Source organism: Roseomonas gilardii subsp. gilardii, from assembly GCF_023078375.1.
Lineage (GTDB): Bacteria > Pseudomonadota > Alphaproteobacteria > Acetobacterales > Acetobacteraceae > Roseomonas > Roseomonas gilardii.
Genome location: NZ_CP095554.1, coordinates 542,715 through 598,325 on the forward strand (window position 1 = coordinate 542,715; position 55,611 = coordinate 598,325).

Below are 55,611 nucleotides of genomic sequence, written 5' to 3' on the forward strand. Positions count from 1 at the left end.
CCGGTCCTGGAGGACGGGGTCGCGGACCCCGCCTCCGGGGCCGCGGACCCGCATGACCCGCCCGTCGAGGGTGTTCCCAACCGGCTCTATGGCCGGCGCCGGGGGCATCCGCTGCGGGCGAGGCAGGAGCGGCTGCTGCAGCTCGCGGCGCCGCGCCTTTCCGCCGATCCCGGCCGCCTTGCCGATCCGGGCGCGCTTTTCGCGGCCCGGCCGGAGGAGATCTGGGCCGAGGTCGGCTTCGGTGGCGGCGAGCATGCAGAGGCTCTGGCCCGTGCCAATCCGCGAACCGGGCTGATCGCTTCCGAGGTTTTCGAGAACGGCATCTGCGCCCTCCTGTCCCGGCTGGTGCCGGAGGGAGAGGAAGCGGCGGCCCCTGGCCTGCCCAATCTCCGCCTCTGGACGCGCGATGCGCGCCACCTCCTGGCCAACCTGCCGGAAGGGGCGCTCTCCCGCCTCTACCTGATGTTCCCCGATCCCTGGCCGAAGTCCCGCCACGCCAAGCGGCGCTTCGTCCATCCCGCCATGCTGCCCCTCGTGGCCCGCGTGCTGCGCCCCGGTGGCGAATGGCGCATGGCCAGCGACCACCCGGTCTATCAGGCCTGGGTCGAGGAGGTCTTCGCGCCGCAGGATCTGTTCGAGCCCGTGCTCGATGTCTGGGAACGCCCCGCCGACTGGCCCGGCACCCGCTACGAGGCCAAGGCCCATCGCGAAGGCCGCCACCCGCGCTACTGGATCTGGCGCCGGCGCTGAGCGTCGTTCCGGCGTTGTTCTGTCCCTCCGGGGGACAAGGCTCCGCCGTCGACGCAGTGCGTCGACCCCCCGGACCCCCTTATCAGCCAGGAAACTGGTCAAACGTATACGTTTGACCCTGGACCTTCCGTTCGTTGGCGCCTGCTGACACCGGATCGCGCCGGAGAGCATCGCTCTCCGGCGACCACGGGTGCCGCCAGCGCGGAGAAGGTGTTTTTCTTCTTTACGGGAGCCCTGCTGATCCGCCTGCTCTCAGGGATGGGGCGCCAGGCTGACGGCCACCACCAGCGCCAACGAAAGCCCGGGGTCCGGCGGGAGAGGCAGGGCCTCTCCCCCGGCGGGTCGCCACGAAGCGCGACGGCGAGCGAGACTGCCGCCCGGATCAGGTCGCCGCGTGTGCCGCGGAGAGGACGCCGCGGCGGAGCTGGTCTTCCTCGATGCTCTCGAACAGGGCGCGGAAATTGCCTTCGCCGAAGCCGTCATCGCCCTTGCGCTCGATGAACTCGAAGAAGACCGGGCCGATGACGTTGCCGGAGAAGATCTGCAGCAGCAGCCGCGCCTTCTTGTGCTCCACCACGCCTTCGCCATCCACCAGGATGCCGTTCCTCTTCAGCCGGGCGAGGTCCTCGCCATGGCCTGGCAGGCGCGCGTCCACCTTCTCGTAATAGGTGTCGGGCGGCGCGGGCATGAAGCTCAGCCCGGCCTCCCGCAGCCCCTCGATCGTGCCGTAGATGTCGTTGCAGCCACAGGCGATGTGCTGGATGCCCTCGCCCTTGTAGGCGCGCAGGTATTCTTCGATCTGGCTCTCGTCGTCGGCGCTCTCGTTCAGCGGGATGCGGATGCGCCCGTCGGGGCTGGTCAGCGCGCGGGAGAAGAGGCCCGTGTACTCGCCCTTGATGTCGAAGTAGCGGATCTGCCGGAAGTTGAAGAGCTTGCTGTAGAACGCGTACCAGTGGTCCATCCGGCCGCGATAGACATTGTGCGTCAGGTGGTCGATGTAGAAGAGCCCGGCCCCCTTCGGGAAGGGCTCGCGCTCGCCCAGCCAGTCGAACTCGGCGTCATAGACCGAGCCGTTCTCGCCATACCGGTCGATGAAGTAGAGCAAGGACCCGCCGATGCCCTTGATCGCCGGGATGCCGATGGTCTTCGCGCCATCGGCGGGGTCGGCCGGCTCCGCACCCAGTTCCAGCGCGCGGCGATAGGCGTGCTGTGCGTCCACCACGCGGAAGGCCATGGACGGCACGCTCGGCCCATGGCTGGCCGCGAAACGCGTGGCGTGGCTGCCGGGCTCCTCGGTCAGCAGGTAGTTGATGTCGCCCTGGCGGTAGAGGGTGCTGCGCTTCGTCCTGTGCTTCGCGACGGCGCTGAAGCCCATCTGGCGGAACAGGGCGTGCAGCTTCTCCGGCTCCGGATGCGCGTATTCGACGAAGCCGAAGCCGTCCGTGCCCATCGGGTTCTGCGCGCTGATCTCGGCACGCGGCGCGTCATGCGGGAAAGGTCCCATTCCTGGATATCCTCCGTTCTGACACGGAGTGTGCCGCCGGGAAGGCGCAAGCTGCTTGCGAAGCCGCGCCGACAGCCCTTTACCGATGCACGATTCATGCGCGAAGATCCGCATTCATGCACGAATCTCCCTCCATGGATGCGCTCGACCTCCGCCTGCTGCGGGCTTTGCAGGAGGATGCGCGGCTGACCAACCAGCAGGTCGGGGAGCGGATCGGCCTGTCCGCCTCGCAATGCTCGCGCCGACGGGCGGCGCTGGAGGCGGCCGGACTGATCCGCGGCTACCATGCCGAGCTGGATGCGGAGCGGCTGGGGCTGCACCTGCTGGTCTTCATCCAGGTCACGCTGGCCAGCCACAGCGGCGACAATGCGCGCCGCTTCCGCGACCTCGTCTCGCGGCTGGAGGAGGTGCAGGAAGCCTATGCCATGACCGGCGATGCCGACTACCTGATCAAGGCGGTGGTGCCGGACCTCAAGGGCCTCTCGGTGCTGGTGAATGACGTGCTGCTGCCGCATGAGAGTGTGGCGCGGGTCCGCTCCTCCATCGTGCTCGACCGGCTCAAGGCTTCCGGCAGCCTGCCCCTCGGCCGGCGCGGCTGAGGGGCGGCCGCTCGCGGGGCTCAGGGCTGCTGCCCGCCGCCGCCAGATCGTCCCAGGGCCAGCCGGTGCGAAGCTTCCCGCGCAGGAAATCCAGGAAGAGGCTGAGCCGGGGTGTGGCGAGGCGCCCATGCGCGTGCACCGCCTGCAAGGGCGGCCCGGGGACGTGCCAGCCGGGCAGGACGATCTGCAACCTCCCCTGCTTCACCTCCGGCCCGACCTCCCAGATGGATTTCACCAGCAGCCCGGCCCCGGCCAGGGCAAGGGCCTGGGCGACCTCGCCATGGTCGGCGCTGGCCACGCCCGTGACCTGCACCGGTACCTCCTCGCCCTCCCGCGACCGGAAGCGCCAGTGGTCCTGGGGCGCGTCGCCGGACAGGATGCAGTCATGCTGCTCCAGATCCCGCGGATGCGCCGGCTGGCCCCGCCGCGCCAGATAGGCGGGGGCGCCGCAGACGACGCGGTGGTTCGGGGCGAGCGGATGCGCCAGGATCTGGGAATCGGGCATGGCACCGAAGCGGATGGCCAGGTCGAAGCCACCGGTCATCAGGTCCACCATCGTATCCGTGGCGGCGAGGTGGATGCGCATTGCCGGGTGCAGGCACAGGAACTCCGCGATCAGGGGAGCCAGGATGCGCGTCCCGAAGGCGACGGTGGAGGTGATGCGCAACTGCCCGATCACCTCGCCCCGGCGCAGGGCCAGGGCAGCCTCCATCTCGTCGATCTGGGCCAGGATCCGCCGGCAATGGGCCTGGAAGTCGCGCCCATCCTCGGTGAGGGCGAGATGCCGTGTGGTGCGGCTCACCAGCCGCATGCCGAGGCGCTGCTCCAGCCGCGCCAGGCGCTTGCTGACGACCGGCAGCGACATGCCGAGCTCACGGGCCGCCGCGGTCAGGCTGCCCATCTCGGCGACCCGGGCGAAGACCGTGATATCGACGAGATTCTCGACGATGCGCATGCCGGTCGTTCCTCCCCTTGCGGCGGCCCCGCAAGAGGCGGGCCTGCGTTTTTACCCCGTAACGACGCGAGGGCCGTATTGTCACCCTGTCACCCGCGATCTGTCCCTGCCTGTGTCAGGCAGCCTCCCGCGGCATGGGCCGGGAGGAGGCCGGCGGGCCGGAAATGCTCTAGCTTCCCCTTTCCAGGTCCTCGCCACTCCAGGGCGGGGGCGCAGGGCCGGGGCCCGGGCGGTGTTCCAGGGGGAAAGGACAGGATGCGATGACCGAAGGGCGCCGTTTCGATCGCGTGTGGCTGGGGGGCAGGCTGCTGACCATGGCGCCGGACAGCCGTGGCGCGGCTGCGGGAGAGGCCGCCACCCTGGCGGGCTGCGGCGTGGTGGAGCGGGGCGCCATCGCCAGCCGGGACGGGCGGATCGCCTTCGCGGGGCCGGAGGACGGGCTTCCCTCCGGCTGGGAGGCCGGGGAGGTCCTGCGCCTGGAAGGCCGCTGGGTCACGCCAGGGCTGGTGGATTGCCACACCCATCTCGTCCATGGCGGCGACCGCGCGGCGGAGTTCGAGGCACGGCTCGCCGGCGCCACCTATGCCGAGATCGCCCGCGCCGGGGGCGGCATCCTGTCCACCGTGCGCGCCACGCGGGCGGCGGATGAGGACGCGCTGGTGGCAGGCGCCCTGCCCCGGCTCGACCGCCTGCTCGCCGAGGGCGTGACCACGGTGGAGGTGAAGTCCGGCTATGGGCTGGAGACGGAGACCGAGCTGCGGATGCTGCGCGCCGCGCGGCGGCTGGGCGCGGCGCGCGATGTCGGCGTGGCCACCAGCTTCCTCGGCGCCCATGCGGTGCCGCCGGGGATGGAGGCGGAGGACTACACCACCCTGGTCTGCGGCACGATGCTACCCGCCGTGGCGGCGTCCGGGCTGGCCGATGCGGTGGATGTGTTCCACGAGAGCATTGCCTTCTCCGCCGCGCAGACTGAACGGGTCTTCGCCGCCGCGCGGGCCCATGGCCTGCCGGTGAAGCTGCATGCCGACCAGTTGGAGAATGGTGGCGGGGCGGCGCTGGCGGCACGCTGGGGGGCGCTCTCGGCGGATCACCTGGAATGCGCGGACGAGGCGGGGGCCGACGCCCTGGCACGCGCGGGCACCGTGGCGGTGCTGCTGCCCGGCGCCGCCTATACGCTGCGCGAGACCAGCCGCCCGCCGGTCAAGGCGCTGCGGCGGCATGGCGCCCACATCGCCGTGGCAACGGACTGCAATCCGGGAAGTTCGCCGCTCACCTCGATCCTGCTGGCGATGAACATGGCGGCGGTGCTGTTCCGCCTGACCGTGCCGGAATGCCTGGCCGGGGTGACGCGCGAGGCGGCGCGGGCGCTGGGCCTGCTGGACCGGATCGGCACGCTGGAGGCGGGCAAGCGCTGCGACCTCGCCATCTGGGACATCGAGCGGCCGGCGGAGCTGGTCTACCGCCTGGGCTTCAACCCGCTCCACAGCCGCGTCCGGGGAGGAAAGTGATGCGCCTTCTGGCCGAAGCCGCCTTGCTGGACGGCGAGATCCGTCGCGACGTCGCCATCACGCTCGATACGGAGGGGTGCATCGCGGGCGTGGCCGCGGAGAGCGAGGCGGCGGAAGGCGACGAGCGCCTGTCCGGCCTCGTCGTGCCGGGGATGCCCAACCTGCACTCCCATGCCTTCCAGCGCGCCATGGCGGGGCTGGCCGAGCGCGCCGGGCCGGAGGGCGACAATTTCTGGCGCTGGCGCGAGGTGATGTACCGCTTCCTCGCCGTGCTGACGCCGGAGGATGTCGAGGCCATCGCGGCGCAGCTCTACGCGGAATGCCTGCGCCAGGGCTACACCGCCGTGGCGGAGTTCCACTACCTGCACAATGCGCCGGACGGCACGCCCTATGCCGATCCGGCGGAGATGGCGCGGCGCATCGCTGCGGCGGCCGGGGTGGCGGGGATCGGGCTGACCCTGCTGCCGGTGCTCTACCGCCACAGCCAGTTCGGCGGGGCGGAGCCGGCGCCGGGGCAGCGGCGCTTCGTCCTGCCGGTCGAGACCTGGGCGGCGATCTGCCGGGAGGCCGCCTCCTGGCCCGGTGTGACGGCCGGCGTGGCGCCGCATTCGCTGCGCGCCGTGACGCCGGAGGAACTCTCCGCCAGCCTGGCGCTCGCGGCGGAGCTGGGCCCCGGCACGCCCATCCATATCCATGTCGCGGAACAGGTGAAGGAGGTCGAGGACTGCCTCGCCTGGAGCGGCCAGCGCCCGGTGCAATGGCTGCTCGGCCATGCGCCGGTGGATGCGCGCTGGTGCCTGATCCATGCCACGCATGCCGATCCGGCGGAAACCCTGGCCCTGGCACGGAGCGGCGCCGTGGCCGGTCTCTGCCCCACCACCGAGGCCAATCTCGGCGACGGCTTCTTTCCCCTGCCGGATTTCGCCGCCGCCGGCGGGCGCTTCGGCATCGGCACGGACAGCAACGTCTCCACCAGCCCCATCGAGGAGTTGCGCTGGATGGAATACGTCCAGCGCCTGCGCCATCGCGCCCGCAACGTCACCGAGACGCGGGCCGGCGCCTCGGTGGGCCTCGCCCTGCTGGAACGCGCGGCGCGGGGCGGCGCCCAGGCGCTGGGCCAGCCCATGGGGCGCCTCGCGCCGGGCTGCCGCGCCGATCTCCTGGTGCTGGACACGGAGCACCCGGCCCTGGTCGGACGGGAGGGCGACGCGCTGCTGGATGCCTGGGTTTTTTCCGGCAACACCACGCCGGTCCGCGACGTGATGGCTGGCGGGTGCTGGGTGGTGCGCGACGGGGTGCACCACCGTCAGGCCGAGATCGCCACCCGCTTCGCCCGGGTGATGCGGCGGATTCGGGATCTGGCCTGAGACGGTGCGCCTGTGGCTGGCCCCGGGGGCAAGCCTCCGCCCGGGGCCGGATACCGGCGACGGCGTCATGGCACCAGGGCTTGCGGACCCGGCAGCGGAAGCTCCGTCGTCGTCTTGATCTCCGACATCACGATGCTGGAGATGATCTCGCGCACGCCGGGAAGCTGCGACAGGTGGTGGCGGTAGAGACGCTCATAGGCATCGACATCCGGCACCACGATCCGCAGCAGGTAGTCCGTCCCGCCCAGCAGCGAGAAACAGTCCAGCACCTCTGGCCGGCGCCGCACCGCCTCCTCGAATCCCGGCAGCGTGTCGCGGCCATGGGTGGCGAGCTTCACCTGGGCGAAGATCATCAGCTCCAGACCAAGCAGCTTCCGGTCCAGTAGTGCCACGCGGCGCCGCACCAGCCCCGCTTCCTCCAGCCGCCGCACGCGGCGCCAGCAGGGCGCCTGGGAAAGCCCGACCTGCTCGGCCAGTTCGGTGCTGGAGAGCGAGGCGTCGCGCTGCAATGCGGCAAGAAGCCGCAGGTCGATGGCATCCAGGGCTATGCGCATATTCCAATCGCCGAATTGGCTCCGGAGGGAAGAACCATGCCCGATCTTCCCGCCAGAGGCGGGTCGACGCAACGAAAGATGAGAAATACCGCTGTAAGATAAAAGTCAAAAGAAGCAGGAGAGGCGTCCATGCAGCGATCTGTCGCCCGCGTTTCACCTCTTGCCGCCAGGGGAGGATTCCTGGCCGGTGGAGACCGGCGCCATGCTTGACGCGCCGCTTCCCGCAGCCGCCCCGGCCCAGGGAAAGCCCACGGGGCTCCGCTACCTTTCCGGCATCCAGGCGCTGGTGCAGCTTCCGATGCTGCAGCGCGAGCGCGATGCCGCGGCCGGGCTCGACACGGCGGGCTTCATCTCGGGCTATCGTGGCTCGCCCCTGGGCGGGCTGGATCAGGCCCTGTGGAAAACCCGCAAGGCGCTGGAGGAGCACCGCATCCACTTCCAGCCCGGGCTCAACGAGGATCTCGCCGCCACCGCCGTCTGGGGCACGCAGCAGGTCAACCTCTTTCCCGGCGCGAAGCATGCCGGTGTCTTCGGCATGTGGTACGGCAAGGGCCCCGGCGCCGACCGCACCATGGACGTGTTCAAGCATGCCAATGCCGCCGGCACCTCGCCCTTTGGCGGCGTCATCGCCGTGGTGGGCGACGACCACGGCGCCAAATCCTCCTCCCTGCCGCATCAGAGCGACCATATCTTCGCCGCCGCCATGATGCCGGTGCTGAATCCGGCCGGGGTGCAGGAGATCCTGGATTTCGGCCTGCATGGCTGGGCCATGTCGCGCTTCTCCGGCTGCTGGGTGGCGCTGAAGGTCGTGGCGGATACGGTGGAAACCTCCTCCGGCATCTCGCTCGATCCCTTCCGCGTCGCCACGCGGATCCCGGAGGACTTCCCGTTGCCGCCCGACGGGCTCGGCATCCGCTGGCCGGATTCGCCGCTGGCACAGGAGATGCGGCTGCAGCGCCACAAGGCCTATGCCGCCATGGCCTATGCGCGGCTGAACGGGCTGAACCATGTGGCGATCGACAGCCCCCGCGCGCGGCTGGGCATCGTCACCACGGGCAAGTCCTATCTCGACGTGCGGCAGGCGCTGGACCAGCTCGGCATCGATGATGCCCAGGCCGCCGCGATCGGGCTGCGCGTCTTCAAGGTCGGCATGCCCTGGCCGCTGGATGCCGAGGGCGTGCGGCACTTCGCCGAGGGGCTGGAGGAGATCCTCGTCGTCGAGGAGAAGCGGCAGGTCATCGAGTACCAGCTCAAGGAACAGCTCTACAACTGGCGCGAGGATGTGCGCCCGCGCGTCATCGGCAAGTATGACGAGAAGGGCGAGTGGGAGCTGCCTGTGCATGACTGGCAGCTTCCCGCCGCGGGCGAGCTGACGCCGGCGCTGATCGCCCGCGTCATCGCCCGCCGCATCGGCCGCTTCCACGATCTGCCCTTCTCCCTCGGCGAACGCATCCGGGAGCGCCTGGCCTTCCTGGCGGCGAAGGAGGAATCCCTCGCCCGCCCGCGCACCACGGCGCAGCGCGTGCCGCATTACTGCTCCGGCTGCCCGCACAACACCTCCACCGTGGTGCCGGAGGGCAGCCGGGCGCTGGCGGGGATCGGCTGCCACTACATGGCCACCTGGCTGCGCGCCGAAAGCACGCAGACCTTCTCCCATATGGGAGGCGAGGGCGTGGCCTGGATCGGGCAGGCGCCCTTCACCGAGACAAAGCACGTCTTCGCCAATCTCGGCGACGGCACGTATTCGCATTCCGGCCTGCTCGCGATCCGGCAGGCGGTCACGGCGGGCGTGCCGATCACCTACAAGATCCTTTTCAACGACGCGGTGGCGATGACCGGCGGCCAGCCGGTGGAAGGCACGCTCACCGTGCCGCAGATCGTGGCGCAGGTGCGGGCCGAGGGCGTGGAGCGTGTGGTCGTCGTGGTGGACGACCTCGCCCGCTATGACGGCGTGACGCTGCCGAAGGACGTGCCGCTGTTCGAGCGCCATGCGCTGGACCGGGTGCAGCGCGACCTGCGTGAATATCCCGGCGTCTCCGTGCTGGTCTATGACCAGACCTGCGCCGCCGAGAAGCGCCGCCGCCGCAAGCGCAAGCTGATGGCCGACCCGGCGCGCCGCGTGGTGATCAACGAGCGCGTCTGCGAGGGCTGTGGCGACTGCTCGGCCAAGTCCAACTGCATGTCCGTGGTGCCGGTGGAAACGGAGTTCGGCCGCAAGCGGCAGATCGACCAGTCCTCCTGCAACAAGGATTTCTCCTGCCTCGACGGCTTCTGCCCCTCCTTCGTCACGGTGGAGGGCGGGCGGTTGCGCAAGGGCAAGGCGCTGGCCCCGATCGGCGGGCTGGGTGCCTCGGGCGGCCAGACCTCGGTGGAGGGCAAGGGGGATGCGCCCGCCGCCCCGGCGGAAGCCGCCGCCAGCAGCCGCTCCTGGGCGGACCTGCCCGAGCCGCCGAAGCCGGCGCTGCGCGAACCTTATGGCATCCTCGTGACCGGCGTGGGCGGCACCGGCGTCGTCACCATCGGCGCCCTGCTCGGCACGGCGGCGACGCTGGAGGGCAAGGGCATCTCCGCCCTCGACATGGCCGGGCTGGCGCAGAAGGGCGGGCCGGTCTGGTCGCATCTGCGCATCGCCGCGCGGCAGGAGGAGATCCACGCCGCCCGCCTCGCCGCCGGGGAGGCGCATCTCGTGCTGGGCTGCGACATCGTCGTGGCCGCGGCGGAGGAAAGCCTGACGCGGATGCGCGCCGGCCTCACCCGCGCCGTGGTGAACAGCGACTTCTCCGTCACCAGCGACTTCGTGCGTGGCTTCGCGGCGCAGGCGCGCAGCGGCGACGTGGCGCGGCACCGCGACCCGCAATTCCCGCTCGCGGAGATGGAGCGGCAGATCGCCGAAGCCTGCGGCGGCGAGGGCGCGGCGGGCTTCGTCGGTGCCACGCGGCTCGCCACCGCGTTGCTGGGCGATTCCATCGCCACCAATCTCTTCATGGTGGGCTATGCCTACCAGAAGGGGCTGATCCCGCTGGAGGCCGGCTCGATCCTCAAAGCGATCGAGATGAACGGCGCCGCGGTGGCGATGAACCAGAACGCCTTCCAGTGGGGCCGGCAGGCGGTGCTGGACCTGGAGGCGGTGGAGCGCGCCGCCGATCCGCCGGAGCGCCACGTGCCCTCGCTGCACCTCTCCGCCACGCTGGAGGAGCGGGTGGAGCGCCGGGTGAAGGAGCTCACCTCCTACCAGGATGCCGCCTATGCCCGCCGCTACAGGGAGCTCGTGGCGCGGATCAGGGCGGCGGAGGCGGAACGCGTGCCGGGCCATGGCGAGCTGGCCGAGGCGGTGGCGCGCTATCATCACAAGCTCCTCGCCTTCAAGGACGAGTTCGAGGTGGCGCGGCTCTTCACCGAGACCAGCTTCCTCCGCCGTATCGAGGAGCAGTTCGAGGGCGGCTGGCGCCTGAACTTCCACCTGGCGCCGCCGCTCTGGGCGCGGAAGGACCCGGAGACCGGCGAGCCGCGCAAGCGGAGCTACGGTCCCTGGATGTTGCGTGCGCTGCGCGTCCTGGCGCGGATGCGCCGCTTGCGCGGCACGGTGCTCGATCCCTTCCGTCACAGCGCCGACGGGCGCCTGCACCGGGAGATCCTGGCCGGGTACGAGCAGGACATGGAGGAGGTGCTGCGCCGCCTCAACCCGCATAACCACGCCGTGGCGGTGGAACTTGCCGCCCTGCCGGAGCAGATCCGCGGCTATGGCCCGGTGCGGGAACGGCATCTCGCCCATGCCCGCAAGCGCCGGGTGGAACTCCTGTCGCGCCTGCGTGGCGAGGAGACTGCCCGGACCCGCCTCGGCGATCCGGTCAGGGGGCCACAGGTGGTCATGGCAGGCTGAGCCTCCCCTAAACGGGTCCGGCGCCCGGAGGATACCCCCGGGCGCCGGATCGTACTGTCATGGGGGAAGGATCAGAGCCGGTCGGAGGTCAGCCGGCCGATGACGAAGCCCAGCACCCCGACGATGGCCAGGGAGAGCAGCGGGCGTTCCTTGATCGTCTCGCCGGCCTGGCCCGCCTTCTCGCCGATCGTGTCCCGCGCCTGGTGGGCATAGTCGCTGGCCTTGTGGGCGGCGTCGCTCAGCGCGGGCTTCACGCGTTCGCGCATCAGTTCCTCGACCTGGGCGCGGAGGCGGGCGATCTCGCCACTCGCCCCTTCCGCCGCGTCGCTCACCGCGGCCTTGGCCTGCTCATAGCCCTCGCCCGCCTTCTCGGAGAGCCTGGCGGCCCCCTCCTTCGCGCTGTCCGCGGCATCGGAGACGGCGTCCTTGGCGTCGCCATAGGCCTTCTGGGCCTTGCCGGAGAGCTGGTCGGCCTTGCCCTCGGCCTGGGTCTTGGCATCGCCGGTCACCTTGCCGACGGCTTCCTCGGCCTTGCCGCCGAGGTTCCGGGCCGTGCCTTCGATCTTGTTCTCGTCCATGTCCGTGTCTTCTCCGGAGATCTGCTGGGAAACTTGCCTGCAGGGTTCTGGTTGCGGCCCGCCGGGGGCGCGCGGCCCCCGGCCGCCCTCAGACGGCCCGCCGCCCGGCTACTGCGTGGTAGATCAGCAACACGATGATCGCGCCGATCACGGCCACGATCATGCTGTAGATGTTGAAGCCGGTCACACCGGCCCCGCCGAAGGCGCTGAACAGCCAGCCACCGACCACGGCGCCGACGATGCCGAGCACGATGTCCAGCACCACACCCGAGCCGGTCTTGTTGACGATCTTGCTGGCGATGAAGCCGGCGATCAGTCCGAGGATGAGCCAGCCAATAATCGACATGTTCCGCTCCAGATGACTGCGCGGCGGGCCTCTCCCTGGAGGCTGCCATACCGGCAACAAGCGCGCAGGCCGCCCCGGGTTGCCATGCGGGCCATACAAAGCATGCGGGCGATCCGAGGCCGGTCCGGCTGCCGAAGGCTCACCGCCCCGGGAAGCCTCCCCTCGCGGCCGGTCCCGGAATCAGGTTGTGGAAATCCACGCTCCTCTCGCGCGATGCGCGAGGTTGCCTCTTGCGCGGCAGGGCCGGGCCATGCGACCCCCCATGCCATGCGCACCGCCTTCATCGGCGCCTATGGCTACGGCAACCTGGGCGACGAACTCTGCCTCATCGAGGCGATGCAGGAATTCCCGCCGGAGGAGGCCTTCGCCTTCACCCAGAATCCGGCCTGGACGCATCGCTGCGTGCCGGGCCTCGCGGGCACCTTCGCCACGCTGGAGGAGATGCTGGCGCTGGCCCCGCAGCGCGTCGTCTATGGCGGCGGCGGTATCGGCGGACGTGCGGATTTCGAGGAGTACCTGCCCTGGATGGCGGCCGCGATGGACCGCGGCATCCCCGTCCACATCCACAATATCGGCATCGCCCGCATCGCCGGGGCGGGCATGGAATACGGGCCGGGCGAAGGCTGGCCGCATCCGCTGCTGGGCCGGGTGCTGGAGAACCTCGCCTCCTTCACCGTGCGCGACCACCGTTCGGTGGACATGGTGGCGGAATGGGGCGTGCCGGTGGTGCCGGGCGTCACCTGCTATCCGGAGCGTGCCATCGCGGCGGAGGGCGATCTGGCGGAGGCGATCCTGCCGCGCGGGCGGAAGCTGCTCGGCATCTCCATCATCAACACGAACCAGATGGCGCGCTGCCTGGAGGCGGATGGCGGCACGGTGCGCGCCCTGCTCGCCCGCTTCCCGGAGCATGCGGTGGTGCCGATCTGCTCCACCCTGCATGTGGATTCGGACGAGGAGGATGACGGCAGCGGCTTCCACCGCTTCGCCCGGATGTTCCTCCAGGACCGCGAGATCGTGGCGCCACAGCTCACCGAGCGCGGCTTCTGGGGCAGCGAGGTCACGCCACGCCGGCTGAAGGGCATCGTCGCCCGGCTGGACAGGCTGATCTCCCAGCGCAAGCACAACTGCATCCACGGGCTGGGCGCCGGGGTGCCGACCATCGGCCTCTCGCCGATGGAGGATGACAGCGTGCGCCGCGTCTTCGTGACGCTGGCCAACCAGCTTCCCCCCGGCTCGGCCTGCATCGGGCTGGAGGAGCGGCCCTCATGACCCAGGGCGTGATGCAGGAACCCACTCTCTTCCTCGGCGAGTTCGGGCGCGGCGACCTCGCGGGCGAGGCGCTGCAGCAGGCCGCGGCACCCCTGGGCCGGGCCGCCATCGTCGCCACCGACGATCCGGAGGCGACGGCGCGCATCCTGCCGCACGCCACCCTGCTGCCGCCCAATACCCCGACCCCGCCCGAGGCGCGCCGTGCCCTGCTGACCGGGCCGATGTCGGACCACAACCGGGCGGTGGACCTGATCCTGCGCCTCGGCCTGCTGCGCCAGCGGGGGCTGCGGATCGGGTTGCGCAGCCTGTCCCTCTTCCCATGGGGCCCGCTCTACCGCCCTGCCCCGGAGGTGCGCGCCGTGCTGGAGGTGCTGGACGAGGCCAGTGCCCGTGACCACCGCACGCTGGGCTCGATGGTGGAGTGGCGCTGCCCCTGGTGGGCGGGGCTGGAGGCTTTCCCCGAGGGCGACCTGTTGCCGGAGCTGCCGCCTCCCCTCCCCGCGGACCTGCCCGCCGGCCCGAGGCTGGGCCTCTCGGTCAGCGACAGCCAGAAGACGCGCGAGGTCTTCGCGAAGCACGAGGCGCTGGTCGCGGAATACCTCGCCCCCTATGACGGCTGGACCGTGATTCCCCTGCCGGTGGTGCGGCAGGGGGAGGGCGGCAGCGACGATCTGCGCGCCATCCGCGACTGCGCCGCCCGCTTCCTGCCCCGTTCCCCGGTCTTGGAGACCGGGCCGGAGGATGTGGCGTCCTGGCGGCGGGAGATGACGCCCGCCCGCCTCAAGGGCTGGATCGCCAGTTGCGGCCAGGTGATCGGTGGCCGCGACCTGCCCGTCGCCTTCGCCGCCAGCGCCGGCATCCCCTGCCTCGCTTTGGCGCCGCATGCCGACCACGAGGCCGGCCGCGCCGCGGGAAGCCTCGCCAACCGCCTCGCGCCCGGCAGCCGCTACCGCGTGCTGCCGAGTTGAAGGGCGCGGCTGTAGACCTGCCGCCTCGGCAGGCCGGTGGCCGTCGCCACGATCGCCGCCGCGTCGCGCAGGGAGGCCCCGGTGGCCAGGGCGCGGCGGATCTGCGCATCCAGGTCGGCTTCGCCGGGGACGGCCTCCTCCGGCGCCGGCCCGACCACCAGCACGATCTCCCCCCGCGGCGCATGCACGGCGTAATGCGCGGCGAGCTCGCCGAGGCTGGCGTGGCGTACCTCCTCGAAGCGCTTGGTCAGCTCCCGCGCCACCGCCGCCGGGCGCTCCGACCCCAGCCCCTCGGCCAGGGCGGCCAGCGATTCGGCGAGGCGGTGTGGCGATTCGTAAAGGATCAGCGTTGCCCGCAGCCCGGACCGCTCCAGCCCCGCGATGCGGCCGATCTCGACGCCGCGCGCCGCCGCCTTCGCCGGCAGGAAGCCCTGGAAGAGGAAGGGATGCGGCGGCAGGCCCGACAGCGTCAGCGCCACCAGCGCCGCGTTCGGCCCCGGGACGGCGGTGACCGGCAGGCCCGAATCGATGGCGGCGCGGGTCAGGCGGAAGCCGGGATCGCTCACCAGCGGCGTGCCGGCGTCCGAAACCAGGGCCAGCCGGGCACCGGAACGCAGCCTTTCCAGAAGCCGGGGCACCATGCTCGCCTCGTTGTGGTCGTGCAGGGGGATCAGACTGGTCCCCACCCCCTGGCGCGCGAGCATGGGTCCGGTCACCCTGGTGTCCTCGCAAAGGATGGCGTCCGCCCCCTTCAGGGTGGCGATGGCCCGTGGCGAGAGGTCCCCCAGATTGCCGATCGGGGTGGCCACCAGAACAAGGCCCGGAGGGGTGGCGCCGGAGCCACCGCCCGGCGAGAACCCGGGGGAAGCGTCATGTGTCTCTTCAGGAGGAAGCTCAGCCGGTGAAGCCGCAACCCCCTCATCCCCGTCGCCGGCCATTTGGGAATTCCCCATCCCGGTCCCCGTCCTGGTCCCCATTCCGGCATCTCCCGCTGCTGGCCGCGCTCCTCGCACTCGGCGCCTGTGCCGCGCAACCCCGCAGTCCCGCCGTCGGCCCCTATGCGCCCGGCGCCACCGCCCCCGGCGCGCCCGAACCGCCGCGCGCCAGGGTCGCGCTGCTCCTGCCCCTGTCCGGCAGCCAGGCGCCGCTGGGCCAGGCCATGCTGAACGCCGCCACCCTGGCCCTGTTCGAACAGGCCAGCCCGGGCGTGGACTTCGTGCCGCACGACACGCGCGGCAGCGCGGCCGGGGCGGCCGAGGCGGCGCGGGCGGCGGTGGGCGAGGGCGCGCGGGTGATGGTCGGGCCGCTGACCTCGGGCGAGACCAACGGTGCCGCCGCCGTGTCGCGCGCCGCCAGCATCCCGATGCTGGCTTTCACCAACGATGCGAATGTCGCGGGCAACGGCGTCTGGACCCTGGGCGTGACCCCGGCGCAGCAGGTTCGCCGGCTGGTCAGCGCCGCCACCACGGCCGGGGTGCGGCGCATCGGCCTCGCCGCGCCCGGCGGGGCCTATGCGCAGCAGCTTTCCGCCGCCCTGCGCACCGCCAGCCAGGAGGCGGGGCTGCTGCCTCCGCTGATCTCCACCTATCCCGCCGGCGCCCTGCCGGCCATGGCGGCCAAGGACCTCGCCGCCCGGCTGAAGCCCGCCGCGCCGGCCGTCGCCACCGACCCCACCGCGCCGCCCCCGCCCGTGGCCGTGCCGGAGGCCGATGCGATCGGCATGCTGATCCTGGCCGAGGGCGGCAGCCGGGCGCGGCAGTTCGCCGCCGCCCTGGCCGAGGCCGGGGTGGTGGTGCCGCCGCTGCGCCTCGCCGGCACGGCGCTCTGGGCCCAGGACGCGGCCACGCTGGGGCAGGAGACCGCCCTGGCCGGCGCCGTCTTCCCCGGGCCGGACAACACGGCGCATGAGCAGTTCAACAACCGCTACCGGCAGGCTTTCGGCGACACGCCGCCGCGCCTGGCCGCCGTGGCCTATGACGCCGCGACCGTGGCGGCCCGGGCCACCCAGGCTGGGCCGAACGCCCCCGCCACCCTGCCGATCGGGGAGATCGTGCTCGGCGCCGATGGCGGCCTGCGCCTGAGCCCGGATGGCCAGACGCAGCGCGCCCTGGCCCTCTACGCGCTGCAGCCGGGTGGCGAGCCGCGCGTGGTGGAGCCGGCCACCCTGCCCGAGGCCGGGTTCTGACCGGAGGCCGGACCGGGGGAAGACCTCCCTGGTCCGGCTCCCGCACGGCACGGCCGGCGCACCGCGCGGCCCTTTCCTCCAGATGACCCCAGCCTGACAGATCCGTCACATCTCCTCTGCTGCCAGCGCATTCTGCTATCTGATATAGTAGTTGCGGCCATCATGGGGCGTGACCCTGCGCCCGGCGCATGAATGGACCAAGCGGGATGGCCCGGCCGAGGCGCCGGGATGTCTGGAAAGCCGGAGGAAATGGATGTCGTCTGCTCTCGCAGCCGGGGCGACGCGCGTCGGCAGAGTGCGCTTCAGCATCGTGGCCATGCTGTTCGCGGTCACCATCGTGAACTATGCCGACCGCGCCACCCTGGCCATTGCCGGCCCCGTGCTATCCAAGGACCTGGGCCTCAGCGCGGTGGAAATGGGCTTCGTCTTCTCCGCCTTCGGCTGGTCCTATGTGATCGGGCAGATCCCGGGCGGCTGGCTGCTCGACCGCTTCGGCTCGAAGAAGGTCTATTTCTTCAGCATCTTCACCTGGTCGCTCTTCACCCTGCTGCAGGGCGAGGTGGCCGTGGTCGGCCTCGCCGCCGCGGCCTATGCGCTGTTCGTGCTGCGCCTGCTGGTCGGCTTCGCGGAGGCGCCGTCCTTTCCGGCCAACGGGCGCATCGTGGCCGCCTGGTTCCCGGCCAAGGAGCGCGGCACCGCCTCGGCCATCTTCAACTCGGCGCAGTACTTCGCCACGGTGCTCTTCGCCCCGGTCATGGGCTGGCTGACCTTCACCCATGGCTGGCCCTCCGTCTTCTACTTCATGGGCTTCCTCGGCATCCTGGTCAGCTTCGTCTGGCTGAAGGTGATCCACGACCCCAAGGACCACCCCCGCATCCGGCAGGGCGAGCTGGACTACCTGGAGGAAGGCGGCGCGCTGGTGAACATGGACCAGCCGGGCCGGAAGGACGCGGGCTTCCGCTGGTCCTACCTCGTCGATCTCGTCAGCAACCGGATGATGCTCGGCATCTATCTGGGCCAGTTCTGCATCAACGCGCTGACCTACTTCTTCATCACCTGGTTCCCCGTCTATCTCGTGCAGCAGCGCGGCATGTCGATCATGAATGCCGGCTTCGTCGCCTCCATCCCGGCGATCTGCGGCTTCCTCGGCGGCGTGCTGGGCGGCGTCTGGTCGGATGCCCTGCTGCGCCGCGGCCATTCGCTGACCGTGGCGCGCAAGGTGCCGATCGTCTGCGGCATGCTGCTGTCGATGAGCATGGTGATCTGCAACTACACCGACGAGCAGTGGCTGGTGGTGCTGATCATGGCGCTCGCCTTCTTCGGCAAGGGCATCGGCGCGCTGGGCTGGGCGGTGATCTCCGACACCGCGCCGCGCCAGATCGCCGGCGTCAGCGGCGGGCTGTTCAACATGTTCGGCAACATCTCCTCGATCACCACGCCGATCGTGATCGGCTACATCATCCAGACCACTGGCTCCTTCAACGGCGCCCTGGTCTTCGTCGGCGCCAATGCGCTGGTGGCGATGCTCAGCTATCTCGTCATCGTCGGCCCGATCCGGCGCATGGAGCTGCGCTGAGCCACCGCTCCCGGCCCCGCCGGATTGCCCGGCGCCGGCCCGCGTGATGGGATGCCCGTCATGGCAAGGCGCAGGACAGCGGCGACATCCGGGGAACCGCCCAGGGAGCAGGCCGGGGAGCAGGCCGGGGAGCAGGCAGGGCCGGGGCTGAGCATCCGCCTCGACCCCGCCCCCGGCCTGCGCATCGGGCCGGGGAAGGTGCGGCTGCTGGAGGAGATCGGCCGCAACGGCTCGATCTCGGCTGCCGGGCGGGCGCTGGGCATGTCCTACCGCCGCGCCTGGGAACTGGTGGAGGACCTGAAGCGCGGCCTGGGCCGACCCGTGGTGGAAACCTCGGCCGGCGGGGCCGGCGGCGGCGGCGCGCGGCTGACCCGGCTCGGCGAAAGGGTGATCCGGGAATACCGCGCCATCGAGGCGGAAGCCCAGGCGGCGGCCCTGCCGCGCCTCCTGGCCCTGCTCCGGGAGGATGGGGAGACCGGCGGGGCCTGATGGGCTGTCCGGCGGCAACCGGGGCCCCGGCGCGGGCGTTTTCCTTCCACCACGGTGCTCCGCGGGCATCGTGACCCGTCATCGGCGAACGACCAAGCGGAAGGAAACAGGATGAGCACCACGATCGGCGATCCCGGCCTCACCGGCATCCCTGCCGTCAGCACCCCGGCCACTCCGGACGACAGCAACGTGCCGAACCGGCTGATCTCGGCCAGCAAGGTCGAGGGCACGGCGGTCTATAACCGTGCGGGCGAGCGCCTCGGCACGGTCGAGGACATCATGCTCGACAAGGTCAGCGGCAAGGTGGCCTTCGCGGTGATGAGCTTCGGCGGCTTCCTCGGCATCGGGGAGAAGTACCATCCGCTGCCCTGGTCCACCCTGACCTACGATATCGCCCAGGGCGGCTATGTCGTGGACATGACGCGGGAGCAGTTGCAGGACGCGCCATCCTACGGGGCGGAGGACGGCATCGACTTCAACGACGACGCCTATGGGCGCCGGGTCTACGACTACTACAAGGCGCCCTACTGGAACGTCGGCTTCTGAACGGCGGCCCGGGCCGATGAGCCAGGGAAGGGGCGGAGGCGACTCCGCCCCTTTTCCATGCCGGCCCTCCGGCCGGGGCGGTGATGGACGCTGCCGGGGATCTGTTGCATGAGCCGGAATCCGACGGACCATCCTCCGGATGGGCAAGGGCGGGCGGGCAATGGCGGCAGCGGGGATGGACCGGATGGCGGCACGGATTGGAATCCTGGGGATCACGGGCCGCATGGGCGCCCTGCTGGCCGAGGAAAGCGCAAGGGCCGGCGCCACCATCTCCGGCGGCACGCGGCGTTCCGGCACGGCCGGCGCATACCGCATCTTTCCCGATGCCGCCGCCCTCTGCGCGGAGAGCGACGTGGTGATCGACTTCACCCGCGCGGAAGCCGTGGAGGCGCATCTCGCCGCGGCGGTGGCGGCGGGGCGGCCGCTGGTGCTGGGCACCTCCGGCCTGTCCGTGGCGCAGGAAGCTGCCGTGGCCGAGGCGGCGAGGCGAATCCCCATCGTCTATGCCGCCAATTTCGCGCCGGGCGTGAACCTGCTCTTCGCCCTGGCCGAGCGCATGGCGGCGGCCCTGCCGGCGGAGCAGTACGACGCCGAGATCGTCGAGATGCACCATCGCCAGAAGGTGGATGCCCCGTCCGGCACGGCGGTGGCACTCGGCCGCGCCGTGGCGCGCGGACGCGGCACCACGCTGGAGGAAGCGGGCATCGAGAGCGGCCGCGACGGCCATACCGGCCCGCGCCGCACCGGCGCCATCGGCTTCGCCGCCCTGCGCGGCGGGCAGGTGGTGGGGGAGCACACGCTGCTCTTCGCCGCCGGTACCGAGCAGATCGCCCTGACCCACCGCTCCTTCGACCGCCGGGTCTATGCCACCGGCGCGGTGCGGGCGGCGCTCTGGCTGCTGGGCCAGCCCTCCGGCCTCTATGACATGAAGCACGTGCTGGGGATGGCGTGAGATGGCCTTCGCCGAACGGGATTTGACCGGGCGCCGGCGGGGCGGCATGAGCCTTCCCCATGTCCCTCGACCCTGATGCCCTGATCGACCGGCGCCGCCTGAAGCGGAGCCGGGCGCTGTGGCGCGGCGGCGCCGTGCTGGCGGCCCTGGCGCTTCTGGCCGTGCTCTTCGCACCCCGGGACATGGCCCCGGACATGGCGGGTTTCGGCACCGGCTCGCCCGTGGCGCGGCTGGTGGTCAGCGGCACGATCACCGACGACCGCGACGTCATCCGGGCGGTGGACCGCGCGGCGGAGCGCGCCTCGACGCGTGCCCTGCTGCTGTCCATCGACAGCCCCGGCGGTACGGTGGCGGGGGGCGAGGCGCTGTATTCGGCCCTCATGCGCTTCCGCGAATCCGGCAAGCCGGTGGTGGCGGTGATGGGCGGCACGGCGGCCTCGGCGGCTTATATGGTTGCCATGCCGTCCGAGCGCATCTTCGCCCGCGATGCCACGCTCACCGGCTCGATCGGCGTGCTGCTGCAGAGCTTCAACGTGAACCAGCTGATGGACACGCTGGGGGTAAAGGCGGAGACGCTGACCTCAGGCCCGCTGAAGGCGCAGCCCAGCCCCTTCTCCCCGCTGACCGAACAGGGGCGGGAGGTGCTCCTGGGCGTGGTGGCGGATATCCAGTCGCGCTTCGTGGAGATGGTGGCCAAGGGCCGCAACCTGCCGGAGGCGCGGGTGCGGGAACTGGCGGACGGGCGATCTACACCGGGCGGCAGGCGCTGGGCCTCGGCCTGGTGGACGCCATCGGCGGTGAACGGGAGGCCCGGGCCTGGTTGAAGGAGAAGCACGGCATCCCGGAAACGCCCGAAGCGCGTGACCTGGATACCACGGGACGACGCGGACTGTCGCGATACGTCACCTCCTTCGCGAAAAGCCTTGTTTCCGAAGGGCTTGCATCGATGGGGATCGTTGACGGCGCCCTGGCGCTTTGGCAGCCTGCCGCACGCTGACCGGCTGCGGGGGTTTGGACGGGATGACCAGATCGGAGTTGATCGCCGCGCTTGCCGCGGCGAACCCTCATCTGCGCCAGCCCGATGTGGAACTGATCGTGGCCACCATCCTGGAGGAGATCTCCGCCGCCCTGGCGCGGGGCGACCGGGTGGAGCTGCGCGGCTTCGGCGCCTTCACCGCCAAGCGCCGCGACCCCCGGACCGGCCGCAATCCCCGCACCGGGGAAGCGGTGGAGGTCACCGGCAAGGCGGTCCCCTATTTCAAGCCGGGCAAGGAATTGCGGGAACGGGTCAATGGCGGCCCCTTGCAGACCCGGGGCAGCAAGTAGAGAAGACCGCCACGAGGCGTAGCGCCCAGGCGGACCGGCTCCCAGTGGTCTGGCGGCCCTGGCCTCCAGACGCTTTCCCGGGCGCGAGACCGGGCTCTTCCGTTTTGCCGCGCCGGGGGCCTTGCCCCCGCGGCCCAGGGGGGCACTTCTGCGGACGCCTGGGGGACCGGACGGGGCTGAAACAGGAAGCGGAGTGACGAAGACGATGTGGCGCTGGCTGTTGATCGGTCCCCTTTTGCTTGTCCTGGTGCTGTTCGCCCTGTCGAACACCGCCCCTGTCCCTGTCCGTTTCTGGCCCTTCGATCTCGCCTGGGAAACGCCGCTCGCCGTCGCGGTGCTGTCCGTCTCCGCCTTCGCCTTCCTGCTGGGCGCACTGGTGACCTGGATGGCCTCCATGGGTGCCCGCCGGCGGTCGCGCCGCCTGGCCCAGACGGTGCGCCAGCTCGAAGCGGAACTGGCGCAACTGCGCGCCCAGGTCGCGCGGCAGGTGCCGGAAGGTGGCACGGTGGCGGGACACCGCCCCACCAAGGTTGCGCTACCGGCCCCCTGAACGAATCTCTATAACCCCCGCCGGACGCCCGGCCGGGCCTTGAACGAGGGGCGGCCCCCTTGTCCGTGCCCGGCTGCTCCGGCCGGTTCCTGTCCGCCGCCCGCCCCTCGCCCCGGCCTTCCGGGGAGGTAGAGGCGGCCCCCCCCGCCCGACCCGCTGTCCCCGAGGTGCCCATGCCCCTGATCGCCCGTCCCCGCCCCGGCCGGAAGCAACTGATCGTGGCCATCGACACGCCGGACCCGGCGAAGGCCGCCGGCATGGCGCGCCGCCTGGCGCCCGAGGTCGGGCTGCTGAAGCTCGGGCTGGAATTCTTCGTGGCCGCCGGGCCCGGCGCGGTGCGCGACGTGGCCGGGGAGATGCCGGTCTTCCTCGATCTCAAGCTGCACGACATTCCCAACACCGTGGCCGGCGCGGTCCGCTCGGCCTGCGCGGTGCGGCCGGCCATGCTGACCGTCCATGGGGCAGGCGGGGCGGCCATGGTGGCGGCGGCACGGCGGGCGGCCGAGGAGGCCGCCGGCGCTGCGCGCCCGGCCATCCTGGCGGTGACGGTGCTGACCAGCCTGAGCGCCGCCATGCTGGCCGAGACCGGCGTCTCCGGCGGTACGGCGCAGCAGGTGCTCCGCCTGGCGCGGCTGTCGCTGGAGGCCGGGGCGGACGGGCTGGTCTGCTCGCCGCACGAGGCCACGCTGATCCGCAATGCCTTCGGTGACGCGCCGATGCTGGTGGTGCCGGGGGTGCGGCCCGCCGGCGCGGAGCTGGGCGACCAGTCGCGCGTGGCCACGCCCGCCGACACGATCCGGGCCGGGGCGGACTGGATCGTGATGGGCCGCCCGATCACCCATGCCGCGGACCCCGTGGCGGCGGCGCGGTCGGTGGTGGCGGAGATCGCCCCGCTGGGCGACGCGCCCTGAGGCCCCCGGCGATGGCATCGGTCAAGGTCTGCGGCATCAACGCCCCGGACGCCATGGAGGCGGTGCGCGAGGCACGGGCCGAAATGCTGGGCTTCGTCTTCTTCCCTCCTTCCCCGCGCGCGATCTCGCCGGAGCGGGCCGCCGGGCTTTCCGCTCTGGCGCCGCCGGCCGCGGAGGGCGGGCCGCGACGCGTGGGGCTCTTCGTCGATCCCTCCGAGGAGGAGGTGGCGGCGGTGCTCGCCGCCCTGCCGCTGGACATGCTGCAACTGCATGGGGCGGAGACGCCGGAACGCTGCGCCGCGCTGCGCGCCCGCTTCGGCCTGCCGGTGATGAAGGCGCTGGGAATCGCCTCGGCGGAGGATTTCGCCGCCCTGGCCGATTATGCCCCGGTGGTGGACCGCTTCCTGCTCGACGCCAAGCCACCCACCGGCGGTGACGCCCTGCCCGGCGGCAATGCCGTCTCCTTCGACTGGCGCCTCCTGGCGGGGCGGAACATCCCGCGCCCCTGGCTTCTGGCCGGAGGCCTCACCCCGGCCAATGTCGCGGCGGCAGTGCGGCAGGCGGGCGCCCCGGGGGTGGACGCGTCCTCGGGCCTGGAGCATGCGCGCGGGGTCAAGGACCCGGCGCTGATCGCCGCCTTCGTGCGGGCGGCGCATGAGGCCGATACGGCCGGCGGACCGGTCTGACCGGTCGCTGGATGGCTGGCCGCCGGGGGAAAGGCGGGGCTTTTCCTCCGAGGCCACCAGAGCCGGAGTTCACCCCGCCGGAAAGCGATGCTCTGCCGCCGGATGCGGCATGGCGAGGCGCGGTCCGGTGCCGAACAGCTTCTCGCGGAAAGTGCCCGGTGCGTATTCGCGCTTGAAGGCGCCGCGCTCCTGCAGGATGGGCACGACGCGTTCCACCACCGCTTCCAGGAATTCCGGCACCACGGTGCGGGAGAGGTTGAAACCGTCCACGTCAGCCTCCTCGACCCAGCGGATCAACGCCTCGGCCACCTGCTCCGCCGAACCCACGATGGGCGGCTGGCGGCTGCCCAGCACGAACTGGTCGATCAGCTTGCGCTTGGTCCAGACCGGGCCGGCGGCGCGTTTCGCGGCCTCGACATTGGACTGGATCGCCTGGGTCGGTCCGGCCTCGATCGGCTCGTCCATGCCATAGCGGGCGAAGTCGATGCCCAGCGAGGCTGAGGCATGGGCCAGGGCACCCTCGACACTGGCATGGCGGCGATAGTCCTCCAGCAGGTCCCTCGCCTCGGCCTCGGTGCGGCCGACCACCAGCGTGGCGCCGACCAGCACCTTCAGCGGCCTTCCGGCGGCGCGGGCGCGCAGGTCGGCGACGAGCTGCGCCACCGCCGGCTTGGCGCCGCCATTGACGAAGACGCATTCCGCATGGCGCGCGGCGAAACGGCGGCCACGCTCGGACGCGCCGGCCTGGAACAGCACGGGCGTCCGCTGCGGCGAGGGTTCCACCAGATGCGGCGCGTCGAGCCGGTACTGCGCGCCCTCGTGCCGCACCCGCCGCACGCGGGCGGGATCGGCATAGAGGCCCGCCGCCCGGTCCGCCCGCACAGCGTCGTCGGCCCAGCTCTCTTCCCACAGCTTGTAGACGAGTTCCATATACTCGTCGGCGAGGTCGTAGCGGTCGTCATGCGCCATCTGCGAGGCCATCCCCATCGCGCGCGCGGCGCTGTCGAGATAGCCGGTGACGATGTTCCAGCCTGCGCGGCCCTGTGTCAGGTGGTCCAGCGTGGAGAAGCGGCGCGCGAAGAGATAGGGCGTCTCATAGGCGAGGTTGCAGGTGATGCCGAAGCCCAGATGCCGCGTGACGCTGGCCATGGCCGGCACCAGCAGCATCGGGTCCAGCAGCGGCACCTGCACCGCGCCGCGCAGCGACGCATCGGGGCCGTTGCCATAGACATCGTAGATGCCCAGCACATCGGCGAGGAACAGCCCGTCGAACAGCCCGCGTTCCAGCGTCTGCGCGAGGCGCATCCAGTGATCGAGGCGGAGATAGCCCGTGGAGCGGTCGCGCGGATGCGTCCACATCCCCTGCTGGATATGCCCGACACAGGCCATGTCGAAGGCGTTCAGGACGATCTGGCGTCCCGCTTTGGCGTGGTTCACAGGTAGCGGCCCCGTTCCAGGATTTCGAGCGTGTATTCGCGATAGGTCATGCCCAGTTCCTCCGCCCGGGCCAGGCGGCGCAGCGCGATCTCGCGCGGTGGCGTCTTCCAGGCCCTCTTGTGCGCCTTGCGCCAGGGATGCAGCCGGCCCGAGGCGCCGGGATCGGGCTCCTCCAGCGGCGGGCCTCCATTGTGGCCGATCCGCGCGGGCGGGATCATGCGATGCCGTTCATCGGGCGATGGGCCATGGAGCGGGGCGTCATCCGGCTGGATAAGGGCGGTGGGTCACCGTTGATGTGTCATCCATCATGATGGACAAATGAGCAAGATACAAGACGATTCCGGGCCGTCCGACCTGACCGCCCTGCTGGCGGCCCGGCTCAGGGCGGAACGCGAGGAACGCGGCTGGTCCATCGCCGAGATGGCGGAACGCTCCGCCGTCTCGCGCGCCATGATCAGCAAGGTGGAACGCGCCGAGGCCAGCCCGACCGCCGCGCTGCTCGGCCGGCTGGCCTCGGCGCTGGGCCTGACGCTCTCCACGCTCCTGGCACGGGCCGAGGGCGATGCCGGAGGCGGGCGGGTGTCGCGCGCGGCCACGCAGCCACTCTGGCGCGATCCGGAAACGGGATACCTGCGCCGCGCCGTCACGCCCTCGGGCAGCGATCCGGAGCTGGTGCGGGTGGAACTGCCCGCAGGCGCGCGGGTGGACTACCCGGCCTCCACCTACCTGTCCTGGAAACACGCGATCTGGGTTCTGGAAGGGGAGCTGCTGTTCCATGAAGGCGCGGCGCGGCATCGCCTCGCCGCCGGCGACTGCCTGGTGCTGGGCGCAGCGGCGGATTGCGCCTTCGAGAATGCCTCGGAACGGCCTTGCAGCTATCTGGTCGTGCTGGCGCGCCGCTGATACCGGGTTTGGGGGTGGCCGCGCGTCAGGAAGGCCCGCACCGCCCGGCTCAGGGATGTTCCTCCAGCGCGGCGATCAGATGCCGCGCCACCAGCGCCGAGGATTGCGGGTTCTGCCCGGTGATCAGGTTGCCATCGCGGAGCGCGAAGCCGGTGAATTCCGGGCCGCTCTCGTAATGCGCGCCCAGGGAGCGCAGCCGGTCCTCCAGCAGGAAGGGCAGCACCTCCGACAGGCCCGTGGCGGCTTCCTCGCGGTTGCTGAAGCCGGTGACACGCCGCCCTTCCACCACCGGGGCGCTGGTGCCCTTGCGATGCGCTGCCACCAGCCCGGCCGGCCCGTGGCAGAGGGCGGCCACCGGCTTGCCGGCCTCCATGGCCTGGCCGATCAGCGTGGCGAGCGGCCGGCTGGCCGGCAGGTCCCACATCGTGCCATGGCCGCCCGGCAGGAAGATCGCGTCATGGGGCTGCTCCGCCACATCCTCCAGCCGCGACGAGGCATGGGCCAGGGCCATGGCACCCTCATCGGCCAGGAAGCGGCCCACGGCGCCGTGGATGCCGTTGGGCTCGGGCGAGGCGCCTGGCAGGCTGCGCGGATCGATGGGAATCTCGCCCCCGGCGGTGGAGGCCAGGAGCACCTCGAAACCGGCATCCAGCAGGGCGTAATAGGGCACGGCCAGTTCCTCCAGCCACAGCCCGGTGCGATCCGGCCCATCGCCCAGCAGGCCATGCGATGTCGCGACCACCAGCACCTGTCCCTTTGCCATCGTCCGGATCTCCTTCTGCGGCCGGAAGGGTGGGCCCGGCCGGAATCCAACGGGAACGCCGCTGTCCGGACGGGGTTCCTCCGGGCGGCCCTGCGCCATCGTCGGGAGTGGGGACCGGAATGCCGGGCGGGGAAAGATTGTCGAATCTTTAGCGCCCAGGGGTCCCGTTAACTCTTTCTCAACCAGACGCCGGCACATTGCCGGACAGGCTTTCGAGGCCAGCACCGGGCGCAGGGGAAAAATTCCATGCCGACATCCCATTTCACCTGGCAGCCCCTGTTCCTGACCGAGCCCGAGGGCTTTGCCCGGCTTCTGGAGGAACCCTCGCTGGACCGCCGCCTGCGTTCCTGGCGGGGCTACGAGGACATGCTGCTGGGGGAGGCCCTGCGGGCCGCGCTGCATGACGACCCGGCCGCGCGTGCCTCCCTGGAGGAGCTCTACGCCTTCGGCCTCGCCAACGGGTTGCCGCTGCTCAGCCGGCGGGAGGCGGTGCGGGCCCTGCGCGCCTATGCCGGGCGGCATTCCCTGCCGGGCAGCACCTGGGGGCCCTTCCTGCGACTGGACCCGGACTGGCAGGTCGCCCTGACGGTCGCGAGCGGCTGGCTCGAATCGGAAGACGCCGAGGCCGCGCCGGAACTGCTCAAGGCACTGGAGGAGGAGCGGCTGGCGAACCGGGGCGGCGTCTTCGGCGCGCTGCTCCGCCATGGCGTCATCGCGCCGCTGCGGCGGCTGCGGGACAGCCTGGAAGCACGCGAGCTGGAGGATGTGGCCGCCTGTTGCAGCCGCGGCATGCCCTCCGAGGTGAACGGCTTCCTGGCCGACTGGCTGGAAGCGCTGGCGGCGGCGGAGAACGGCGCCCTGCGCGACATCCTGGGCCGCTGCCTGGAATTGCGGGCCGGGGAGGCCGATCCCCGGCGCGTCGCCGAGCATTTCCTGCCACGCTCGGCCGAGGTGATCCCGATCCATCGCCGGCGCGGCCGGCCCGCCGGCAACCGCCAGCCCCAGGCCACACCGCCCATGCCCGGGAAAGGCCCGCCCTGACCTCCCGGGCGCCTGCCTCAGCCCTGACGGGGTGACTTCTCTTCCAACCGTCGCTGCGCACGGCGCAGGAGCCAGCCGGACAGGCCCGGCGCATGGCTGATGGCGTTGCGCAGGGCCTGGAGGTCGGCTTCGGCGCGGGAGCGCGCCAGGGCGGCCTCCACGGCATGGCCGCGCGCGACCTGACGCGCCTCCTCCAGCTCCGCGAGGCGCCGGGACAGGGCGGTCCGGGCGGCCTCGGGTTCACGTTCCAGCGCCAGCCGCTCCAGGGTGGCGCGGGCCTCTCGCAATTCCTGCCGCAGCCGGGCGATCTCGGCTTCGGCCGGGCCGCCACGCCGCTCCTGCTCCAGGACCGGATTCTCCGGGGTTTTCGCCCGGGGCTTCGTGGTCCGGCGGTTGGCGCCCTTCATCTGACGACGACCCATGGTCACCCCCTTCCTGCTGACCCTCTCCGGCTAGCATTCCCGGGAGGAGGCGGGTAGCGCCGGCAGGTGGTCAGCGAGGTGGTCCTGGGCAGGCCACGAGTCGCCTGGGCCGGAAGGGGCCCCGCGCTCAGTCCTCGGGCACGTCCTTGAGTTCGAAGGCCACGGCCACCTGCGCCAGCGCCACCGTCGCGCGGCCGCGTTCCGTCGGAGAGGTGAGGACCGGCCCGGAAAGCCTCGGGGCATCCGCCGCCGTGGCCATGTTCACGTCGAGCAGCACATGCCCCGTCCGCGACACATGGATGGCGTCGATGTTGCGGATGATCATGGTGTGGCCCGTGGTCAGCAGCAGGCCGAAAAGCCAGTCATCCGCCATCATCCGCCCGGCGAACCAGGCGGGCATGACCTCACCGAGACGCAGGTCATCGGCGCTGTCGATGGTTGTCCAAAAATCGTCCATGAACAACCCTAACGTGAAATCCTTATCGGACAATTCACAATATACTTCTTACTGTCAAACGATACGGCCGCTAATAAATGAGACGGAACATGGCGTTGCCATCCGGCCCATCACCGCTGCCGGATGGGAAATGCTGCCGTCAGGGCGTTTCTACGACAGTGGGCGCGGCTGGCAATCCCAAACCGATCGGCGGAGTTCAGCGGAAGAATGCCCCATCCCGGATCCAGGCGCTTGCAAGCTCGGGCACACGCGGCAATCCCCGGCGGGGCCCATACCTATGCCAAGGGCGACGACCAGTTCCCCGAGTTGGCCCCCGGCTTCATCGAGCGTGGTGAGGGTTGCCGCGTCTGGGACGCGGATGGCAACGAGTATATCGAATACAGCCCGGGCCTGCGCGCCGTCGGGCTGGGGCATGGACACCCCGCCGTGCTGGCCGCGGTGCGGGAGGCCCTGACCCTCGGCACCAATTTCTGCCGCCCGCACCGGCTGGAAGTGGAATGCGCCGAGGCTTTCCTGTCCATGGTGCCGGCCGCGGAGATGGTGAAGTTCACCAAGGATGGCAGCACCGCCGTTACCGCCGCGGTGAAGATCGCGCGGGCCGCCACGAAGCGCGACCTGATCGCCTTCTGCGCCGACCATCCCTTCTTTTCCTATGACGACTGGTTCATCGGCACCACGGCGATGGATGCGGGCATTCCGCCGGAGAATGTCAGCCTGAGCCTGCGCTTTCCCTATGGCGATATCGAGGCCCTGCGCGCGCTCTTCGCGGCCCATCCCGGGCGGATCGCGGGCGTGCTGATGGAAAGCTGCAAATACGCCGATGCGCCGCCAGGCTATCTGCAGGCCGTCCAGGCGGTGTGCCAGGAGAACGGCACGCTTTTCATCCTGGATGAGATGATCAACGGCTTCCGCCTCGCGAACGGGGGCGGCCAGGAATATTACGGGCTGGACCCGGATCTCAGCACTTTCGGCAAGGCACTGGCCAATGGCTTCGCCATTTCCGCCCTGGCCGGAAAGCGCCGCTACATGGAGCTGGGCGGGCTGAAGCACCAGGGAGAGCGGGTCTTCCTGCTCTCCACCACCCATGGCGGGGAGACCCATTCCCTGGCCGCCGCCATCGCCACGATGCGCGTGTATCGCGAGGAGCCGGTGGTGGAGACCATGCAGCGCCAGGGTGACCGCCTGGCGGCCGCGCTGCGCGAGCGGACGGCGGCGCTGGGCCTGGCGGAGCATGTGCCGATCGAGGGGCGGGGCAGCAACCTCGTCTTCGGCACGCGGGACGCGGAGGGCAAGCCCTCCCAGCATTTCCGGGCCCTGCTGATGCAGGAGATGATCCGGCGCGGCGTCATCGGCCCGTCGCTGGTGATCAGCTACGCCCATGATGACGCGGCCATCGACCGCACGATCGAGGCTTTCGAGGGGGCCTTGCCCGTCTATGCGCGGGCCCTGCGGGAGGGCGTCGGGAAGTATCTGGTCGGCCCGCCGACGCAGATCGTCTATCGCCGCTACAACAGCCACGGCTGAAGCCGCACCATGCGGGACCGGGTCTGCGCCCGGTCCCGTGATGGGTTCAGATCCGGAAGCTTTCCCGGTTCTTGCCCTCGGATTCCGCCATCACGATCCAGGCGGGCGGACGGCCCCGGCCGGACCATTCCTCCCCATTGGGGCCGCGATACTTGGCGGCCGCCGCACCGGCGGTGGCGCGGCGGGCCTTGCGCCCGCCCCGGGCCGGTGCCTCGGCCTGGACGAGGCCTTCGAGCGACAGGCCCAGGGCCGCCGCCTTTTCCTCCATTTCCGCCAGGAGGTCGCGCTTCGCCTCCGCCAGTTTCTCGCGCCGCTTTTCCTCGGCGCTGCTGATCAGGGAGGTCAGTTCCTGGACCGAAAGATGGTCGAGATTGATCGGGGATTTGTTGGCCATTTGTCTTCTGATCAAAACGAATGAGGGGGATAAGTCGCCCCCATAGATGTGGAATTCGGCACCGGGTGCAATATCCCTTTCCGGAAAGCCGGTTCCGGGATGGTTTTCCGCTTTCGCGGAGGCTTTTGACCGGCCTGGAAAGGCGGAATGGCTGCCTTCCCGCGGGGAAAGGCAAAAGGCGCCCTTTTTGCCTGATTCCGAAGGCTGAACGGTTTCTTTTCCGGGGCTGCTTCCCGGGAATGCCCTGATGCGGAATGGCTGCTTTTCCCGATCATCGTACTTCCGTGTCTGGCTCCGTGGTCAGCCCCGGGGTCAGCCAAGGAAGCGGCGCCCAAGCCCGGGCGATGCTTCCCTCGCACGCCGTCGGGCGAAGGGATTTCGGAGCTGACACGGAATTCGCCCTGGCCTACCGGCTCCGACCGCCGTTTTCCGGAAGATCCCGCGCTGTTATAGGCGGCCGGCCAAAGGATCGTCGGCCATGGATGAGATCGACAAGCGCCTGCTGCGCCTGCTCCAGCGCGATGGGCGGATGACCAATGTGGAACTGGCCCGGCAGGCGCATCTGAGCCCGCCTGCCACGCATGAGCGCATCCGCCGCTTGCAGCAGGATGGGGTGATCGAGGGCTACTCCGTGCGGCTGAACGCGGAGAGGCTGCAGCGCGCCCTGCTGATCTTCGTCGAGATCACGCTGGACCGCACCAGCGCCCGGGTCTTCGAGGATTTCGCCGCCGCCGTCCGCCGCACGCCGGAGATCATGGAATGCCACATGGTGGCGGGCGGCTTCGACTACCTGATCAAGGTGCGGGTGCGCGACATGGCCGCCTACCGGCATTTCCTGGGCACGGTGCTGGTGGGGCTGCCCGGCATCCGGCAGACGCACACCTACACGGTCATGGAGGAGGTGAAGAGCACCACCGAGCTCGCCATCGACTGATCCGCCCCTCGTCAGGCCGGGCATCCTCGGATACCGGTGGGGAAAAGCCCGGCGACAGGCGGGCCGGAACCCTGGGAGCACGCCGCGTGACCGGCAAGACCGCGAACATCGCCCTGATCACCCTGGCGCAGGTCCTGGCCCTCTGCCTCTGGTTCTCCGGTACCGCCGCCGGCCCGGGCATGCTGCGGGAGGCGCGGGCGCTGGGCCTCGGGCTGGGACCGGGCTTCCAGGCCTGGCTGACGGGCGCGGTGCAGGCGGGCTTCGTGCTGGGGACGCTGCTCAGCGCCGTGCTGGCGCTGCCGGACCGTATCGACCCACGCCGCTTCTTCGCCGCCTGTGCCCTGCTGGGCGCCCTGGCCAATGCCGCCATCGCCCTGCTGCCGCTGGAGGCCGGGACGGCCATCGCCGCGCGCTTCATCACTGGCCTCGCCCTGGCCGGGGTCTATCCGGTGGGCATGAAGCTCGCCATCGGCTGGGCGGACAGGGGCGATGCCGGGCTGCTCGTCGGGCTCCTGGTGGGCGGGCTGACCCTGGGCTCGGCCTCACCGCATCTGGCGCTCGCCCTGACCGGCGCGGCGGGCGGGCCGGATGCCGCGCTGGACTGGCGGCTGGCGCTGGGCGCGGCCTCCCTGGCCGCCCTGCTCGCCGCCGCGCTGATCGGGTGGACCCGGCTCGGCCCGCGCCATGCGGCCGCGCCGCCTTTCCGCCCGGGCGCGGCGCTGCAGCTCTGGCGCAACCAGGGCACACGGCTCGCGACGCTCGGCTATCTCGGCCATATGTGGGAGCTCTATGCCATGTGGGCCTGGGTCGGCCTCTATCTCAGCGCCAGCTTCGCCGCCTGGCGCGGCGGAGTGCCGGGGCATGCGGGCGAGGCCGCGCTGGCGACCTTCGCGGTGATCGCGGTGGGGGCGGTCGGCTCCATCGGCGCCGGCCTGCTGGCGGACCGCTGGGGCCGGGTGCGGATCACGGTGGCGGCCATGGCGGTCTCGGGCGGCTGTTGCCTGCTGGCCGGCCCCTTCTTCGGGCTGCATCCGCTGCTGCCCATCACCCTCTGCCTGGCCTGGGGCGTCGCGGTGGTGGCGGATTCCGCGCAGTTCTCGGCCAGCGTGGCGGAGCTTTCGGAACCGGGGCTGACCGGCACCATGCTGACGGTGCAGAACTGCCTGGGCTTCGCGCTGACCCTGGTGACGATTCACCTCATGCCTTTCCTCGTCGCCCGGACCGGCTGGGGCGGGGCCTTCGCCCTGCTGGCGGTGGGGCCGCTGCTGGGCTGTCTCGCCATGCTGCGCCTGGGCCGCAGCCCGTTGGCAGCACGGCTGGCCGGCGGGCGCGGATAGGCGGCGCTTCCGGCTTTCCCGCCGCCGCCCGCTTCACCTGGCCGCCAGAGGGCGGCAGCATGCGCCGTGGCAGGCGGAGCAGCGACGATCATGACCGGCAGACCCATCCGCATCGCGGTGCTGAAATTCTCGCACGAGACGGTGACCTTTCTTCCCTACGACACCACGGTGGCGGATTTCACCTATCCCGGCTCGCCCGCGCGGGGCGAGGCGTTGCTGCAGTCCGAACCGCGCTCCTATATCGGCGGCTTCGTGAAGCTGGCGCGCGAGCATGCGGGCGTGGAACTGGTGGGCATCGAATCGCCACTGGATCTGCGCGCGGGTTCCGGCTCCGGCTGGCTCACCACCGAATGCTTCGAGCATTTTGCCGGGCGCATGATCGCCGATCTCAGGGCGCAGGGTCCCTTCGACGGCGTCTATCTCTCGCTGCACGGGGCCATGGCGGTGCGCGGCGTGCCACGGCCGGAGGCGGAGCTGGCGCGGCGGGTGCGCGAGGTGGTGGGCCGGGATGTCTTCCTCGCCGCCACCTTCGACCCGCATGGCAACGAGGACGAGGAATTCCTCCGCCAGGCGGACATGGCCTTCACCGTGAAGTACTTCCCACATTACGATGCCCATTTGCAGGGCGAGCGGGCGGCGCGGATGCTGATCCGCGCGATCCGGGGCGACTACGCGCCGCGCCATGTGACGCTGAAGCTGCCCGTCATCTCCCCCACCGTGCTGCAATGGACCGGGGCCTCGCCCTGGATGGACCTCGTGCAGCGCGCCCTGGTCTGGGAGGCACGGGAGCCGGATGCCTATGTGAATGTCTTCTTCGGCTTCCCCTGGGCCGATGTGCCGGATGCGGGCATGACCTTCCAGGTGATCACCAACGGCAGGCCGGACCTGGCGGAACGCATCGCGCGCGACATGGCGCGCTTCGCCTGGCGGCAGCGGGAGGCCCTGCTCGGCAGCACGCGCATCCACCGGATCGGCGAGGGCGTGGCGCTGGCGAAGCAGGCCGTGGCCGAGGGCAGGACGCCGGTGGTGCTGGCCGACCACAGCGACCGCTCCGGCTACGCCACCTGGCTGCTGCGGGAGATCATGGCGCAGGGGCTGCGGAAGACCCTCGTCGCCACGGTGGCGGATGCCCCGGCGGTGGAGGCGCTGCTGGCTAGCGGCGTGAAGCCCGGCGATGCCTTCGACATGGAGATCGGCGGCAGGGTCGAGGATTCCGCCGGCGATCCGGTGCGGGTGCGGGGCGTGGTGCAGGCGGTGACCAGGGGCCTGCGCGAGAACCGGGACGATCAGTGGGTGCAGATCCGTTTCGGGGAAGACAATGTGCTGGTGCTGACCCCCTTCCTGACACAGATCATGGAGCCGGCCTCCCTGCGCGGGATCGGGCTGGACCCGGACGGATTCGACGTGATCGCCATCAAGTCCCGCGTGCATTTCCGGCGCGGCTTCCACGACACCGGCTTCGCCCCGGCCATCCTGCTGGTGGAGCCCGACCAGCCCTTCCTCGGCACGGTGCGGCTGGACGGGCTGCGCTATGAGAATCTCGATCTCCGGTCCTTCTACCCCTATGGACATCCCCATGGGGAGCCTGCCTTCGAGGCTTAGCCCGCCGCCCGTGCCGTGATGGACGGGGCGGAATGGTTCTGCTAGCGATCCGGGAATCGTCGCGGCGCATGGGACGGCCAGCGCCCCCCGGAGAAGGATGGAGCCCGCTTGGCCAAGAGATTCCTTGTCACGGGCGGCGCGGGCTTCATCGGCTCGGCGGTGGCACGGCGGCTGATCCGCGAGACGCCGCACCGCGTGCTGGTGGTGGACAAGCTGACCTATGCGGGCAACCTCGCTTCGCTGGCGCCGGTGGCGGACGACCCGCGCTTCCGCTTCCTACGGGCCGACATCGCCGATGCCGCGGCGATGCGCGCCGCCATGGCGGAGTTCCGGCCCGATGTGGTGATGCACCTCGCCGCCGAGAGCCATGTGGACCGTTCCATCGACGGGCCGGGCGAGTTCGTCCAGACCAACGTGGTCGGCACCTTCACCCTGTTGCAGGCGGCGCTGGAACACTGGCGCGGCCTGCCGGGTGCGGAACGGGACGGCTTCCGCTTCCACCATGTCTCGACCGACGAGGTCTTCGGCTCGCTGGGCGAGGACGGCCTGTTCCGCGAGGACACGCCCTATGACCCGCGCTCGCCCTATTCCGCTTCCAAGGCGGCCTCGGATCATTTCGTGCGGGCCTGGCACCACACCTACGGGCTGCCGGTGGTGGTCACCAACTGCTCCAACAACTACGGCCCCTACCACTTCCCCGAGAAGCTGATCCCGCTCACCATCCTCAACGCGCTGGAGGGCCGGCCCCTGCCGGTCTATGGGCGCGGCGAGAATGTGCGCGACTGGCTCTATGTCGAGGACCATGCCGCGGCACTGATCCTGGTGGCGGAGCGTGGCGTGCCGGGCGACAGCTACAATATCGGCGGCCACAACGAGCGGCGGAACATCGAGGTGGTGCGCGCCATCTGCGCCCTGCTGGACGAAATGGCGCCGAAGCTCGACGCGCCGCGCGAGAGCCTGATCACCTTCGTCACCGACCGGCCCGGCCATGACCTGCGCTATGCCATCGATGCGGGGAAGATCGAGCGCGAGCTGGGCTGGCGCCCGGCCGAGAGCTTCGAGAGCGGGCTGCGCCGCACGGTGCGCTGGTATCTCGGCAACCGCGGCTGGTGGGAAGCCGTGCGCTCCGGCGCCTATCGCGGCGAGCGGCTGGGTCTCGAAGGGACGGGCCTGGCGGCGGGCTGAGCCGGCGGTGATTCCGCCACGGAACGGCGCGCGGAATCACGGGGAAACGGAAACGGGGACACGGGCATGAAGGGCATCATCCTGGCGGGCGGCAGCGGCACGCGGCTGCATCCGATGACGCATGTCACGTCGAAGCAGCTTCTGCCCGTCTATGACAAGCCGATGATCTACTATCCCCTGACCACGCTGATGCTGGCCGGGGTGCGCGACATCCTGCTGATCTCCACCCCCGCCGACCTGCCGCGCTTCCGCGAATTGCTGGGCGACGGCTCGGAATGGGGCATCCGCCTGTCCTATGCCGAGCAGCCGAAGCCGGACGGGCTCGCCCAGGCCTATATCATCGGCGCGGATTTCGTGGCGGGCGGGCCCTCCATGCTGATCCTGGGCGACAACATCTTCTATGGCGACGGGCTACCGGCCATGCTGCAGCAGGCCAGCGCCCGCCTCGCCGGTGCCAATGTCTTCGCCTACCGCGTCAGCGATCCGGAGCGTTACGGCGTGGTGGAATTCGACGCCAGCAACCGCGCCCTTTCGATTGAGGAGAAGCCGGCGAAGCCCCGCTCCAACTGGGCGGTCACCGGCCTCTATGTCTATGACGGCGAGGTGGTGGAGATCGCGCGCGGCCTCAAGCCCTCGCCGCGTGGAGAGCTGGAGATCACCGACGTCAACCGCGCCTATCTGGAGCGCGGGCGGCTGGAGGTGGAGCTGATGGGGCGCGGCTTCGCCTGGCTGGACACGGGCACGCCGGACACGCTGCTGGAGGCGGCGGAGTTCATGCGCGCCCTGGAGAAGCGCCAGGGCTTCAAGATCGCCTGCCCCGAGGAGGTCGCCTTCAACCTCGGCTGGATCGATGCCGGGCAGCTCCGTCTGCTGGGGCACCGGCTGGAGAAGAGCAGCTACGGCCGCTACCTGCTGCGGATCGCCGACGGGGAATAGCCCTTCCGGGAGGCCCGGCGCCACCCACCATGGCGCCCGTGCCGCCGAAATCGCCTCCGGTCCGCAGCCCCGCGCGCCCGGCGGCGTTCTGTTCCGCGTGGCCAGGCGGGCATGCCATCGGGGCACGCCATCCCGTCCTGTCCATGCGGTGATCCCGATCACGGATGTTTGCCCGGCCATGACCTTGCCGGCCCCCGGTCCGGTGTCACCTGCCCCGTTCCAGCGTGGAGGTAAGGACGATGCCCCCTCTTCATGACCCGCGCCTCCCCAGGCGCGACCTGCTGATCGGCACGGCCGCCGTCTCGGTCGCTGGCATCGCGGGCGGGCATGCGGCACCGGCCCCAGCCGGCCCGGCCGCTGTTCCGTCCCAGGGTCCGGACGCCCCCGCCATGGCCAGGCTGTCCCTCACCGTCAATGGCCAGGCCCGGGAACTGGAGCTCGACACCCGCACCACGCTGCTGGACGCGTTGCGGGAGCACCTGCACCTGACCGGCAGCAAGAAGGGCTGCGACCATGGCCAGTGCGGCGCCTGCACCGTGCTGGTGGAAGGACGGCGCATCAATGCCTGCCTGACGCTGGCGGTGATGCATGACGGTGACAGCATCACCACCATCGAGGGGCTGGGCTCGCCGGAGCGGATGCATCCGATGCAGTCCGCCTTCGTGAAGCACGATGGCTACCAGTGCGGCTATTGCACGCCCGGGCAGATCTGCTCCTCGGTCGCCATGCTGGAGGAGATCAAGGCGGGCATTCCCAGCCATGTGACGGGTGATCTCGGCGCGCCGGTGAAGCTGGGCAACGAGGAGATCCGCGAGCGGATGAGCGGCAACATCTGCCGCTGCGGCGCCTATTCCAACATCGTCGAGGCCATCACCGAAGTGGCGGGAGAGCGGGCATGAGGCCCTTCACCTATGAGCGGGCGGCGACCCCCGCCGCCGCGGCCGCCGCGGCAGCCAGCCATCCCGGCGCGCGCTTCATCGCGGGCGGCACCAACCTGCTCGATCTCATGAAGCTGCAGATCGAGACGCCCGCGCATCTGATCGACGTGAACCGGCTCGGCCTGGACCGGATCGAGCCGACGCCGGAAGGTGGCCTGCGGATCGGCGCGCTGGTGCGCAACACCGATCTCGCGGCGGATGCGCGCGTGCGGCGCGATTATGCCGTGCTGACCCGCGCCCTGGTGGCCGGCGCCTCCGGACAGTTGCGCAACAAGGCCACCACGGCCGGCAACCTGCTGCAACGGACGCGCTGCCCGTATTTCTACGACACCAATATGCCCTGCAACAAACGCCATCCCGGCAGCGGCTGCTCCGCCATCGGCGGCTTCAGCCGCCACAATGCGGTGCTGGGCGTCAGCGATGCCTGCATCGCCACGCATCCGAGCGACATGGCCGTGGCCATGCGCGTGCTCGACGCCGTGGTGGAGACGGTGAAAGCGGATGGCACGGCGCGCGCCATCCCCATCGCCGCGTTCCATCGCCTGCCCGGCGACACGCCGCAGATCGAGACGGCGCTGGAGCCGGGCGAACTGATCACCGCCGTCACCCTGCCGCCACCAGCGGGCGGCGTGCAGATCTACCGCAAGGTGCGCGACCGCGCCTCCTATGCCTTCGCCCTGGTTTCCGTCGCGGCGGTCGTGCAGCGGGATGGCAGTGGCCGCGTCGCCCTGGGTGGCGTGGCGCACAAGCCCTGGCGTGTCGAGGCGGCCGAGGCCGAGTTGCCGCGCGGCGCGAAGCCGGCGGCCGAGGCCCTGCTCGCCGGTGCCAGGACCACCCATGACAATGCCTTCAAGCTGCCACTGGCGGAGCGGGTGCTCGCCGTGGTTCTGGCGGAAGCGAGGGCCTGAGCGATGCGCTTCGACACCCCGGCCACCACCAATCCGATCGACCGGCTCCAGGTCGTCGGCCAGCCGCTCGACCGCATCGACGGGCCACTGAAGACCACCGGCCGTGCGCCCTATGCCTATGAGCGCCACGACGTGGTGCCGGACCAGGCCTATGGCTGGATCGTGGGCAGCGCCATCGCCAAGGGGCGCATCCGCTCCATGGACCTGCACGCCGCACGGGCCGCGCCCGGCGTGATCGCCATCGTCACGCATGAGAATGCGGGGCCCCTCGGCAAGGGCGATCGTAACGTAGCCCGTCTGCTGGGCGGGCCGGAGATCCAGCACTACCACCAGGCCATCGCCCTGGTGGTGGCCGGAAGCTTCGAGCAGGCGCGCGCCGCCGCCGCGTTGCTGCGCGTGGAATACGAGGCGTCGGACGGGCGGTTCGACCTCGCGGCGGCCAGGGCCGCCGGACTCGGCCCATCGGAGGATTCCCCCGACAGGACGGTCGGCGATTTCGCGCAGGCCTTCGACGCGGCACCGGTCCGGCTCGACGAGACCTACAGCACGCCCGACCAGTCCCATGCGATGATGGAGCCGCATGCGACCATCGCCGCCTGGGATGGCGACCGGGTGGATGTCTGGCTGTCCAATCAGATGATCGCCTGGACCACCGGCGACCTGGCGAAGACCCTCGGCATCCCGAGGGAGAAGGTGCGGCTGCGCTCGCCCTATATCGGCGGCGGCTTCGGCGGCAAGCTCTTCCTGCGCGCCGATACGCTGCTGGCCGTGCTGGGCGCGCGGGCGGCGGGGCGGCCGGTCAAGGTGGCGCTGCAACGGCCGCTGGTCGCCAACAACACCACGCACCGGCCGGCGACCATCCAGCGCATCCGCATCGGCGCCACGCGTGACGGGAAGATCACCGCCATCGGGCATGAAAGCTGGTCGGGCAATCTGCCGGACGGCAAGCCGGAGGAGGCGGTGCAGCAGACGGAACTGCTCTATGCCGGCGCCAACCGGCTGACCGGCCTGCGGCTGGCGGGGCTGGACCTGCCGGAAGGCAATGCCATGCGCGCCCCGGGCGAGGCGCCGGGGATGATGGCGCTGGAGATCGCGATGGACGAGATGGCCGAGAAGCTCGGCCTCGATCCCGTCGAATTCCGCGTCCTGAACGACACCCAGGTCGATCCGTCGCATCCCGGCCGTCCCTTCTCCAAGCGGCAACTGGTCGAATGCCTGCGCCTCGGTGCCGGGCGCTTCGGCTGGGACCGGCGTGATCCCCGGCCCGGCCAGCGGCGCGAGGGCCGCTGGCTGGTGGGCATGGGCATGGCGGCCGGCTTCCGCAACAGCCTGCTGATGAAGTCCGGCGCCCGGGTCCGGCTGGACCGCCAGGGCCGGGTGACGGTCGAGAGCGACATGACCGATATCGGCACCGGCAGCTACACCATCATGGCGCAGACCGCCGCCGAGATGATGGGCGTGCCCATCGGCGACGTGACCGTGCGCCTGGGCGATTCCAGCTTCCCCGTCTCGGCCGGTTCAGGGGGGCAATGGGGTGCCAACAACGCCACCTCCGGCGTCTATGCCGCCTGCGTCAGGCTGCGCGAGGCGGTGGCGCAGAAGGCGGGCTTCAACGCGGGCGATGCGGTCTTCGCCGGGGGCGCGGTGCGGGCGGGCAACCGCAGCGTGCCGCTGTCCGATGCGGCGCGGGATGGCGAGCTGGTCGCCGAGGATGCCATCGAATACGGCGATCTCGGCAAGCGCTATCAGCAATCGACCTTCGCCGGGCATTTCGTCGAGCTGGGCGTCGATGCCGCGACCGGCGAGACGCGCATCCGCCGGATGCTGGCGGTCTGCGCGGCGGGCCGCATCCTCAACCCGAAATCCGCCCGTTCCCAGGTGATCGGCGCCATGACCATGGGTGTGGGCGCGGCTCTGATGGAGGCGCTGGAGGTGGACAAGCGGCACGGCTTCTTCGCCAACCACGATCTCGCCAGCTACGAGGTGCCGGTGCATGCCGACATCCCGCATCAGGATGTCGTCTTCCTGGATGAGACCGACCCGATCTCCTCGCCGATGAAGGCCAAGGGCGTGGGCGAGCTCGGCCTCTGCGGCGTCGGCGCGGCGGTGGCCAATGCCATCCACAACGCCACCGGGCTGCGGGTGCGCGACTACCCCATCACCCTCGACAAGCTGATCGACCGGCTGCCCCCGCCGGTCTGACAGGCTCGGCGTTGGCGGCCCCGTCCTACCCGCCCCCGTTGATGGTGAGGATCGTGCCGGAGGTGTAGCCGGAGCGCGGGCTGGCCAGGAAGGCCACGGCATTGGCGATCTCCTCCGGCTGGGCTGGGCGGCCGAAGGGGAGGTTGCGGAACAGTTCCCGCCAGCGCTCCGCATCGCCCAGTTCCAGTTGGGCGCGGTGCCGGGCCATGGTCTCGTTCCGCTCCGTCGCCGTGGCGCCGGGGTTGATGCCGACGACCCGGATGCCATCCGCCGGTCCGGAACGCCCCAGCGCGCGGGTAAGGGCCATCAGCGCGGCATTGCCGGTGGCGCCCGCGATATAGTCGGGCGGAAAGCTTTCCCCGGCCTGTCCGATGATGTTCACGATCACACCGCCGCCACGCGCCTTCATGCCCGGATAGGCCGCCCGGCAAAGGGAGATGAAGCCGAAGACCTTCAGGTCCCAGGCGGCGCGCCAGGTGGCATCGTCCACGCGCAGCAGGTTGCCGGGCGGGATGGCGCCGGCATTGTTCACCAGGATATCGATCCCGCCGGCGGCCGTGGCGACGCGCTGTGCCTCCGCATCCGTGGCCAGATCCGCCGGCAGCGCCTCGGCCGAGACCTGGTACCGCTGGCGCAACGCTTCCGCCAGCCCGGACAGGGCCCCGGCATCACGCGCGGTCAGCACGAGGTCGCAGCCCTCCGCCGCCAGGAGCTCGGCCACGGCGCGGCCGATGCCGCGCGAGGCACCGGTGACCAGGGCCCGCCTGCCCCGCAGTTCCAGATCCATCGTTCCGCCTTCCTCCTGCCGCCGCCTGGCGCCGGGGCGCCTCCCTCGGCCACACGGGCCGTAAACATCCCCGGCCCGAAAGGCAGGACGATATCGGAGATGCCCGGATGCCGCGCCAGCCGCCGTCGCGGATTCTTCATCCGGGCGCCGCAGCGGCCAGGGGCGGGAACTGGCAATCTGCGCGGCCCGGGCTGTCACTCTGTCCAGGCCACGGGGCATTTCTGGCAGGCTGCGTGGTTCGATCCGCCAGCACGATCGCCTATGCAGGGGCCAGGACGGAGGATGAAGCAGGCGGGTGTCGGACACGTGACGGATTCGAGCAGGATTTGCGTTCTGACCGGAGCGGCGGTCGATGAGGGCGCCGGCCGCCCCGGCTGCGAGATGGGGCCGAGCGCCTTCCGCGTCGCCGGGATCGGCGCCGCCCTGGCGCAACTCGGCTATGCCGTGCGCGACAACGGCAACCTCGCGCCCTCCCCCATCGCGGTCGAGCCGCATCCCAACCCGGCCATCCGCCACCTGCCGGAGATCGCGGCCTGGACGGCGGCGCTGGACGAGGCTGCCTTCGCAGCGAGCGGCGAGGGCTTCGCGATCTTCCTGGGCGGGGACCATAGCCTGTCCGCCGGCACCATCGCCGGCATGAGCCGCCGCGCCGCGGCGGAGGGGCGCTCGCTCTTCGTCCTGTGGCTCGACGCGCATCCGGATTTCCACACGCTGGACAGCACGGTCAGCGGCAACCTGCATGGCGTCGGCATGGCCTATGCCACCGGCCGGACGGGCTTCGCGGGGCATATGCCGCCGCTGCGGGCGCCGGTCGATCCGCGCAACGTCTGCATGATCGGCCTGCGCAGCGTCGATCCGCCGGAACGCATGGCGCTGCGCGAGGCGGGCGTCACGGTGCACGACATGCGCGCGCTCGACGAATCCGGCGTGGCGGCACCGCTGCGCGCCTTCCTGGAACGTGTCGAGGCCGCGAACGGCATCCTGCATGTGAGCCTGGATGTCGATTTCCTCGATCCTTCCATCGCGCCCGCCGTCGGTACCACCGTGCCCGGCGGCGCCACCTTCCGCGAGGCGCATCTGATCATGGAGATGGTCCATGACAGCGGCCTGGCCCGCAGCCTCGATCTCGTGGAGCTGAACCCTTTCCTCGACGAACGCGGCCGCACCGCGCTGCTGATGGTCGATCTCGCCGCCAGCCTGCTGGGCCGCAGCATCTTCGACCGCCCGACCCGGAGCTTCTGACCATGCAGGACCGGCTCAACATCGTCCCCTTCGTCAGCGTGGACAACATGATGAAGCTGGTGCTCGCCACCGGCATCGAGCGCTTCCTGGCCGAGCTGGCCGCGGCGATCGAGGAGGACTTCCGGCGCTGGGAGCTGTTCGACAAGACGCCGCGCATCGCCTCCCACAGCGCCGAGGGCGTGATCGAGCTGATGCCGACCAGTGACGGCACCACCTATGGCTTCAAGTATGTCAACGGCCATCCCAAGAACACGCGCGAGGGGCGGCAGACCGTCACCGCCTTCGGCGTGCTGGCGGATGTCGGCAACGGCTATCCGATGCTGCTGACGGAGATGACCATCCTCACCGCGCTGCGCACCGCCGCCACCTCCGCCCTCGCCGCGAAATACCTGGCGCCGAAGGATGCGCGGGTGATGGCGGTGATCGGCAATGGCGCGCAGGCGGAGTTCCAGGCCATGGCCTTCCGGACCATGCTGGGTGTCGATCAGCTCCGCCTTTACGACATCGACCGCGCCGCCACGGAGAAATGCATCCGCAACCTCGCGGGCTTCGGCTTCGGCATCACCGCCTGCGGCAGCGCGGCGGAGGCGGTGCAGGGCGCGCAGATCGTCACCACCGTGACGGCGGACAAGCAGAACGCCACCATCCTGACGGACAACCTCGTCGGGCGCGGCATCCACATCAACGGCGTCGGCGGCGACTGCCCGGGCAAGACCGAGATGCATCCCGACATCCTCCTGCGCTCCGACATCTTCGTCGAATATCCGCCGCAGACGCGCATCGAGGGGGAGATCCAGCAGCTTCCCGCCGACCATCCGGTGACGGAGCTCTGGCAGGTGATCGCCGGCCATGCCGAGGGCCGCCGCGGCGCTGACCAGATCACCCTCTTCGATTCCGTCGGCTTCGCCATCGAGGATTTCTCCGCCCTGCGCTATGTCCGCGCCCGGATCGAGGGCACGGGCTTCTTCGAGGAGCTGGACCTCCTGGCCGATCCGGACGAGCCGCGCGACCTCTTCGGCATGCTGCTGCGCGCGCAGGGGTAGCGGCACCGGAGGACCGGCACGGAAGCCGGTCCCCGGTCCGGTGTCCTCCGGCCGCGCGGCCGCGCGGCCGCTCCCCGCGCGATCCTGCCCGGAACGCTCCCGGATGGTGCCTTCCGCCGGGGATGGCAGGGAAAGGGGCAGGGCAAAGCCCCGCCCTGGCCGTTTCCCGGTCGGGGCCACAAGGGGGCCACAGATTTCGCCGGATTTTCAAATATGGGCTCTGGGCCATGCCCGGCGGAAGCCCCACTCTGGCGGGATGGCTGGAGCGGACAGGCCCTTTTCCGCCCGGCCGCGGCGAAATTCGCTCAGGCCACGCGTGACGAAGGCAGGTCCGGACCGATGACCAGGCAGTTCCTCCTGACTTGTGCGATCGGCGCCATGCCCGCGCTGTGCCTGCTGCTGATGGGCCTGTCGGGCGCGGCGGGCTGGTCGCCGGTCGTCTGGTCCCTGCTGCTCACCGCCGCGGCTTCCGCCGTCCTGGCCGGGGCCGCGCTCTGGATGCTCGACCGGCTGGCCGAGGCGTTGCGCGCCGCCGCGACCGGCACCGCCCTGTCCCTGCCGCCGATGCGCCTGTTGCGGGAGGTCGCGGAGGCGCTGGGCCGCCTGACCCGCGACCTGGCCGAGAGCGGCGCGCTGGTGGGGCGCCTGCGCGCGGCGGATGCGGCGATCGTGGAGGCCCTGCCGGACCCGCTGCTGATCCTGGGCGCGGACCGCCAGCCGCTGCGGGCCAATGCCGCCGCCCGGACTCTGTTCGGCAGCAGCACCGGCGACCCGTTGCCCGGCGACCAATGGCCCGGCGATCTCTGGGCCCTGCTGCGCCATCCGGTGCTGGCCGGGGCGGTGGACCGGGCCCTGCAGGAAGGGGCGCCGCAGGCCAGCGACCTGACCCTGCCGGCCCCGGTCTTCCGGGACCTGGTGGCGCAGGTGATCCCGCTCGACCCGCCGCTTTCCGATGGTGGGCGGCTGCTGATCCTGCTTTCCGACCGGACGCGGGACCGGGCGGTGGAACGGATGCGGGCGGATTTCGTCGCCAATGCCAGCCATGAGCTGCGCACGCCACTGGCCAGCCTGATCGGTTTCATCGAGACCCTGCGCGGCCCCGCCGAGGACGATGCCGAGGCACGGCACCACTTCCTGGGCATCATGGCGGAACAGGCGGAGCGCATGCGGCGCCTGATCGACGACCTGCTGGGCCTGACCCGGATCGAGATTTCCGAGCACCAGCCGCCGGCGGGGCAGGTGGATCTGGCGGTGCTGGCGCGGGCCGAGACGGAGGCGCTGGCGCCGATCCTGGCGCTGCGGAAGACACGGCTGCGGCTGGAGCTGGAGCCCGCCCTCGCCCGGCCCGCCGACCAGGACCAACTGGCCCAGGTGCTGCGCAACCTCGTCGAGAATGCCGTGCGCTATGGCCGGGAGGGCGGCGAGGTGCGCGTCGCCACCGGCACGGCGGAGGGTGGCGTGTTCCTACGGGTGAGCGATGACGGGCCGGGGATCGCGCGCGAGCACATCCCGCGCCTGACCGAGCGTTTCTACCGGGTGGACAAGGGCCGCTCCCGGCATGTCGGCGGCACCGGACTGGGCCTCGCCATCGTCAAGCACGTGGTCAACCGCCATCGCGGGCGGCTGGCGATCGAGAGCGTGGTGGGAGAGGGAGCCAGCTTCAGGGTCTGGCTGCCGGGCGTCCCGGCGCCGTATACCGGGCTCGAACGCCTGCCGGGGCGGCGCGAGCTTTCCGTGCGGGAAGCCTGAGGCGGAAAAGGGCCAGGGGCCGGGCCCCTGGGAGCGAGGAGCCCGCGGAAGGCCGCCGGAGCGGCCCCCCGCGGGAATTCCTCAGCGGCGCAGGCCGAGGCGGCCGATCAGGCTCTCGTAGCGGGCCTGGTCCTTGCGCTTCACATAGTCCAGCAGGCCACGGCGCTGGCCGACGAGGACCAGGAGGCCACGACGGCTGTGGAAGTCCTTGGCGTGGGTCTTCAGGTGCTCCGTGAGGTTGGAGATGCGCTCCGACAGGATCGCGACCTGGACCTCGGGGGAGCCCGTGTCGCCGGGCTTCGTGGCATACTCGGAAATCAGCGCGGTGCGGCGCTCGGCAGTGATCGACATCGGTTCAACCTTCTGTCTGGTCGTGGACGGGTTCGCTCCGGATCAGCCAGCGCTCGGGACGGACGAGACCGTCCTTGAGCATCGCCAGCCCCACCAGGCGCCCCCCCGTCACCACGCGCACCAGGCCCCCTTCGAGGTTGGCGCCGTCGGGAACCCGGCCCATGAACTCGACCAGGGAGATGTCCTGGCCGAAGGAAAGGCGGGCGGCCTCCGCTTCGGTCACGGCCAGAGCCGGGATGTCGGCCAGCGCGGTCATGACGGGAAGAAGAAGATCCGGGGAAGGGGGCGGGGCATCGCCCGTAACGGTCACGCTGTCAAGCGAAACCGCGTGCGACTCCCGGAAGGGACCCACGCGCAGGCGGCGCAGCGTGGCGATATGCCCGACCGTGCCCACCGCGCGGGCGAGGTCGCGGGCGAGCGAGCGCATATAGACGCCCTTGCCGCTCTCCACCGCGAAGATCGCGGTGTCGGCATCGGGGCGGGCGATCAGCTCGAACTTGTCCACCCGGGCCGGGCGCGGCATCAGCACCGGCGCCGCGCCCTCGCGCGCCAGGTCATAGGCGCGCTGCCCGTCCACCTTGATGGCGGAATAGGCGGGCGGGACCTGCATGATCTCGCCACGGAACTGCGGCAGGGCGGCCTGGATCTCCTCGTCCGTCGGGCGGACATCGCTGGTCGCGGTCACCTGCCCGTCGGCATCGTCCGTGTCGCGCGCCTCGCCGAAGCGCAGGGTGAAGTGATAGGCCTTGGTGCCGTCCATCACATAGGGGACGGTCTTGGTGGCCGAGCCGAAGGCCACCGGCAGCAGCCCGGTCGCCAGCGGGTCCAGCGTCCCGCCATGCCCGGCCTTCTGCGCGTTGAAGGCGCGCTTGACGCGGTTCACCACCTCGGTGCTGCCGATGCCCGAGGGCTTGTCGATGATCAGCCAGCCATCCAGCGGCCGGCCCTTGGGCTTGCGGTGGCCATGCCGCCCCCCGGGGCGGCCCCCTTCCCGCGGCGGTCGCCTTGGCGCTCCCCTGGGCGCTCCCCCGCCTGGCGATCATGGGGCCGCTCGCCATGAGTCTCGCGCTGCGGCTCCTGATGCTCGCCTGCCATGCCCTGCTGTCCTCTTGGTGCCTCGACGCATGGCTACAGCGGTTCCCGTTTCCGGCGGAACGGAAATCACGGCGGCTCACACGGCGATGAGTGGAGTTCCGGTGCCCGCCGGAAGCCACAAGGCCCCGGCCGGGCGAAGCGCGGCGTCTAGCACGCTTCGGGGCACGGGGAAGAGGGCCCGCGACCGGGAAGGTGGCATGTGCCGGAAGCCGGGCCGCCGCCCTCAGCGGCGGGGCACCGGCGGCAGAAGGTCGTTGTGCTCGCGGCTGCAGAAGACGCGCGGCATCCAGCAGGGCTGCCCGAGGCGCCACCGCGCCGCGTAGCGCCGGGGCGGCGACAGCGCCGCCTCGCCGGGCGGCGGCACCGCCCAGTCCAGCGTGCCCAGGAAGGGCTGCCGCAGCGCGAAGACGCGGATGCCACCCGGGATGGGGATCAGGCGGATGTCATGGACGTTGCGCAGCCGCCGTCCCTCGTCCAGCAGGATGGCGTCGCCGAAATAGGAGGCATCGAAACCCGGGGCCGGCCCCTCGTAGCGGAGCATCCGGGCGGGTGCGGTGGCGGGAACCTCCACCGGCACGAGTTGCAGGCAGAGCACCGGTAGCGAGGCCAGCAGCGCCAGCGGCGCCAGCGGAAAGGCCGGGGCGCGCCGCCAGAGCAGCAGGTCGCGCAGCAGCAGGAAGGCCATCAGGCCGAAGCCCGGCATGGCCCATTTCCAGTAATGCACGTTGTTGAAGCGCCAGAGCCCGACCGGCAGCAGGTCCACATAGGACAAATAGAGCAGCGAATGCGCGACCAGGAGCAGGCCGAGCAGGCGGGCGGCGGCGCCATGCCGCCAGGCGACGGCGAGGCCGCCCAGGGCCAGGGCCATGTAGGGCGCCTGCCGCATCAGCCCCTCGCCCTCGCCGAACCAGGGGCGCGGATCGACCAGGAGGGTATAGGCCTTCCAGCCCAGGCCCTGGACGGTGAAGCCCAGGCCCTGCGAGTGCAGCATGTAGTCGCTGGGCGCGAGGCCATAGATCCGCGCATGCAGCAGCGCATAGGGCACCACCGCCAGCAGCCCGCCCAGCACGAGCCATAGCACCAGCCGCAACAGGTCGCGGCCGCGTTCCGTCCAGGGGCGGCGGCCGGTGCCGAAGAGGTCGTGCAGCACCACCGCCAGCAGGCAGAGGGCGGACAGCAGGGCCTCGGTCGGGCGGAACAGGGGGATGGCGGCGGCCAGGAAGCCGATCAGCAGCGGGCGCCGCCGCATGCCGCCGCCATGGGCGCCCCCCCGGATGCCCCCTTGGCCGAAATGGGCGGCGATCATGGCCAGCAGGAGCCAGAGCAGGGCGGCCACCGGACTCGTGTTCCAGGGCAGCACCCATTGGGCGAAGATCAGCCGGCTGCTGGCCACGCTGGCGACGAAAACGAGGCTGCCCCAGGCAGCAGGGATGCCCAGACGCCGGGCGAAGGCCAGGAAGCCGGCGTAGCAGCCGAGCAGCGAGAGCAGGTCCACGGCGAAGAAGGCGTGATCCCGGCTCAGCCAGACAAAGGGCGCCGCCACCGCCGCATAGCCCAGCGGATACCAGTGCTGCGCCGGGTCGAAATTCCCCCGCGCGAGGGCGGTGGCGCTGCGCAGGTAGTGGCCCTGGTCCCACCAGCCCCACCATCCCTCGGGAAACTGCGCCGAGCCGCCGGGCACAGCGGGGTCGGCGGCATAGCGCCAGAGATACAGGGCCGTGAGCAGCAGGGCGCCGAGCACCGGCAGGGCAAGGTGCAGCCGGGTACGGCGGGGGGTGTCGCGGGACGGCAGGCCGGCCACCGGGGCGGCGGCGCTCAAAGCTCCGCCTCCTCGGCTTCCAGACGCGCCATGGTCTCGCGGATGGCATCGGCGCTGTCGGACCAGGGGACATGGCGGAACTCGCGGGCGACGCGCTCGCGCCATTCCTCCAGCCCCTGCGGGTCCTCGATCACCGCGCGGATCGTGGCACAGGCATCGTCCAGGTCGTCCGGGTCGAAGTAGCGCGCCAGCGCCCCCCCGGCCTCCGGCAGCGAGGTCCGGTCCGAGGCGATGCAGGGCCGCCCCAGCGCCAGGCTCTCGCTCACCGGCAGGCCCCAGCCTTCATAGAAGGAGGGGTAGAGGGTGAAGCGGCAGTCACGGTAGAGGGCGAGAAGCTCCTCGTCGGACGGATCGCGCACCAGCCGGATCTTGCCGCCGAGCCATTCGGCGTTCTCCAACTGCTGCATCAGGTCGGCCACCAGCCAGCCGACGCGCCCGGCGAAGACCAGGGTGGGCACCTGCTCGCGCGGCATCTCGCCCAGCAGGCGGCGCCAGACGCGGAACAGCAACGCATGGTTCTTGCGCGCCTCCAGCGTGGAAACGAAAAGCACGTAGCTGCCGGGTTCCGGCAGGTCGGACGCGGCGGCGCCCGCTCCGGCCACCGCATTCCCGGATGAGGCCATGGGAAGCGCCGCGATGCCGAGGCCGGTGCCCATCGGCACGGGCCGCACCGGCCTGGGTAGATCGAGGCCGATCTCCTGCGCCCAGCGGGTCACGTCCTCGGCCGTCGCGCGGCTGTTGGCGAAGATCTGGTCGGCCAGCGGCAGCACGCCGCGATGCCAGGCAATGAAGGAGATGATCACCCCCCGGTCGCACCATTCCGGCCGGCGGATGGGGATCAGATCGTGGATCAGCAGGGCGAAGCGCATCCGCAGGTCGTCGCGCAGCCAGCGCACGGTCTGGCCGTAGTCGTTGATGAACCAGGGGGAGCCCAGCACGAGCAGGCTGTCGCCGGGCCGCGCCACCTGTTCCAGCGGTACGCCCTCCTCGAAACGCAACTGGCTCGCCGTCTTTCCGGCCAGGTGCCGCCGGCGCAGGCGCCGCCGCGTCAGTTCCAAGGCCTCCGCACCGGCCACGGCGGGCAGGCGCAGCAGTTCCCGCAGCGCGGCGCCCTGGAGGCGCAGCCCGGATGCGAGCAGCGCCCGGACATCCGGCTCCGCCCCATGCCCCATGCCGTCGTCGCGGGCCGCCCGTTCCACGCCTGGCCGCGCCGCTGTGGTGGAGGCCGGAGCGATGATTCGCCCGAAAGCCGATTCGATCTGCCGCCAGGAGACGGTGTCCAGCTGCCGGGGGCCGGAACGGCGCACGAAGCGCACCCGCCCCGCCCCGGCATCCGCGCCATGCAGGGCGCGACAGATCTCGAAGGTGACGCGCTGGATGCCACTGGGGCGCACGCCGGACTCGAAATACTGGACGAGATCGCCGATCTCGACCCAGATCGTGGAAGGCGCCTCCGCGTCCGGGGCCTGGCTGTTCATGATGGCGGGGCTGCTCGTGCCGGGGGCGCTCATGCGGACTGGTCCTGCTGGGCGGGCCCGGCGGCCTGCGCGGGCGGGGCCAGGACCCCTTCCAGGATGGCATCGGCGCTGTCGGACCAGGGGACATGGCGGAACTCGCGGGCGACGCGCTCTCGCCATTCCTCCAGCCCCTGCGGGTCCTCGATCACCGCGCGGATCGTGGCACAGGCATCGTCCAGGTCGTCCGGGTCGAAGTAGCGCGCCAGCGCCCCGGCCTCCGGCAGCGAGGTCCGGTCCGAGGCGATGCAGGGCCGCCCCAGCGCCAGGCTCTCGCTCACCGGCAGGCCCCAGCCTTCGAACAGTGAAGGAAACAGGGTGAAGCGGCAGCCACGGTAGAGGGCGAGAAGCTCCTCGTCGGACGGATCGCGCACCAGCCGGATCTTGCCGCCGAGCCATTCGGCGTTCTCCAACTGCTGCATCAGGTCGGCCACCAGCCAGCCGACGCGCCCGGCGAAGACCAGGGTGGGCACCTGCTCGCGCGGCATCTCGCTCAGCAGACGGCGCCAGACGCGGAACAGCAGCGCATGGTTCTTGCGCGCCTCCAGCGTCGAGACGAAAAGCACGTAGCTGCCCGGGCGCGGCAGGCCGCGCGGCCGCGCCGAGGCCAGCCGGTCGGCCTGCCCCGCAAGGCCGAAGCCGGTGCCGATGGGGATCGGCCGCACAGGTGCTTCCAGCACGAGGCCGGTCTCGGCGGCATAGGCTTCCACGTCATGGGCGGTGGCATGGCTGATGGCCATCAGCCGGGGGCATTCCGGCAGCACCGTCTCCACCCAGTGGCGGAAGCTCCGCACCAGATCGCGGGCACACCATTCGGGGCGGCGCAGCGGGATCAGGTCATAGAGCAGCAGGGCTGGCCGCAGCCCGTGGCGCTGCCGCAGCCGCCGCAGCAGCCCGGCATAATCCGTATGCACCCAGGCAGCGCCCAGGATCAGGAAGACATCGCCTGGCTGCGCCCGCAGGGAGGAAGCGGGCATAACAGCCACCCCAGGCTCCACGGGCGATGGGGCGGCCATGGAGGCGGCTGGCACCCCGGCGGAGAGAGCGCCGCCCTGCCGCCGGTTCCGCCACAGGGCGAGGCCGCGGCGGCCGGTCCGCAGCACGTTCATCTGCAGCACGGCCGCCTGCAGCAGGGCTTCCGAGGTTCGCGGCGGCAGCTTCTGCAGGCGGTGGATCAGGCCGAAGCGCAGGCGCTGCAAGAATGGCCTGCCCCGGCGAACGCGCAGCGCGAGCTGGCGGCGCGGCGGCAAGGATGACACCGGATTCCCGCCATGGCCGGCGGACAGGTGCCCGAACAGCGCGGCGACCTCGGCAAAGGGGACCTCCCGCAGGAGATCCGGCCCGGCATCGTGGCGGACGAAGGCGATCCGTGGCGCATCCGGCTGCCTCGCCGCCCGCTCCGGCAGCACACGCAGGATCTCGAAGACCAGGCGCTGGATGCCGCTGGGGCGCGGATTGGCGAGGGCGTACTGGAAGAGGTCTTCGACATCGACCCAGAGGGTACGGCGCACAGGCTCGGGGGGCATGGAAACTGGGACCATTGTCGGTATCCGGAACTCTACCTCGAATGCCCCGGTCCGCCCTCGGCGTGCCGGGTCGCGTTACGCCTTCCGTCCGGACCCAGGGTGGATCGCGGACAGCAAAGCGGCGTCAGGGCGCCCGGTTTCTTTCCCCATTTTGTTGCATCGGCATCGCCTTCTGGTTTCGCGGAGTGCCCGCCAATGCGCAAGCCCGGCCGGGGTTTTCCGGATGGCTGGATGCTTCACGGGAACGAGTGCGGCATGGAAGCCGCAGCCCGGCGCGTGTCAGCCCGCGTCGGCACCCTCGGCCGGCACGGGGCGCGGGCGGCCTTCCTCGTCCAGCGCCACGAAGGTGAAGACCGCCTCGGTCACCCGGTTGCGGTCCTCGCTGTGCCGCTCCCGCCGCCAGGCCTCCACCCGGATGCGGAGCGAGGTGCGGCCCACCGAGAGGATCTGCGCGTAGAGGCTCACCTCGTCGCCCACCTTCACCGGGGAATGGAAGCTGATCGCCTCCACCGCCACGGTGGCGCAGCGGCCGCGGGCACGGCGGGCGGCGGCGTTGCCGGCCGCGAGGTCCATCTGCGCCATCAGCCAGCCGCCGAAAATGTCGCCCGACGGGTTGGTGTCGGCCGGCATGGCGATGGTGCGGATGAGGGGCGCGGCCTCGGGCGGCAACGGGTTTTTCACGGCTCTTCCTTCTCCTCGCCCTCGGCGGCATCGTCCACCGGGTGCAGGTCGCGGGCCACCTCGGGCCGGCGCATCAGGGCGTCGATGCGCATGGCATGATCCAACGCCGTATCGGCCTGGAAATGCAATTCCGGCGCCGCGCGCAGCCGCACCGCCTTGGCCACCTGGGTCCGCAGGAAGGGCTGGGAACGCTTCAGCGCGTCCAGCAGCTCCTTGTCCGCCGTCTGCCCGAGCCGGGACACGAAGACCGTCATGTGCTTCAGGTCAGGGGAGGCGCGGACCTCCGTCACCGTGACCCGCGCGGCGGCCAGTTCCGGGTCGCGCACATCGCCGCGCGCCAGTACGGCCGCCAGGGCGTGGCGGATTTCCTCGGCCACCCGAAGCTGGCGCTGGGAGGGGGCGGCCTCCGCCCCCTTCTCTCGGCTCGCTTGCTCATCTCTCGTTCCCGCACTCTCAAAAACATCGAGGCCCCCGCGGTGTCCCGCGGAGGCCCCATTTCGTCCGGACGGCCCCTGGAGGGGGCCGGGGCGGATCAGTCGGCCGCCACGGTCTCCGTCTCGTAGCACTCGATCTGGTCGCCGACGCGGATGTCGTTGTAGTTCGCGAAGGACATGCCGCACTCGTAGCCGTTGGTGACTTCCTTCACGTCGTCCTTGAAGCGGCGCAGCGTGGACAGGGTGCCCTGGTGGATCACCACGCCGTCGCGCAACAGGCGGACGCCCGCGCCACGCTTCACCACACCCTCGGTCACGCGGCAGCCTGCGATGTTGCCGAGACGCTTGACCTCGAAGACCTGCAGGATCTGCGCGTAGCCCAGGAACTTCTCGCGCTGGATCGGGGCGAGCTTGCCCTTGACCAGCTTCTCGATGTCGTCGGCCACCTCGTAGATGATCGAGTAGTAGCGGATCTCCACGCCCTCGCGCTGCGCCAGCTCCCGCGCCTGGGTCGTGGCGCGGACGTTGAAGGCCACCACCACGGCATCGGACGCCTTGGCGAGCTGGATGTCGCTCTCGGTGATCTGGCCCACGCCGCTGTGCAGCACGCGCACCTTCACCTCGTCGCGGCTGAGCTTGCCGAGCGTCACGCCGAGCGCCTCGGCCGAGCCCTGCACGTCCGCCTTGACGACGACCGCCACCTCCTTCTGCTCGCCCGCCTGGATGCGGGCCAGCATGTCGTTCAGCGTGCCGCGGCTCGCGCTCAGCGCGGCGGCCTGCTTCTCGCGGGCCTGGCGCTGGCGGAACTCGGAGATCTCCTTCGCCCGGCCCTCATCCTCGACGGCGACGAAATTCTCGCCGGCCGAGGGGACGCCCGAAAGGCCCAGGATCTCCACCGGCAGGGAGGGCGGCGCCTCCTTCACATTGCGCGACTTGTCGTCGATCAGCGCGCGGACGCGGCCCCATTCGGTGCCGGCCACGACGATGTCGCCCTGGCGCAGCGTGCCCTTCTGGACCAGCACGGTGGCCACCGGGCCGCGGCCCTTGTCCAGCTTGGACTCGATCACCGTGCCCTCGCCGGCGCGGTCCGGGTTGGCGCGCAGGTCCAGCACCTCGGCCTGCAGGGAGATCGCCTCCAGCAGCTTGTCGAGGTTGGTGCCCTTGAGCGCGGAGACCTCGATCTCCTGCGTCTCGCCGCCCAGGCTCTCCACCACGACCTCGTGCTGCAGCAGCTCGTTGCGCACGCGCTCGGGGTTCACGCCCGGCTTGTCGATCTTGTTGACCGCCACGATCATCGGCACGTTGGCCGCGCGGGCATGGCGGATCGCCTCGACCGTCTGGGGCATGACGCCGTCATCGGCCGCCACCACCAGCACCACCATGTCCGTCACCGAGGCGCCGCGGGCGCGCATGGCCGTGAAGGCCTCGTGGCCCGGGGTATCGATGAAGGTGACCTTGGAGCCGTCCGGCACCGTGATCTGGTAGGCGCCGATATGCTGCGTGATGCCGCCGGCCTCGCGCGCCGCCACGTCGGTCTTGCGCAGCGCGTCCAGCAGCGAGGTCTTGCCGTGATCGACATGGCCCATGATGGTCACGACCGGCGGACGGGGCAGCAGATCCTCGTCCTGGTCGACCGCGCCCTCCAGGCCCAGCTCCACGTCGCTTTCCGAGACGCGGCGCGGACGGTGGCCGAACTCGGTCACCACCAGCTCCGCCGTGTCGGCATCGATGGACTGGGTCAGGGTCGCCATCACGCCCATGCGGAACAGCGCCTTCACCACCTCGCCGCCACGGGCGGCCATGCGGTTCGCCAGTTCCTGCACGGTGATGACGTCGGGGATGGTGACGTCGCGGACGACCTTCACCCCATCCGAGCGCAGGCGCGCCAGCTCCGCCTGCCGCCGCTCGCGCTCACGGGCGCGGCGGACGGAGGCCAGGGAGCGGGAACGGTCGTCCTCACCCTCGATGGCGGCCTGGACGTCGATCCGGCCCTCGCGGCGCCGGTCGGCGCCCACGGGGGGCTTGCGCGCCGGGGGCGCCGCCGGGCGGCGGGCCGCCGGAGCGGTGGAAGGCCCGGCACGGCGCGACGGGGCGCGGCGATCGGTTTCCTCGATGGCGGGGGCGCCGCTGGCGATCGGCAGGCGAGGCGCACCGGCACCCGCGCCGCCACCAGGGCCACGCGCGCCATAACCACCACCGGCACCGCCGGGGCCACCCGAACGCGCGCCATAGCCGCCACCGGCACCGCCGGGGCCACCCGAACGCGCACCGTAGCCGCCACCGGCACCACCGCCGGGGCCACCCGAACGCGCACCGTAGCCGCCACCGGCACCACCGCCGGGGCCGCCCGAACGCGCACCATAGCCGCCGCCGGCACCACCGCCGGGGCCGCCCGAGCGGGCGCCATAGCCGCCACCGGCACCGCCGGGGCCACCCGAACGCGCGCCATAGCCGCCACCGGCACCGCCGGGGCCACCCGAACGCGCGCCATAGCCGCCACCGGCACCGCCGGGGCCACCCGAACGCGCGCCGTAGCCGCCACCGGCACCGCCGGGGCCACCCGAACGCGCACCATAGCCACCGCCCGCGCCGCCATCACGGTCGCGGCCGAAATCACGGGCCGGGCGCTCATCACGAGCGGGCCGGTCGTCGCGGGGCCGTTCCTCGCGGACCGGCGGGCGCGCCTGGACCGGGGCCGCAGCCGGAGCGGCCGGAGCAGGCGCGGCGGGCGCCGGCTGCTCGGGCTGCGGCGGTGCGGCGGCCACCGCGGCACGGCGGCGGGATTCCTCCTCGGCAGCACGCCGGGAGGCTTCCTCGGCGGCCCGCTTCGCTTCCTCGGCGGCCCGGCGCTGCGCCTCCTCCTCGGCGGCCCGGCGCTGGGCTTCCTC

General features: G+C 71.2%; 53 protein-coding genes (1 of these 53 cut by a window edge). 32 read left to right on the forward strand and 21 right to left on the reverse strand.

The window, feature by feature from the left end:
• Positions 1–750 carry the 3' portion of a tRNA (guanine(46)-N(7))-methyltransferase TrmB gene (trmB, locus tag MVG78_RS02570; protein WP_247557942.1) on the forward strand. 9 nt of this gene lie to the left of the window's left edge, so only the last 750 of its 759 coding nucleotides appear in the window; its start codon lies beyond the left edge, outside the window; its stop codon occupies positions 748–750.
• A 382-nt stretch (positions 751–1,132) separates the two neighbouring features.
• On the opposite strand, the gene hppD is transcribed toward trmB, so the two are convergent.
• Positions 1,133–2,254: a 4-hydroxyphenylpyruvate dioxygenase gene (hppD, locus tag MVG78_RS02575; protein WP_247557943.1), complete on the reverse strand. Its 1,122-nt coding sequence runs from the start codon at positions 2,252–2,254 to the stop codon at positions 1,133–1,135.
• Positions 2,255–2,370: 116 nt separating this feature from the next.
• On the opposite strand from hppD, the gene MVG78_RS02580 reads away from it, so the two are divergent.
• On the forward strand, positions 2,371–2,853 hold the full coding sequence (locus tag MVG78_RS02580) for an Lrp/AsnC family transcriptional regulator (protein WP_247557945.1): 483 nt from the start codon (positions 2,371–2,373) through the stop codon (positions 2,851–2,853).
• On the opposite strand, the gene MVG78_RS02585 is transcribed toward MVG78_RS02580, so the two are convergent.
• Entirely contained in the window at positions 2,813–3,808 is a 996-nt protein-coding gene (locus MVG78_RS02585) for a LysR family transcriptional regulator (RefSeq protein WP_247557946.1), read from the reverse strand. The two genes, MVG78_RS02580 and MVG78_RS02585, sit on opposite strands and share 41 nt — an antisense overlap.
• Before the next feature lie 260 nt (positions 3,809–4,068).
• Here MVG78_RS02585 and hutI point away from each other — a divergent pair, with 260 nt between their 5' ends.
• Both hutI and MVG78_RS02595 read left to right on the forward strand, forming a co-directional pair.
• The gene (gene hutI, locus MVG78_RS02590) at positions 4,069–5,316 is read left to right on the forward strand and encodes an imidazolonepropionase (protein ID WP_247557948.1); all 1,248 of its coding nucleotides are present in this window, start codon (positions 4,069–4,071) and stop codon (positions 5,314–5,316) included.
• Positions 5,316–6,683 carry a formimidoylglutamate deiminase gene (locus tag MVG78_RS02595; protein ID WP_247557950.1) on the forward strand — a complete coding sequence of 456 codons (1,368 nt, stop codon included), beginning with the start codon at positions 5,316–5,318 and terminating at the stop codon, positions 6,681–6,683. The genes hutI and MVG78_RS02595 overlap by 1 nt, the downstream gene beginning before the upstream one ends.
• 65 nt (positions 6,684–6,748) lie before the next feature.
• Here MVG78_RS02595 and MVG78_RS02600 read toward each other — a convergent pair whose 3' ends face one another.
• Positions 6,749–7,237, reverse strand: a complete 489-nt coding sequence (locus MVG78_RS02600) for an Lrp/AsnC family transcriptional regulator (RefSeq protein ID WP_247557952.1) — start codon at positions 7,235–7,237, stop codon at positions 6,749–6,751.
• Positions 7,238–7,439: 202 nt separating this feature from the next.
• On the opposite strand from MVG78_RS02600, the gene MVG78_RS02605 reads away from it, so the two are divergent.
• Entirely contained in the window at positions 7,440–11,117 is a 3,678-nt protein-coding gene (locus tag MVG78_RS02605; RefSeq protein ID WP_247557954.1) for an indolepyruvate ferredoxin oxidoreductase family protein, read from the forward strand.
• Positions 11,118–11,188: 71 nt separating this feature from the next.
• On the opposite strand, the gene MVG78_RS02610 is transcribed toward MVG78_RS02605, so the two are convergent.
• Together MVG78_RS02610 and MVG78_RS02615 are read right to left on the reverse strand one after the other, a co-directional pair.
• Positions 11,189–11,695: a CsbD family protein gene (locus MVG78_RS02610; protein WP_247557956.1), complete on the reverse strand. Its 507-nt coding sequence runs from the start codon at positions 11,693–11,695 to the stop codon at positions 11,189–11,191.
• Between the two features lie 88 nt (positions 11,696–11,783).
• Entirely contained in the window at positions 11,784–12,041 is a 258-nt protein-coding gene (locus MVG78_RS02615; protein WP_247557958.1) for a GlsB/YeaQ/YmgE family stress response membrane protein, read from the reverse strand.
• 267 nt (positions 12,042–12,308) lie between these two features.
• Between MVG78_RS02615 and MVG78_RS02620 the strand changes: the two genes are divergently transcribed.
• Entirely contained in the window at positions 12,309–13,310 is a 1,002-nt protein-coding gene (locus MVG78_RS02620; RefSeq protein WP_247557960.1) for a polysaccharide pyruvyl transferase family protein, read from the forward strand.
• Positions 13,307–14,278 carry a hypothetical protein gene (locus MVG78_RS02625; RefSeq protein WP_247557962.1) on the forward strand — a complete coding sequence of 324 codons (972 nt, stop codon included), beginning with the start codon at positions 13,307–13,309 and terminating at the stop codon, positions 14,276–14,278. Before MVG78_RS02620 ends, MVG78_RS02625 begins: the two co-directional genes overlap by 4 nt.
• Here MVG78_RS02625 and rsmI read toward each other — a convergent pair.
• Positions 14,257–15,216 carry a 16S rRNA (cytidine(1402)-2'-O)-methyltransferase gene (gene rsmI / locus MVG78_RS02630; RefSeq protein ID WP_247557964.1) on the reverse strand — a complete coding sequence of 320 codons (960 nt, stop codon included), beginning with the start codon at positions 15,214–15,216 and terminating at the stop codon, positions 14,257–14,259. The genes MVG78_RS02625 and rsmI overlap by 22 nt on opposite strands.
• 221 nt (positions 15,217–15,437) lie before the next feature.
• On the opposite strand from rsmI, the gene MVG78_RS02635 reads away from it, so the two are divergent.
• The 11 genes from MVG78_RS02635 to MVG78_RS02685 all read left to right on the forward strand — a co-directional run bounded on the left by MVG78_RS02635 (position 15,438) and on the right by MVG78_RS02685 (position 23,499).
• Positions 15,438–16,463: a penicillin-binding protein activator gene (locus MVG78_RS02635; RefSeq protein ID WP_247557966.1), complete on the forward strand. Its 1,026-nt coding sequence runs from the start codon at positions 15,438–15,440 to the stop codon at positions 16,461–16,463.
• 253 nt (positions 16,464–16,716) lie between these two features.
• Entirely contained in the window at positions 16,717–18,039 is a 1,323-nt protein-coding gene (locus tag MVG78_RS02640) for an MFS transporter (protein WP_247557968.1), read from the forward strand.
• 60 nt (positions 18,040–18,099) lie between these two features.
• Positions 18,100–18,528, forward strand: coding sequence for a winged helix-turn-helix domain-containing protein (locus MVG78_RS02645; protein ID WP_428480733.1), 429 nt, complete (start codon positions 18,100–18,102; stop codon positions 18,526–18,528).
• Positions 18,529–18,639: 111 nt separating this feature from the next.
• Positions 18,640–19,074 (forward strand): PRC-barrel domain-containing protein, encoded by a 435-nt coding sequence (locus tag MVG78_RS02650; RefSeq protein ID WP_247557972.1) that lies wholly within the window; start codon positions 18,640–18,642, stop codon positions 19,072–19,074.
• A 175-nt stretch (positions 19,075–19,249) separates the two neighbouring features.
• On the forward strand, positions 19,250–20,026 hold the full coding sequence (gene dapB / locus MVG78_RS02655; RefSeq protein ID WP_247560264.1) for a 4-hydroxy-tetrahydrodipicolinate reductase: 777 nt from the start codon (positions 19,250–19,252) through the stop codon (positions 20,024–20,026).
• Positions 20,027–20,085: 59 nt separating this feature from the next.
• Positions 20,086–20,850: a signal peptide peptidase SppA gene (gene sppA / locus MVG78_RS02660; protein ID WP_247557974.1), complete on the forward strand. Its 765-nt coding sequence runs from the start codon at positions 20,086–20,088 to the stop codon at positions 20,848–20,850.
• The gene (locus MVG78_RS02665; protein ID WP_247557976.1) at positions 20,847–21,023 is read left to right on the forward strand and encodes a hypothetical protein; all 177 of its coding nucleotides are present in this window, start codon (positions 20,847–20,849) and stop codon (positions 21,021–21,023) included. Before sppA ends, MVG78_RS02665 begins: the two co-directional genes overlap by 4 nt.
• A gap of 23 nt (positions 21,024–21,046) precedes the next feature.
• Complete coding sequence (gene ihfB / locus MVG78_RS02670) at positions 21,047–21,352, forward strand: integration host factor subunit beta (RefSeq protein WP_247557978.1); 306 nt, start codon at positions 21,047–21,049, stop codon at positions 21,350–21,352.
• A gap of 193 nt (positions 21,353–21,545) precedes the next feature.
• Positions 21,546–21,902, forward strand: coding sequence for a LapA family protein (locus tag MVG78_RS02675; RefSeq protein ID WP_247557979.1), 357 nt, complete (start codon positions 21,546–21,548; stop codon positions 21,900–21,902).
• Between the two features lie 173 nt (positions 21,903–22,075).
• Complete coding sequence (gene pyrF / locus MVG78_RS02680) at positions 22,076–22,813, forward strand: orotidine-5'-phosphate decarboxylase (RefSeq protein ID WP_247557981.1); 738 nt, start codon at positions 22,076–22,078, stop codon at positions 22,811–22,813.
• 11 nt (positions 22,814–22,824) lie between these two features.
• Positions 22,825–23,499, forward strand: coding sequence for a phosphoribosylanthranilate isomerase (locus tag MVG78_RS02685; RefSeq protein ID WP_247557983.1), 675 nt, complete (start codon positions 22,825–22,827; stop codon positions 23,497–23,499).
• A gap of 69 nt (positions 23,500–23,568) precedes the next feature.
• On the opposite strand, the gene MVG78_RS02690 is transcribed toward MVG78_RS02685, so the two are convergent.
• Both MVG78_RS02690 and MVG78_RS02695 read right to left on the reverse strand, forming a co-directional pair.
• Positions 23,569–24,888 carry an LLM class flavin-dependent oxidoreductase gene (locus tag MVG78_RS02690; RefSeq protein WP_428480795.1) on the reverse strand — a complete coding sequence of 440 codons (1,320 nt, stop codon included), beginning with the start codon at positions 24,886–24,888 and terminating at the stop codon, positions 23,569–23,571.
• A 44-nt stretch (positions 24,889–24,932) separates the two neighbouring features.
• Positions 24,933–25,154, reverse strand: coding sequence for a hypothetical protein (locus tag MVG78_RS02695; RefSeq protein ID WP_247557987.1), 222 nt, complete (start codon positions 25,152–25,154; stop codon positions 24,933–24,935).
• Positions 25,155–25,254: 100 nt separating this feature from the next.
• Between MVG78_RS02695 and MVG78_RS02700 the strand changes: the two genes are divergently transcribed.
• On the forward strand, positions 25,255–25,839 hold the full coding sequence (locus MVG78_RS02700; RefSeq protein ID WP_247557989.1) for a helix-turn-helix domain-containing protein: 585 nt from the start codon (positions 25,255–25,257) through the stop codon (positions 25,837–25,839).
• Between the two features lie 49 nt (positions 25,840–25,888).
• Here MVG78_RS02700 and MVG78_RS02705 read toward each other — a convergent pair whose 3' ends face one another.
• Positions 25,889–26,602, reverse strand: a complete 714-nt coding sequence (locus MVG78_RS02705; RefSeq protein ID WP_247557991.1) for a type 1 glutamine amidotransferase domain-containing protein — start codon at positions 26,600–26,602, stop codon at positions 25,889–25,891.
• A 246-nt stretch (positions 26,603–26,848) separates the two neighbouring features.
• Between MVG78_RS02705 and MVG78_RS02710 the strand changes: the two genes are divergently transcribed.
• Complete coding sequence (locus MVG78_RS02710) at positions 26,849–27,643, forward strand: hypothetical protein (protein ID WP_247557994.1); 795 nt, start codon at positions 26,849–26,851, stop codon at positions 27,641–27,643.
• 17 nt (positions 27,644–27,660) lie between these two features.
• Here MVG78_RS02710 and MVG78_RS02715 read toward each other — a convergent pair whose 3' ends face one another.
• Both MVG78_RS02715 and MVG78_RS02720 read right to left on the reverse strand, forming a co-directional pair.
• On the reverse strand, positions 27,661–28,065 hold the full coding sequence (locus tag MVG78_RS02715; protein WP_247557996.1) for a hypothetical protein: 405 nt from the start codon (positions 28,063–28,065) through the stop codon (positions 27,661–27,663).
• Positions 28,066–28,192: 127 nt separating this feature from the next.
• A complete protein-coding gene (locus MVG78_RS02720) occupies positions 28,193–28,522 on the reverse strand; it encodes a hypothetical protein (RefSeq protein WP_247557998.1) in 330 nt (109 codons plus the stop codon).
• A gap of 231 nt (positions 28,523–28,753) precedes the next feature.
• On the opposite strand from MVG78_RS02720, the gene MVG78_RS02725 reads away from it, so the two are divergent.
• Positions 28,754–30,046, forward strand: coding sequence for a glutamate-1-semialdehyde 2,1-aminomutase (locus tag MVG78_RS02725; RefSeq protein WP_247558000.1), 1,293 nt, complete (start codon positions 28,754–28,756; stop codon positions 30,044–30,046).
• A gap of 46 nt (positions 30,047–30,092) precedes the next feature.
• Here MVG78_RS02725 and MVG78_RS02730 read toward each other — a convergent pair whose 3' ends face one another.
• Entirely contained in the window at positions 30,093–30,440 is a 348-nt protein-coding gene (locus tag MVG78_RS02730) for an H-NS histone family protein (RefSeq protein ID WP_247558002.1), read from the reverse strand.
• 478 nt (positions 30,441–30,918) lie between these two features.
• Between MVG78_RS02730 and MVG78_RS02735 the strand changes: the two genes are divergently transcribed.
• The 8 genes from MVG78_RS02735 to paoC all read left to right on the forward strand — a co-directional run bounded on the left by MVG78_RS02735 (position 30,919) and on the right by paoC (position 40,482).
• On the forward strand, positions 30,919–31,374 hold the full coding sequence (locus MVG78_RS02735) for an Lrp/AsnC ligand binding domain-containing protein (RefSeq protein ID WP_247558004.1): 456 nt from the start codon (positions 30,919–30,921) through the stop codon (positions 31,372–31,374).
• An 86-nt stretch (positions 31,375–31,460) separates the two neighbouring features.
• Positions 31,461–32,711, forward strand: coding sequence for an MFS transporter (locus MVG78_RS02740; RefSeq protein WP_247558006.1), 1,251 nt, complete (start codon positions 31,461–31,463; stop codon positions 32,709–32,711).
• A 105-nt stretch (positions 32,712–32,816) separates the two neighbouring features.
• Positions 32,817–34,313 carry a M81 family metallopeptidase gene (locus MVG78_RS02745; RefSeq protein WP_428480796.1) on the forward strand — a complete coding sequence of 499 codons (1,497 nt, stop codon included), beginning with the start codon at positions 32,817–32,819 and terminating at the stop codon, positions 34,311–34,313.
• Positions 34,314–34,421: 108 nt separating this feature from the next.
• Entirely contained in the window at positions 34,422–35,498 is a 1,077-nt protein-coding gene (gene rfbB / locus MVG78_RS02750; RefSeq protein ID WP_247558010.1) for a dTDP-glucose 4,6-dehydratase, read from the forward strand.
• A 66-nt stretch (positions 35,499–35,564) separates the two neighbouring features.
• Entirely contained in the window at positions 35,565–36,434 is an 870-nt protein-coding gene (gene rfbA, locus MVG78_RS02755; RefSeq protein WP_247558011.1) for a glucose-1-phosphate thymidylyltransferase RfbA, read from the forward strand.
• Positions 36,435–36,673: 239 nt separating this feature from the next.
• Positions 36,674–37,333, forward strand: a complete 660-nt coding sequence (paoA, locus tag MVG78_RS02760; protein WP_247558013.1) for an aldehyde dehydrogenase iron-sulfur subunit PaoA — start codon at positions 36,674–36,676, stop codon at positions 37,331–37,333.
• Entirely contained in the window at positions 37,330–38,280 is a 951-nt protein-coding gene (locus tag MVG78_RS02765) for an FAD binding domain-containing protein (protein WP_247558015.1), read from the forward strand. Before paoA ends, MVG78_RS02765 begins: the two co-directional genes overlap by 4 nt.
• Before the next feature lie 3 nt (positions 38,281–38,283).
• Positions 38,284–40,482: an aldehyde oxidoreductase molybdenum-binding subunit PaoC gene (gene paoC, locus MVG78_RS02770; RefSeq protein WP_247558017.1), complete on the forward strand. Its 2,199-nt coding sequence runs from the start codon at positions 38,284–38,286 to the stop codon at positions 40,480–40,482.
• 25 nt (positions 40,483–40,507) lie between these two features.
• On the opposite strand, the gene MVG78_RS02775 is transcribed toward paoC, so the two are convergent.
• A complete protein-coding gene (locus tag MVG78_RS02775; protein ID WP_247558019.1) occupies positions 40,508–41,269 on the reverse strand; it encodes a short-chain dehydrogenase/reductase in 762 nt (253 codons plus the stop codon).
• Between the two features lie 306 nt (positions 41,270–41,575).
• Between MVG78_RS02775 and rocF the strand changes: the two genes are divergently transcribed.
• From rocF to MVG78_RS21455, 3 genes are all read left to right on the forward strand, one after another.
• Positions 41,576–42,511, forward strand: coding sequence for an arginase (gene rocF / locus MVG78_RS02780; RefSeq protein WP_345892848.1), 936 nt, complete (start codon positions 41,576–41,578; stop codon positions 42,509–42,511).
• A gap of 2 nt (positions 42,512–42,513) precedes the next feature.
• A complete protein-coding gene (locus MVG78_RS02785) occupies positions 42,514–43,554 on the forward strand; it encodes an ornithine cyclodeaminase (RefSeq protein ID WP_428480734.1) in 1,041 nt (346 codons plus the stop codon).
• Between the two features lie 339 nt (positions 43,555–43,893).
• Positions 43,894–45,303 (forward strand): ATP-binding protein, encoded by a 1,410-nt coding sequence (locus MVG78_RS21455; protein ID WP_282615040.1) that lies wholly within the window; start codon positions 43,894–43,896, stop codon positions 45,301–45,303.
• Between the two features lie 81 nt (positions 45,304–45,384).
• Here MVG78_RS21455 and rpsO read toward each other — a convergent pair whose 3' ends face one another.
• The 8 genes from rpsO to infB all read right to left on the reverse strand — a co-directional run bounded on the left by rpsO (position 45,385) and on the right by infB (position 54,738).
• A complete protein-coding gene (rpsO, locus tag MVG78_RS02795; RefSeq protein ID WP_027281935.1) occupies positions 45,385–45,654 on the reverse strand; it encodes a 30S ribosomal protein S15 in 270 nt (89 codons plus the stop codon).
• A gap of 4 nt (positions 45,655–45,658) precedes the next feature.
• The gene (truB, locus tag MVG78_RS02800; RefSeq protein WP_247560268.1) at positions 45,659–46,591 is read right to left on the reverse strand and encodes a tRNA pseudouridine(55) synthase TruB; all 933 of its coding nucleotides are present in this window, start codon (positions 46,589–46,591) and stop codon (positions 45,659–45,661) included.
• A 381-nt stretch (positions 46,592–46,972) separates the two neighbouring features.
• The gene (locus MVG78_RS02805) at positions 46,973–48,568 is read right to left on the reverse strand and encodes a hypothetical protein (protein ID WP_247558023.1); all 1,596 of its coding nucleotides are present in this window, start codon (positions 48,566–48,568) and stop codon (positions 46,973–46,975) included.
• Positions 48,565–50,079: a glycosyltransferase family 4 protein gene (locus tag MVG78_RS02810; protein WP_247558025.1), complete on the reverse strand. Its 1,515-nt coding sequence runs from the start codon at positions 50,077–50,079 to the stop codon at positions 48,565–48,567. Before MVG78_RS02810 ends, MVG78_RS02805 begins: the two co-directional genes overlap by 4 nt.
• Positions 50,076–51,608 carry a glycosyltransferase family 4 protein gene (locus MVG78_RS02815; RefSeq protein ID WP_247558027.1) on the reverse strand — a complete coding sequence of 511 codons (1,533 nt, stop codon included), beginning with the start codon at positions 51,606–51,608 and terminating at the stop codon, positions 50,076–50,078. The genes MVG78_RS02810 and MVG78_RS02815 overlap by 4 nt, the downstream gene beginning before the upstream one ends.
• A 279-nt stretch (positions 51,609–51,887) precedes the next feature.
• A complete protein-coding gene (locus MVG78_RS02820) occupies positions 51,888–52,238 on the reverse strand; it encodes an acyl-CoA thioesterase (protein WP_247560269.1) in 351 nt (116 codons plus the stop codon).
• Positions 52,239–52,285: 47 nt separating this feature from the next.
• Positions 52,286–52,666 (reverse strand): 30S ribosome-binding factor RbfA, encoded by a 381-nt coding sequence (gene rbfA, locus MVG78_RS02825; protein WP_247558029.1) that lies wholly within the window; start codon positions 52,664–52,666, stop codon positions 52,286–52,288.
• 155 nt (positions 52,667–52,821) lie between these two features.
• Positions 52,822–54,738: a translation initiation factor IF-2 gene (gene infB, locus MVG78_RS21905; RefSeq protein WP_428480797.1), complete on the reverse strand. Its 1,917-nt coding sequence runs from the start codon at positions 54,736–54,738 to the stop codon at positions 52,822–52,824.
• Between the last annotated feature and the right edge of the window lie 873 nt (positions 54,739–55,611).

Bases quoted from the DNA above. Each gene is read 5' to 3' on its own strand.
- hppD (WP_247557943.1), bottom strand. From the start codon at position 2,254: ATGGGACCTTTCCCGCATGACGCGCCGCGTGCCGAGATCAGCGCGCAG.
- MVG78_RS02580 (WP_247557945.1), top strand. From the start codon at position 2,371: ATGCACGAATCTCCCTCCATGGATGCGCTCGACCTCCGCCTGCTGCGG.
- MVG78_RS02585 (WP_247557946.1), bottom strand. From the start codon at position 3,808: ATGCGCATCGTCGAGAATCTCGTCGATATCACGGTCTTCGCCCGGGTC.
- hutI (WP_247557948.1), top strand. From the start codon at position 4,069: ATGACCGAAGGGCGCCGTTTCGATCGCGTGTGGCTGGGGGGCAGGCTG.
- MVG78_RS02595 (WP_247557950.1), top strand. From the start codon at position 5,316: ATGCGCCTTCTGGCCGAAGCCGCCTTGCTGGACGGCGAGATCCGTCGC.
- MVG78_RS02600 (WP_247557952.1), bottom strand. From the start codon at position 7,237: ATGCGCATAGCCCTGGATGCCATCGACCTGCGGCTTCTTGCCGCATTG.
- MVG78_RS02605 (WP_247557954.1), top strand. From the start codon at position 7,440: ATGCTTGACGCGCCGCTTCCCGCAGCCGCCCCGGCCCAGGGAAAGCCC.
- MVG78_RS02610 (WP_247557956.1), bottom strand. From the start codon at position 11,695: ATGGACGAGAACAAGATCGAAGGCACGGCCCGGAACCTCGGCGGCAAG.
- MVG78_RS02615 (WP_247557958.1), bottom strand. From the start codon at position 12,041: ATGTCGATTATTGGCTGGCTCATCCTCGGACTGATCGCCGGCTTCATC.
- MVG78_RS02620 (WP_247557960.1), top strand. From the start codon at position 12,309: ATGCGCACCGCCTTCATCGGCGCCTATGGCTACGGCAACCTGGGCGAC.
- MVG78_RS02625 (WP_247557962.1), top strand. From the start codon at position 13,307: ATGACCCAGGGCGTGATGCAGGAACCCACTCTCTTCCTCGGCGAGTTC.
- rsmI (WP_247557964.1), bottom strand. From the start codon at position 15,216: ATGGCCGGCGACGGGGATGAGGGGGTTGCGGCTTCACCGGCTGAGCTT.
- MVG78_RS02635 (WP_247557966.1), top strand. From the start codon at position 15,438: ATGCTGAACGCCGCCACCCTGGCCCTGTTCGAACAGGCCAGCCCGGGC.
- MVG78_RS02640 (WP_247557968.1), top strand. From the start codon at position 16,717: ATGTCGTCTGCTCTCGCAGCCGGGGCGACGCGCGTCGGCAGAGTGCGC.
- MVG78_RS02645 (WP_428480733.1), top strand. From the start codon at position 18,100: ATGGCAAGGCGCAGGACAGCGGCGACATCCGGGGAACCGCCCAGGGAG.
- MVG78_RS02650 (WP_247557972.1), top strand. From the start codon at position 18,640: ATGAGCACCACGATCGGCGATCCCGGCCTCACCGGCATCCCTGCCGTC.
- dapB (WP_247560264.1), top strand. From the start codon at position 19,250: ATGGACCGGATGGCGGCACGGATTGGAATCCTGGGGATCACGGGCCGC.
- sppA (WP_247557974.1), top strand. From the start codon at position 20,086: ATGTCCCTCGACCCTGATGCCCTGATCGACCGGCGCCGCCTGAAGCGG.
- ihfB (WP_247557978.1), top strand. From the start codon at position 21,047: ATGACCAGATCGGAGTTGATCGCCGCGCTTGCCGCGGCGAACCCTCAT.
- pyrF (WP_247557981.1), top strand. From the start codon at position 22,076: ATGCCCCTGATCGCCCGTCCCCGCCCCGGCCGGAAGCAACTGATCGTG.
- MVG78_RS02685 (WP_247557983.1), top strand. From the start codon at position 22,825: ATGGCATCGGTCAAGGTCTGCGGCATCAACGCCCCGGACGCCATGGAG.
- MVG78_RS02690 (WP_428480795.1), bottom strand. From the start codon at position 24,888: ATGGCCTGTGTCGGGCATATCCAGCAGGGGATGTGGACGCATCCGCGC.
- MVG78_RS02695 (WP_247557987.1), bottom strand. From the start codon at position 25,154: ATGATCCCGCCCGCGCGGATCGGCCACAATGGAGGCCCGCCGCTGGAG.
- MVG78_RS02700 (WP_247557989.1), top strand. From the start codon at position 25,255: ATGAGCAAGATACAAGACGATTCCGGGCCGTCCGACCTGACCGCCCTG.
- MVG78_RS02705 (WP_247557991.1), bottom strand. From the start codon at position 26,602: ATGGCAAAGGGACAGGTGCTGGTGGTCGCGACATCGCATGGCCTGCTG.
- MVG78_RS02710 (WP_247557994.1), top strand. From the start codon at position 26,849: ATGCCGACATCCCATTTCACCTGGCAGCCCCTGTTCCTGACCGAGCCC.
- MVG78_RS02715 (WP_247557996.1), bottom strand. From the start codon at position 28,065: ATGGGTCGTCGTCAGATGAAGGGCGCCAACCGCCGGACCACGAAGCCC.
- MVG78_RS02720 (WP_247557998.1), bottom strand. From the start codon at position 28,522: ATGGACGATTTTTGGACAACCATCGACAGCGCCGATGACCTGCGTCTC.
- MVG78_RS02730 (WP_247558002.1), bottom strand. From the start codon at position 30,440: ATGGCCAACAAATCCCCGATCAATCTCGACCATCTTTCGGTCCAGGAA.
- MVG78_RS02735 (WP_247558004.1), top strand. From the start codon at position 30,919: ATGGATGAGATCGACAAGCGCCTGCTGCGCCTGCTCCAGCGCGATGGG.
- rfbA (WP_247558011.1), top strand. From the start codon at position 35,565: ATGAAGGGCATCATCCTGGCGGGCGGCAGCGGCACGCGGCTGCATCCG.
- paoA (WP_247558013.1), top strand. From the start codon at position 36,674: ATGCCCCCTCTTCATGACCCGCGCCTCCCCAGGCGCGACCTGCTGATC.
- MVG78_RS02765 (WP_247558015.1), top strand. From the start codon at position 37,330: ATGAGGCCCTTCACCTATGAGCGGGCGGCGACCCCCGCCGCCGCGGCC.
- paoC (WP_247558017.1), top strand. From the start codon at position 38,284: ATGCGCTTCGACACCCCGGCCACCACCAATCCGATCGACCGGCTCCAG.
- MVG78_RS02775 (WP_247558019.1), bottom strand. From the start codon at position 41,269: ATGGATCTGGAACTGCGGGGCAGGCGGGCCCTGGTCACCGGTGCCTCG.
- MVG78_RS02785 (WP_428480734.1), top strand. From the start codon at position 42,514: ATGCAGGACCGGCTCAACATCGTCCCCTTCGTCAGCGTGGACAACATG.
- MVG78_RS21455 (WP_282615040.1), top strand. From the start codon at position 43,894: ATGACCAGGCAGTTCCTCCTGACTTGTGCGATCGGCGCCATGCCCGCG.
- rpsO (WP_027281935.1), bottom strand. From the start codon at position 45,654: ATGTCGATCACTGCCGAGCGCCGCACCGCGCTGATTTCCGAGTATGCC.
- MVG78_RS02810 (WP_247558025.1), bottom strand. From the start codon at position 50,079: ATGAGCGCCCCCGGCACGAGCAGCCCCGCCATCATGAACAGCCAGGCC.
- MVG78_RS02815 (WP_247558027.1), bottom strand. From the start codon at position 51,608: ATGCCCCCCGAGCCTGTGCGCCGTACCCTCTGGGTCGATGTCGAAGAC.
- MVG78_RS02820 (WP_247560269.1), bottom strand. From the start codon at position 52,238: ATGCCGGCCGACACCAACCCGTCGGGCGACATTTTCGGCGGCTGGCTG.